Annotated in this window: 25 protein-coding genes, 2 tRNA genes and 1 riboswitch (1 of these 28 only partly in view); of the genes, 4 read left to right on the forward strand and 23 right to left on the reverse strand. The window is 54.2% G+C overall.

What is annotated here, in order from left to right; translation table 11 throughout:
* From KJ970_18855 to KJ970_18965, 23 genes are all read right to left on the reverse strand, one after another.
* A protein-coding gene (locus KJ970_18855; protein ID MBU2692983.1) for a DUF2723 domain-containing protein crosses the window boundary here: on the reverse strand, positions 1-2,082 show its 5' portion. Its footprint begins 528 nt before the window's first position; 2,082 of the gene's 2,610 nt are visible here — the first part of the coding sequence; its start codon is at positions 2,080-2,082; the stop codon falls past the left edge of the window.
* A gap of 51 nt (positions 2,083-2,133) precedes the next feature.
* Positions 2,134-3,264 (reverse strand): glycosyltransferase family 4 protein, encoded by a 1,131-nt coding sequence (locus KJ970_18860; GenBank protein ID MBU2692984.1) that lies wholly within the window; start codon positions 3,262-3,264, stop codon positions 2,134-2,136.
* The gene (locus tag KJ970_18865; GenBank protein MBU2692985.1) at positions 3,261-4,037 is read right to left on the reverse strand and encodes a class I SAM-dependent methyltransferase; all 777 of its coding nucleotides are present in this window, start codon (positions 4,035-4,037) and stop codon (positions 3,261-3,263) included. The genes KJ970_18860 and KJ970_18865 overlap by 4 nt, the downstream gene beginning before the upstream one ends.
* Entirely contained in the window at positions 4,034-4,495 is a 462-nt protein-coding gene (gene nusB, locus KJ970_18870) for a transcription antitermination factor NusB (protein MBU2692986.1), read from the reverse strand. The genes KJ970_18865 and nusB overlap by 4 nt, the downstream gene beginning before the upstream one ends.
* Positions 4,496-4,510: 15 nt before the next feature.
* Positions 4,511-5,002 carry a 6,7-dimethyl-8-ribityllumazine synthase gene (gene ribH, locus KJ970_18875; GenBank protein MBU2692987.1) on the reverse strand — a complete coding sequence of 164 codons (492 nt, stop codon included), beginning with the start codon at positions 5,000-5,002 and terminating at the stop codon, positions 4,511-4,513.
* A 41-nt stretch (positions 5,003-5,043) separates the two neighbouring features.
* Positions 5,044-6,309, reverse strand: coding sequence for a bifunctional 3,4-dihydroxy-2-butanone-4-phosphate synthase/GTP cyclohydrolase II (locus KJ970_18880; GenBank protein ID MBU2692988.1), 1,266 nt, complete (start codon positions 6,307-6,309; stop codon positions 5,044-5,046).
* Positions 6,310-6,373: 64 nt separating this feature from the next.
* Positions 6,374-7,033, reverse strand: a complete 660-nt coding sequence (locus KJ970_18885) for a riboflavin synthase (GenBank protein MBU2692989.1) — start codon at positions 7,031-7,033, stop codon at positions 6,374-6,376.
* The gene (ribD, locus tag KJ970_18890; GenBank protein MBU2692990.1) at positions 7,014-8,174 is read right to left on the reverse strand and encodes a bifunctional diaminohydroxyphosphoribosylaminopyrimidine deaminase/5-amino-6-(5-phosphoribosylamino)uracil reductase RibD; all 1,161 of its coding nucleotides are present in this window, start codon (positions 8,172-8,174) and stop codon (positions 7,014-7,016) included. Before ribD ends, KJ970_18885 begins: the two co-directional genes overlap by 20 nt.
* A 94-nt stretch (positions 8,175-8,268) precedes the next feature.
* Positions 8,269-8,391: riboswitch (FMN riboswitch) on the reverse strand.
* A gap of 6 nt (positions 8,392-8,397) precedes the next feature.
* Positions 8,398-8,625 carry a hypothetical protein gene (locus KJ970_18895; GenBank protein ID MBU2692991.1) on the reverse strand — a complete coding sequence of 76 codons (228 nt, stop codon included), beginning with the start codon at positions 8,623-8,625 and terminating at the stop codon, positions 8,398-8,400.
* Positions 8,626-8,689: 64 nt separating this feature from the next.
* Positions 8,690-9,115 carry a DUF2007 domain-containing protein gene (locus KJ970_18900; GenBank protein MBU2692992.1) on the reverse strand — a complete coding sequence of 142 codons (426 nt, stop codon included), beginning with the start codon at positions 9,113-9,115 and terminating at the stop codon, positions 8,690-8,692.
* A 185-nt stretch (positions 9,116-9,300) separates the two neighbouring features.
* Entirely contained in the window at positions 9,301-9,699 is a 399-nt protein-coding gene (locus tag KJ970_18905; GenBank protein ID MBU2692993.1) for a prepilin-type N-terminal cleavage/methylation domain-containing protein, read from the reverse strand.
* A gap of 274 nt (positions 9,700-9,973) precedes the next feature.
* A complete protein-coding gene (locus tag KJ970_18910) occupies positions 9,974-11,608 on the reverse strand; it encodes a PorV/PorQ family protein (protein ID MBU2692994.1) in 1,635 nt (544 codons plus the stop codon).
* Between the two features lie 92 nt (positions 11,609-11,700).
* Complete coding sequence (locus tag KJ970_18915; protein MBU2692995.1) at positions 11,701-27,735, reverse strand: hypothetical protein; 16,035 nt, start codon at positions 27,733-27,735, stop codon at positions 11,701-11,703.
* An 888-nt stretch (positions 27,736-28,623) separates the two neighbouring features.
* Positions 28,624-28,696, reverse strand: a tRNA-Lys gene (locus KJ970_18920).
* Positions 28,697-28,803: 107 nt separating this feature from the next.
* Complete coding sequence (locus KJ970_18925) at positions 28,804-30,084, reverse strand: adenylosuccinate synthase (GenBank protein MBU2692996.1); 1,281 nt, start codon at positions 30,082-30,084, stop codon at positions 28,804-28,806.
* Between the two features lie 205 nt (positions 30,085-30,289).
* The gene (locus KJ970_18930) at positions 30,290-32,545 is read right to left on the reverse strand and encodes an LON peptidase substrate-binding domain-containing protein (GenBank protein MBU2692997.1); all 2,256 of its coding nucleotides are present in this window, start codon (positions 32,543-32,545) and stop codon (positions 30,290-30,292) included.
* 64 nt (positions 32,546-32,609) lie between these two features.
* Positions 32,610-33,866, reverse strand: a complete 1,257-nt coding sequence (gene clpX, locus KJ970_18935; GenBank protein ID MBU2692998.1) for an ATP-dependent Clp protease ATP-binding subunit ClpX — start codon at positions 33,864-33,866, stop codon at positions 32,610-32,612.
* A gap of 70 nt (positions 33,867-33,936) precedes the next feature.
* The gene (clpP, locus tag KJ970_18940) at positions 33,937-34,521 is read right to left on the reverse strand and encodes an ATP-dependent Clp endopeptidase proteolytic subunit ClpP (GenBank protein ID MBU2692999.1); all 585 of its coding nucleotides are present in this window, start codon (positions 34,519-34,521) and stop codon (positions 33,937-33,939) included.
* Positions 34,522-34,577: 56 nt separating this feature from the next.
* The gene (gene tig, locus KJ970_18945) at positions 34,578-35,888 is read right to left on the reverse strand and encodes a trigger factor (GenBank protein MBU2693000.1); all 1,311 of its coding nucleotides are present in this window, start codon (positions 35,886-35,888) and stop codon (positions 34,578-34,580) included.
* 87 nt (positions 35,889-35,975) lie between these two features.
* Positions 35,976-36,059: transfer RNA gene (locus KJ970_18950), tRNA-Leu, on the reverse strand.
* 65 nt (positions 36,060-36,124) lie between these two features.
* Complete coding sequence (locus KJ970_18955) at positions 36,125-36,907, reverse strand: enoyl-CoA hydratase/isomerase family protein (GenBank protein ID MBU2693001.1); 783 nt, start codon at positions 36,905-36,907, stop codon at positions 36,125-36,127.
* Between the two features lie 195 nt (positions 36,908-37,102).
* On the reverse strand, positions 37,103-37,885 hold the full coding sequence (locus KJ970_18960) for a class I SAM-dependent methyltransferase (GenBank protein MBU2693002.1): 783 nt from the start codon (positions 37,883-37,885) through the stop codon (positions 37,103-37,105).
* Between the two features lie 6 nt (positions 37,886-37,891).
* The gene (locus KJ970_18965) at positions 37,892-38,719 is read right to left on the reverse strand and encodes a methyltransferase domain-containing protein (protein MBU2693003.1); all 828 of its coding nucleotides are present in this window, start codon (positions 38,717-38,719) and stop codon (positions 37,892-37,894) included.
* A gap of 387 nt (positions 38,720-39,106) precedes the next feature.
* On the opposite strand from KJ970_18965, the gene KJ970_18970 reads away from it, so the two are divergent.
* The 4 genes from KJ970_18970 to KJ970_18985 all read left to right on the forward strand — a co-directional run.
* Positions 39,107-40,555: an acyl-CoA carboxylase subunit beta gene (locus KJ970_18970; GenBank protein ID MBU2693004.1), complete on the forward strand. Its 1,449-nt coding sequence runs from the start codon at positions 39,107-39,109 to the stop codon at positions 40,553-40,555.
* A 47-nt stretch (positions 40,556-40,602) separates the two neighbouring features.
* Positions 40,603-42,102 (forward strand): ATP-grasp domain-containing protein, encoded by a 1,500-nt coding sequence (locus tag KJ970_18975; protein MBU2693005.1) that lies wholly within the window; start codon positions 40,603-40,605, stop codon positions 42,100-42,102.
* Between the two features lie 15 nt (positions 42,103-42,117).
* A complete protein-coding gene (locus KJ970_18980; GenBank protein MBU2693006.1) occupies positions 42,118-42,639 on the forward strand; it encodes a biotin/lipoyl-binding protein in 522 nt (173 codons plus the stop codon).
* A 33-nt stretch (positions 42,640-42,672) separates the two neighbouring features.
* Positions 42,673-43,451 (forward strand): methylmalonyl-CoA mutase (locus tag KJ970_18985; protein ID MBU2693007.1); only part of this gene is annotated, 779 nt, incomplete at its 3' end.

A 43,451-nucleotide genomic window follows, 5' to 3' on the forward strand; every position in this document is an offset into this window, starting at 1 on the left:
GTAAATAGAATCGTCGTGTTTACCGTTCTCATCCAATAATCCGCGATAGGAAAATACTTCGCCCAGATTCCTTTGCGTCAATTCCACATCGATCCCGCCCTCTCCAGGTTTCCGGACGGAAAATACAAGTCCTTCCTGAACCAGGCGATCCTTTAGTCCACGAAGATCCGGAACGGTCACAGCGATATATATCGGCCGTTTCCCATAATAAACATCAATAATTCGATGCACACAGATATCATTAACCCAGACAACTTCGCCATCCCGATCAATATAGGGACGAAGTGCGTCGATCGTCTTATCATCCCACCCAAGATCTACTTTCGGTTCATAATCCCGAAGCTGCCGGATATACCATTGTGTTTGCAGTAGCGAGAGATTTACTACCCGGATATCCCGTCGGAGGTATTCAACCTCCTGTATATACCACAGTGGAAATGTATCATTATCACCATTAGTAAAAAGAATGGCATCAGGCTCCAGAGGGGTCAGCATGTTGCTCGCATAATCCCGCGCGATCCAAAACTTCGAACGATCGTGCTCAAAATAACCAGCTTTGGCCGGCATAAGACTCAATAGTACGGCCACCACGCCGACAACAGGCAGGATGAAACGGCTTGTACTCCTATTAAGACTATCCTTCAAGGTAAGGAACAGCTCACCGACCCCCAAACCAATCCATACGGCAAAGAATTGATAACTTGCGACAAAGAAATAATCCCTATCCCTGACTTCATTCTCTCTAAAATTCAGGTACCAAATGAGAAACAAACTGGTCGATAGGTAAAGCACCGTCATAAAGATGGCGCCTTTCTTCTCTCTGATCCAGTGGGCAACGACCCCCATCAATCCCAGGGCATATGGCAAATAGAGTTTCAGACCTCCCGGAAGGATCCCTAAATTGTACTGATCGTGCGCATACCTCCAAAAGTGCTTAGTAAATTGAATGGCAAAAGTTGTTTGCCTTTGTATGAATGGATTGGGTGGTTTATATTGATCTCTTGTTAAAACCAGCCAAAACGCCTCCCAGGTTGAAGGATCGGCTTCATTGATTCCAGGATCCAAATGGGACCGAATAAACAAATAGAGATGCACAGAAACACCCAGAAAACCAAGACAAAAAAACCAGAAGGCATAGTTCCTTCGACCGAGCGTTTTCCAAGAAAAGACAACCACCAATCCATAAACTCCTAAGGATATGGCCAATGCCATGGGAATAGACGTTTGTTGATTAAGTATAAAGAAAAGAAGGATAGATAATCCAGCCACGACCATTGACCCAAGAAACCGGAAATTAAGTACTGTACGGGAATCAATGACGGCTACAAATAAAACAATCGCCGGCAAAACAATAAACGTGCCCATGTGAATACCAATGGACAGGAACAGGAGATATACAATAAGAACCAACATACCAGGTTGCGCGGGGGAAACGGCTCCGCCTCGATCTCCCCTTTCATGCTTGTTCGCGCTCCACTTCCGAAAGCTCTCGACGCCGTCGGCCCATTTTAATGCCATCCAGACGGTGAGAATCATGACCAGACCGGAGAGACCGTAGACCTCCGCCTCTACGGCATTATCCCAGTAAGTTCTCCCAAATGCAGTGAAGAATCCAGCGACTAAACCCGCCGCCAATGCCATCCACTGGCCCCATCCTATCCGGGAAAACCTTCCTGCGGCAGGGTTCTCGGATGGAGTTTCCCAAGCTTCTTCAACCCCCGGCCAGCGCCGAAAGAATTGAATAGTGACGAGATAGACAAAAACAGCCGCAACAGACGAAGAGATAGCGGATAAATAGTTTACCCGGGTAGCCACCTCCCATATCGGAATCAAACTAAAGAGACGCCCGATGAGGACATACATCGGAGTTCCTGGTGGGTGCGGGACGCCGAGAATATGCGAGCTGGCGATGAATTCCCCGCTGTCCCAAAATGGACAAGTTATATTTAGCGTCGCCAAGTAAACGATTTGGGTTACGACAAGGACCGCCAATCCCCCCAAGGAAATTGGAGTCAGCAGGCGTTTCCACACCGGAATTTTATTCGGGGCGGCATTCCAGGCCGTGGACGCTTCCTCTTTCATCTTTGTGTGCCTTTCCTAAAACCTATTTTCCGCCAACCTCCGATTCACCGGTTACGGAACGGCCGGTGAACCGATAACATGCTCAATCAGATTCAAGGTCTCTCGTGTCGACTTTTCCCAATGGAATTCACCAGCCCACTTCACGCCCTCCCGGCTCATCCGGAGCCAGAGCTGGTTATCCGTCAACAAGCGGATCAATGCAGCCGCCAAAGCCTTCACATCGCCATGAGGCACCAGCAGTCCGGTCTCCTCATGCCTTACCGATTCTCTGAGACCCGGGCTATTGGAAGCGACAGCAACACAACCGGTGGCATTGGCCTCGATAACGGACAAACCCCACCCTTCCTTGGGCGACGTGTAGACAAGAATACGACTTTTATGAAGAAGATCCAGCTTATCGCGCCCCATCCGCATCCCCAGAAAACGGACGGAATCCTTCAAGCCCATACGCGTCGTCAGCTCTTCCAGCTGCGGACGGTAATCCCCATCCCCCACAATCCAGTATTGGGCCTTAGGAACGGTCTTGAGTATCGTGGGCATGGCCAAGATGGGAAGCTCGATCCTCTTGTATTTCTTCAACCGGCCCAGATAAAGGAAAATGGGCTCAGGAGATGACGGCCGCTCACTGGGAGGAACATGAAGATCATGGTCTATTCCACTTCGTATAAGGTGAATGTGCTGCTGAGGGATGCCGCGCGAGATCAAATCGTCTCTGGTTGTTCCGGAAAGGGCCGAAAAATGGCTTCTTTTGTAGATGCGGGGAATAAATTGTTCATATAAGTAAACATAAGCCGCCAGGAGAAAGGGCGCCTCCTTGAAAACCGTCGTCCCAAACAGATGCGGGACAATGCAAAGAGTCGGTGTGTTTTTTACAAATAGGGGGGAGTAGAATGGAATTTTATTTATATCCTCAACAACCAAATCAATCTTTTCCCGCGCCGCCATCGATCTCAGGAATAGAGCCGCCTTAAAATTGAAGTTATACAGATTCCCGACTCTATAAATCTGCATTCCATCAATCTCATCCCGCGAGGGGCCGCCGGGAAAACTGCCGCACAGAAACGATATCTTATACCCTTGGTGTTGGATTCGACGAAATATCTCATAAATGATGACTTCAGCGCCACCCCACTGCGGATGCCTGATGTCCCGGTAGGAAATGATGAGTATATGCCGTTTCATGTGGTGTGAATCTTCCTCCCCAATACGCCTATCATCGCTGTCGTATACAATCCCCATCGGTATTTCGATAAGATCCGGCGCCAGCGTCGTCCCATGGCCGAAAGGGGCCATATCTCAGGCGGATATAAAGGCAATCGCGCCAACCCACTTCGGCGTAGCATGAAACGGATGCCGCGGTAAAAAAGCCCCGGCACAAACCAGGCGCCATAGGTTCGAACAACTTGAAACCCATGCTCCCGCATGAGGTGTTCCAATTCCGCAGGTGTAAATTCAGTTTCCCAGCCTGCAAACCACCTGCCAAGGGCAATCAGAATGTGCTTTCCAAACGTGTACAAATGGTACTTTTGAGGTACATCGGCGAGACAATAACCGTTCTTCGCCGTTATCCGAAAATTATCCCTCAGCAAATCTCTGGGCTCACGAAAGTGCTCGAGCAGTCCCTGGTGGAAAACCAGATCAAAGGTGTTATCCCTGAAGGGTGATCGTGTCGCATCCGCACAGACACAGATGACCTCCGCTCCGTCTTCCTCAGCCAATCGGCGGATAACCTGAAACGAAGAGGCAACATAATCCAGCAACACTACTCGGGCTCCATTTCGAGCCAGAATGAGACTATCTCGGCCAGAGCCAGCGCCGACTTCGAGAACCCACTTGTTTTTTAAGGGAAGATCCAGGAGATGCTTTAACAATCTATCTTCATTCGAATAGATTTCTTCTACCTGGGCTTCCTGCCGCCAATAGCGCTCCCAGTGCTGCGAGGTGGATTCTTTCATGCCCCGCCTGCGTCTCCTTCCAATTCTCCCGGTCTAAAGTGCCTGGCGATGGGATCCAGGACCCCATTTACAAAGGCGGGAGATTCATCCGAACCATAGCGGGTCGCCAGGCGCACCGCTTCATCCAGGATGATCCTGGCATCAATAGCGGTTTGCCACTTGAGTTCGACACCCGCCAGACGGAGAATCGCGCGCTCGACCAAGCCCAAACGTTCGGCATCCCAGGATTTCAAAACAGATGAAATGACCTGATCGATCGGCTCAAGTCCCTGCTCGCATGCCGCCGTCAATTGCAAGGCGTACTCGCGGCCCTCCATCGTCAACCGAAACTTCCCAAGGGAAAGCTCCATGATCTCCAGGAGAGAATCCCGAGTAACACCAGATTCATAGAGGGCGCGAAAAACCAGTTCTCTCGCCTTTCGACGCCCGCCCCTTCTTTGTAGATCGTTTAATTTCACTATATTACCGGACTATCATCTTTTCCGGGACCCCGGTTTTTGTCCGGCCTTCGGTACAAGATTCGCCATCTCGATGGCCACAGACGCAGCTTCATATCCACGACCGCCGCCCTTCATTCCAGCCCGGTCAATTCCCTGCTCCATGGTATCGACGGTCAGGACACCGAAAATCGTGGGGACTTCCGTCTCTAAATTGATATGCGCCAACCCTTTTACCACTTCACCGGCAATGTACTCGTTGTGCGGTGTCTCGCCTCGGAGAACGCACCCCAGGGCCATGATGGCGTCGTAAACTCCGCTCTTCGCCCGAAGTTTCGCAACAAGTGGGATTTCAAAGGAACCAGGAACCCAGTAGATATCCACATCCGTCTCTCGTCCTCCATGTTGCTGAATACACTCCAAGGCGCCTGTAACGAGTCGATCGGTGATTATTCGGCCATACCGGGACGCCACGATACAGAATTTCTTGCCTTTGGCATCCAATGTCGCTTTAAACTCATTTGCCATCACTCCATCCTCCGTCTGCCCACAGGCGCTTGCGGCTTGTGTCAATCCGATCGGGAACCTTCCTCGTCCTGAAGGGTCTCATCATGTCCACTGCCGAAAAGATGTCCCAGTTTGGTTCTCTTTGTCTCTAAGTAGTGACGATTCTCCTCTTTTGGAGAGATCTCAAGAGGAATCCTTTCGACGATTTTCAGTCCATACCCTTCCAATCCCGCCCTCTTTTTTGGATTGTTGGTCATCAGCCGAATCTCTCGGACGCCCAACTCAGCGAGTATTTGGGCCCCGATACCATAATCACGCTCATCAGGGCGGAATCCCAGCTTCAGATTGGCTTCCACCGTATCCAATCCCTGATCCTGGAGATGATAAGCCCGAATCTTGTTTTCCAGACCTATCCCCCGTCCCTCCTGCCGCATGTAGAGGAAAACACCGCGTCCCTCTTTCCCTATCCGCTCCAGCGCGAGATCCTTCTGTTCACCACAATCGCAACGATGACTTTCCAGGACATCCCCGGTAAGACATTGGGAATGGACCCGGACCAAAACCGGTCCCCCGGATGATACATCTCCCTTAACGAGGGCGACATGGACATCTCCTTCCAGAACGCTCCGGAAGATAAAGAGTTCAAAATCCCCAAAACGAGTTGGGAGGTGTGTCCGCACAATTTTTCGGATCAATTGATCATGATGACGTCTGTACTGGATAAGAGAGGCGACTGAGATGATTTTGAGATCAAACCGCTTGGCCATCTTGCGCAAATGTGGCAACCGGGCCATCGACCCATCCTCATTCATGATCTCACACAGAACTCCGGCGGGAGTCAACTGAGCCAATCGTGCAAGATCAACGGCCGCTTCGGTATGTCCGGCTCGCCGAAGGACTCCACCCTGAGCCGCCCGAAGGGGGAAGATATGCCCGGGTCTCGCCAAATCTTGAGGTCGGGTCCTGGGATCAAGCAAAGTCCTGATCGTCACAGCTCGATCCTGCGCGCTGATTCCGGTCGTGGTCTCCCGGACAGCATCAACACTTACCGTAAACGAGGTTCCCATCTTGGATGTGTTCTCCGAAACCATTGGATGGAGATCGAGTTCTTTCAATCTCTCCTCAGCCAATGGGACACAGATGAGACCCCGACCGTAGAGGCTCATGAAATTGACCGCCTCCGGCGTCACCTTATCGCCTGCCATGATAAAGTCGCCTTCATTCTCGCGATCCTCATCATCGACAACAATAAGCATCCGGCCGGCGCGGATCTCCTCGATCGCCTCCTCGATTGAATTGAGCTCTTCTGGGTCCTTTGAATCCCTCATAACCTCTGTGACTCCCTCAGTGCTATCCATTATATCCATCGTAAAGACGCTCCACACCTTCTGTTCAATGATCTCTTCCACCTGCATCATCACATCTTAGGATTTTTGAAATCGTTTCCGTTGAAATGTTATCGTTTTCCAAAAAACGGAGAAGATATCGGGCCATTAAATCGACCTCGACATTTATCATTTCGCCGCTGCGAAGTCGGCCCAGTGTCGTTCTCTTAAGTGTTTCTGGAATCAGATGAATTTCACATCCGCGAGGCACAATTTTGCCGATGGTGAGACTGACTCCATCCAGGGCGATCGAACCCTTCTCAGCGATGAAGCGCCTGAGTTCTGCGGGAATTTCCAAGATCAGCCTTCTGGAGGCGCCGTCTCTCCGAATATTGATGAGGCGGCCCAGGCCATCAACATGCCCCTGTACAAGATGGCCACCCAATCGAGCCGAGAGCCGGAGAGCCCTTTCCAAGTTTACTGGGGTTCCTTTACGCCAAGCACCGGCATTGGAGCGTTTCAAGGTTTCTTTCATGGCGAACACCTGAAAAGTGTAGGCGGCCGGATCCATCTTCTCGACGGTCAAACAGACGCCACCAATCGAGACAGAATCACCGGTGGATAATTCCTCCATGACCTTATGACCCTGAATCACGAAACGCTTCCCCCCGGACTCGACTCGGGCGGAATAGATCTCTCCGATCTCTTCAATGAGTCCTGTGAACATTCTTCCTCCGGGGATTCCATTGGTGAATGAGCTGCTCTGAAGCCAGAGAGGGCCAAGCCACGATAATATCTTCTCCCATTTTTCGAATCTGAGGGGGCGCCAGTTCGACCCCCTCCTTCAAATTGGAGATCCCGAGATCACCCAACCAGGTCCAATATCCCCCAAATAGCCGGGGAGCCTGAACTAAGATCAGCCGGTCCATCAAACCGTCCGCCACAAAGGATGTCGCTATCTCCCTTCCCCCCTCGCAAAGCAAATCAAGGAGCCCTTCACGGGCGGTCCTTTGTAGAAAGGCCCTTAAGCAAATAAGACCATTTTCTGTCGGGGGGAGAACCCAGACCCCGATGCCGCGTTCTCGAAAAAAGTCACATTGTTTCTTTGACGCCCCATCCGTTGTGACAAGGATCGTTTCGGCATCCTTGCCAAGAATCCGGGCATCCTGAGGTATCCTCAAATCCTGATCCAAGACGATCCGGACGGGTTGCCGACCCCGAAGCCGGTGATCTGTCAGGAGAGGATCATCGGCTAGAACCGTCCCGACACCGACAACGACAGCATCGGATCGTCGCCGAACACGATGAACATAGCTCCGTGAGGTAGCACTGCTGATCCACTTTGATAAACCGTCTCCCACCGCACACCGGCCATCGGCGGAAACGGCCAGTTTTAGGGTCAGATGAGAACGCCCAGCCAGTCTGTGCAGAAAATAGGGGCGGTTCAATTCCCTGGCTTCCTTTTGAAAGATTCCTGTATCTACCTGGATTCCTCGAGTTCGCAAGATTTCAACACCTTTGCCGCGAAGCCGGCGGTCTGGATCGAGGGTCGCCACCACAACTCGCCTTATCCCGGACTGTACAATGAGATCCGTGCAGGGTGGCGTTTTCCCATGATGTGCACAGGGTTCTAGTGTCACATAGAGCGTATCACCGTGAGCGTTTGAGAGCGCCTCCGCTTCAGCGTGGGATCCCCCAAAAAAGTGATGATACCCCTGCCCAACGATAGAACCGCGGCGGACCAGGATGGCGCCAACCCGCGGATTTGGATGGGTCCCGCCAACGCCCCGCCGCGCCAATGCCAGGGCTTGCCGCATAAACTTCATTTCATTGTCTGCTTTGTACAACAGGGCTCTCTCCATAATCAACGGCCGCTCAACCCCGGGGCCATGGGATTGAACGGCCGTTGAAGAGTTTCCTCAAAGGTCAAGAATTCTAAAATACCAAGTTGTGAGGATGACTCTCATCCCTCTTCCATCCCGACTTTAACGGTCGGCTCCTGATTTTCACAAGATCAGCCCCAGCTATAGGGGTTCGCGGGCTATCACCGCCGATCGGGGATTTCACCCTGCCCCGAGGGAAAATTCTCTATTATAAAACTTTATCCTTTTCGTTCACCTCCTCATAACCGACATCGGTGATCTCTTTCTCATCCCACGGGAATGTGGATGATTTTGAACCAGCTTTTGATGTCCGCCGGTCAGCACCCTCACCGCTTCTCTTCAACGATTCATGGCTCCCCAGGAGTCCGCGTAAAAGTTTCCAAATGATCCTAAGAACGAGAAAGGCGATGACCCAGCGCAGAAAGACCATAATCAATTGTAAGCCCCTCCGCTGCGAAATCGATCTAACATGCCAGTCGCCGAAAATGTCAACGGGATCCCTATTCAATCAGCCCGGGTGAATCTGTTGATGAGTCGGAAGATCTGACACCCAGGCTCCGAAGATAGTTTTCAATGATTTCTTCGGCCACGGAAACATCTTCAGGAGAAACCAGAACCCAGCCCCAGCTACCAGATAGAGTCATGGCCACACCACCATATCCCGGGACAAATGATGATCGCACGACGGCCGCTATACCGACATCTTCGAGAACAGCCTGCACCGAGATAGCGGCTATTTCATGCGGAGCGTTGTAGACAGAAATTAATTCGCGCCAATGCAAGGCATGGGAAGACACTTCGGAATCACTGTCCTCAAATGTTGCCCATCTGTCCTTTGGGAAGCAGAAGGGACAACCGTCCGCCGACTCTACGGTTCGCCGGCAGCGAATGCAGATAAGCTCCCTATCTCTTGCGGGTGAAATCATGCTAACCCTACTCCCATCTTCTACTTAACTTAAGCTGGGTTTTGGGCATTGTCAAGCGGGACAGGTATCGGGAGGGATAGGCTCTCTTCAGGAAGTCTCTATTTATAAGTCAATGAAGAGGATATGGTCGACCTGCAGAAGGCTCCCTATGAGGGCGGCCAGAAATTGGATGAGATGGTAGATGGCTAATTTGTCTCCCAGAGATGGTCAGGGCCTGCAATCAAACAGGTAACGGCTACAGGCACACCACCGACAAAGGTGATCTCATAGTCGTCATTATCTGAGTTTTCACTGCTGGGACACTCAGCTATGGCTGAGGAGATGAGGCCGGCATTGAAAAGGTCAAGACAGCTCACACTAGCATCGATAATGCCATTATCCATGCCGTAAGCCGTGGCCGCCGTTGAAATATTCTTTTGATTGCTCATGCATTGGGCAGTCTTTGCGCGCTCTTGGAGTCGGATATAATTAGGAATCGCCATGGAAGTTAATATTCCAATCACTACAACGGTAACCATGACCTCAACCAGTGTAAAGCCGCGCTGCTCTTGTTGTTCGCTCCATTTTTCTTGTCGCAGAATCATGGCCCCCTCATTTTAATCGGTGATCCATTCGAATCTCCCGTATAAACAACAAGCACAAATCAGGCCATAATCCATGAAGTCCTTTATCATATTGTCATTCAATAGGATAGGGGCATTCTCGTGAATTTTTTTCTCCGTCGACAGGTGCTTCCTATCCGGCATTTTGCAACACTGTGGGCATTATGAAAACGGTAGAGGCCGACTGCTAAGCAGCCGGCCTCCAAGACGGGTTCAACCGTAGAGCAGGGACTAATCCTCAACTCTTCATTCTTTGCTACGAAGCGACCTCGAACTCGATCCGCCGGTTCCTAGCGCGGCCATCGTCCGTATCATTCGTATCAACCGGCACCGACTCGCCCTTACCTTCAGTGACGAAACGTCCGGCATCAATGCCCCGTTCGACCAAATATGCTTTGACAGCTTCAGCCCGTCTTAACGAAAGCGCTGTGTTGTACTCATCGCTGCCAATATTGTCAGTGTGTCCGGTGATCTTTACTCTGATCTCAGGATTCTCATTCATGATCCGGATAACATCATTCAAGACCGGAATAGGATCAGCATGGCTGATTTCAGCCGTCCCGAACTTGAAGTTGATGTAGGCCCGAGGGAACTCGATCGGCTTCTCATCCGGGCAACCATCGGTGTCCTGGAAGTTATTGAACACCTCAGCCACGCCAGGGCAAGTGTCATCAGCATCCAGAATGCCATCACCGTCATTATCCAGATCGGCACAGCCATCTTCATCACGGAAGCCATCAAAATCCTCGGCCATATTAGGGCAATCGTCATAGATGTCTGCAATGCCATCGCCGTCATTATCGGAGTCGGGGCAGCCATCTGTGTCTTCAAACCCGTCCATGTCCTCGGCCAGATCCGGGCAGCCATCATTTGCATCGGCTATACCGTCGCCATCACGATCTCTGACCCCACCGCCGTAACCGGCGCCCCAAGTATCGCAGGGATCCCCAAATTTCAGGGTCGCAGAGATGCGATGATTCTCATCCAGGAAATTTTGTGGCTCATTGATATATGCATAGTCAATTTCCAGGAAGTTTAGACGGAATCCGATACCACCGGCGAATTTGCCATCATCGGCGCCGAGGCGCAAAGCCGCCCCGATATCCTCAGATAGAGGCACACTTGCCTCTGCGCCAAAGTGGATCTTCACGTCCTCTTCATGCCGAGTCTTCTCGACATCAAATGCTCCGATGATTCCAGGCATGGGTGAAAATGCGATGCCAGCCCTGAGATTTGCTGGTATATCATTCGTACCTTCATCGCTTCCCAAGCCGGAAGCGACATCCTGGACGGCAATACCGAACCGAGCCCAATCGGTAAGCATCATTCCAGCGCCGATATCAACGGCCCAGCCATTGGCCGAATCGTCGTTGACACTGGCGCCGACTGATTGCCGCAGATACTTACCGGTGATACCAACCGAGAAGATTTCATAGGATTTGGCAAGATGTCCCATGAGGGCTAGATCTTTATAATCAAAATCACCCTGGTGGGTATTATCACCATTCCATTCCTCAATGTCGCTCATCCCCGCGGAGATTAACGACAGACCAAAGGCTCCCCAATGTGCTTTGTTGGAGAATCCCAAATAGTTGTAATTCCGGTCTAGATTCATCGCCGCGGAATACATGCCGGTAAACTGCATGCCACACGACCAATCCAATCCTGCCGGATTCCAATATCCAGCCGTTACATCATCAGCAACGGCGACAAAGGCACCGCCCATACCAAGGGCTCTAGCGCCTAGTCCCATGCGTAGGTAGGCTGCGCCGTGATTACTGGTACCGCCATCCTCGCCGGCAGCCATGCCCATCCCCGGAACCAAGAGGAATCCTCCTAGAGCGAGAAGCAAAGCCCCGGCGGTTATCCTACCCCGACGCCATCTCAACATCTCAAGACCTCCTTCGTTGAACCCGTCGTCCATTCCAGCCTGAGGGAAGGGTGCGGGGTGAAGCCCTGAAGCCCCACCCCGCGCCGGTGGAATTACTCTCTCCAGATCACGATCTTAACGTTGGTCTGCTCAACCCGGCCGGTATCAGGATCCTTCGCCGTGATGCGGACAATGTACGCACCATTGGCAAGATCCGCCCCGCCAGCCTGGCCACTCCAAGGAATCGACACGTCCTCATCCGTGCCACCGAGGAGTTCATGCGTTGCCAACGTTGTTACATAATCCCCTGCGAAGTCATACACCTTCACCGACACCTCAGCCTCCATCGAGAGGTTAAAGGTAATCTGGGCGTTGCCTTCACTAGGATTAAATGGGTTTGGATAACTATGCGCTTCCGTCATCGTCAGGATTGCGCTCTGGACCTTCAGCTCCTGTGTCATAACGGTCGTGTTACCGACACGGTCTGTAATGGAGAGATTCACCATGTAAGTACCGGTCGGCAACGGTCCCTCAACGGTACCGGTGTAATGACCGTTCACGAAGACAGGATCTGTAATGTCCATCTCCTCACCGTTTGCATCCTTGACTGAGACGCTGTAGACAGCGACACCAGCCGAGGCATCCCACAAGGTCATATCCAGCGCGATACCAGTTTCAGGATCCATTCGGAGCGGCATGTTGAACGTAACCTGCGGACCGGTGACATCCACGATGAACCGTTGTTCAACGAAGGTCTCTCCGGCATTCCGCGCATGATCCAAGATGCCCTGATGATAAAGGTGCATCTCCTGACTCTCTTCATCCCACCAGCAATCCCGTCCAACGAGTACCACATCACCATCAATGTACAGGGTATCCGTCACGGAGCAGCCGTATGTGTCACCATCGCTGTTCTCTTCGATGGTCTTATGGCTGTAGAGAGTCACCTCAATGATATCGCCGTCCTTAATGATACTGTCACCCACGATCGGCAACCTGACTTTCAACGTATCGCCCTCACGAGGACTGTACTGATCAAGTTGCGGTTCGAGGAACGGCAGCAGCTCGCCCGGTGTCCCGGTGTGGAGCAGAACTCTCTCTTCGATCTCATCGACATCGTGCTGATCATCCTCACGATCGATGAGCCAGAGGTCATACTTCAAACCGAATTCTGTGGGCAGCCAGCACCAGCCCTCGCCTCCCTCGTAGTAATCCCAGTACCACCAATCCACCCAATCCACGCCAGGAGAAGGCAGGGTTTCGGAGAGGAGATCCGCAGGATCGAGTACGCCGTCACAATTCAGATCCCTCAGATATTCCATCCGATCACGGCGGAAGAAGACACCGCTTCCATCGTCATACAACCAGACGGTCAGCATGTCTTGGTAGTCTGTTGCCAGCGGGTTAAAGTACCCGGCGACATTGTGGAAGAGAGGGTTCTGTACAAAGCCGCCCTGGAAGTTGATGTAGACCGGTGTGCGGTCGACATAGAAGTCTTCGTAGGGGCTGCCATGTCCGGCCAACTCAATCCACTCATCCGGGCCGTTCACTGCCTTGAAACGCACATTGAATTTATGCGGCAGATAGGCACCGGTTTCCGGATCCCGCAATTCATCGTACCAATCTTCCTGAATGGTCGAGTGACGGTAGACCATCTGGTACAGATTATCTGATTGATCAGCCTCTTCCAACCTGAAGACACCGTTACCCAACGCCCAGGTGATGTACTCACCGGAAGGATCGGATCCGCCGTCATCGTAGCCGAGGACGTAGGCGACCGTCAGGCCGTCAATCTGAACCTGAACCGTCGTCCAATCGACCTCCTGGCCACCCACCTCACGCAGGTACGCCGTGAAGATAGGATCGGCATCCGTCCAATTCTGCCGTCCCGGATAAGGACTCGAGGGCAGGATGCTTGTGACAACGACCGGTGCTGTCTGGTTGGGCACCACGAGTGTGAAGTATGGATTGGTTCCTGTACACTCTTCGCACTCTGACTTGTCACTCGGCAGCGTGAGATTCGAGACGCGGAACCATACACGATTCTCCTCAGGGACAGGTGTTACATCACTCAGTGTGTTACCGGTGATGTTCCAATCCGCATCCCATGTACGAACCGTGAGAATTGTTTCATCAATCGCTTCGAGATCAACACCTTCCGCAGACGCGAGATCTGCCTCGTCATAGTAGATGCTGACAACGGCCTCGAATCCCTTACGGAACCCTTCAGTATCTGAGGCGCCCAGCAACTGGACATGGTAGGTCGTGTTCTCGATCGGCGTGACATATTGCGCCTCATCCGCATTTAGATCAGGACGTTCGGCCGGAGCCAAGAGGAGGCATCCGGTATCACCGCTGAAGGCCGGGACCATACCCGAAGCACCGAGTTCACCATAGGCAACGATTGAAACCGTGCCGTTGCTGCCCAGCTGCTCGGTTACAGGGTAGACACCAATCGTCTCACCCTTCAGGTCGGTGACGAGATCGTCATCAAGCGCCGACACGCAGTAGGAGATCGTACCGCAGAAGCACGATTCATCCGACCCACCATCGCTGGGACAACCGCAAAGGAGGGCATCGGTATCGATATACGCTCTCCACTTGAGCGGATTATCGATAGTGCGCGTCATGGTGATGACCATCGGCACGTCCTGATAGATATCATTTGAGTTCTCACCCCGCATCACGAGACGCGGTACATCGTCTGCATTAGCCATCTCAGCCGTTACGACCAAGGTAGCCTCATTGACGGTGAGAATCTGTGAGCGTATCTGGGCAATGGCCAACTCGAGCGGCTCGGTCCGGACAGGTACAAAGACAACAGTGCCGTCGGCCAGTGTTTGTACCGTCACATTGAGCGTCGGTACAGGCTCGCCATCGACATCGCCGTAACGATTGCCTGCTTCATCCTTCGCAAGAGCCCGCAAAGTTAATACGGTGCCGTCTGCGAAGAGTGAGGACTCGATCCGGGCACGCCACAGCTCTTCAGTGGTGTACGGAGAATCTTCCTGTGAGGGACAGACAACCTCTTCACCTATTCCGATGTTGACCCAGCCCTCATCCGGCTCGTCACCAACGATGTCGTACTGGAAGAGAACATCGACGATGTAAGGGTCGGATTCCGCAACAGCATAGATCCAAATGTGAGTTTTCGGATCATTGCCGTGCGGCTCGAGATCAGGATCTAGGCAGGCGATACGGGCTGTCGGAGGCTCCATATCGGTGATCACGACATCCACGGTGCTGGAGTACGACTCATTGCCGCACTCATCAAGAGCGTAGGCTACGAGCCAGTAGGTGCCTTCTTCCAGACCCGTGGTGTTCCAGATCACCCAAGCCTCGACATCCGTCTGATCACCCCAATCATCCGGATCGAATTGAATCGTTCCGAGATCGTGGGTGATATCCTCACCCGCGCGCTGGACGGTGAACCAGATCTGGCTGATGTGCGTTTCCTTCGCCCGCGGCAAGTTCAGCTCATCATCATCGGCTGTTGCGAATACCTTGACCGACATACCCCGTGTGACATTGGTCGTTTGACCGAAGTCAATGGGATCCTGCGTCGGATCGGGATCCGCGTTCTCAATATTTGTAATGTCGACTGTTGGTTTCTCTTTGTCATACACGAGACCCTTCAGTTCGCCCATCACACCGTTGCCGGCGACATCGATGATCGTGGAACGGAAGTCATAGAGGCCGGTGGCAAGATGCGCCGTCACATCCGACCCTCCATCGCCATTGTCATAGATCATAAATGTCGTGGCATAAGTATTCATGATGTCGTCATGGAGCTCATCACTGGCGAACCGGCTCGTCGAGTAGGACGTAATCGGGTCACCCGTCTTCTTCCATTCCCAAACGACATCATCGATATCGTTCGTCAGCTCCGGCTGACCCGCAACTCGAGGAACCTCGATGATGACATCGAGGACTCTTCTTTGCCCGTTATTACCATAGGCAACATTCTCGTAGTCGCAGATCGTCGTCGCATCCTCGGTCGGATGGTACCAAACAAACTCCGGGGCCTCGTAGTCTACATAGATGTAGAGCGGGTCGCAGGAGGTCGGGTTAGCGGCGCCTTCAACCCAATCAGAGTTGCCGACATCATCCGTACCGACCGAAACGACCTCGTACCAGACATTGTGATCAAGAGCCTGGAGATCCCATTCGCCGAGCTGCCAAGTTGTACTATAAGTGTCGCCCACCTCAAAGACATCCGCATCGGCGAGACTCCAGTTATCCGTCGTCCCGGCCTTGCGATAGAGGAAGTCCACCGTTACGAGATCCAGATCGGAGGCGAAGTTGGTCGCCTTGATCCAATCAATCGATGCGGCATGGACGGAATCGGGATTTTCGATCGTTGTCGTATCCCCGATATTCCTCTTCATTGAGGTGATGCAAACGATCGGAGCCATCGTGTCTTCAATCGTCAGCGTGATATGGCGGCCGTCATCGTAAGCCGTGGTATAGAAATCGGCGTTGCAGACGATATCGCCCGCCTCGGCAACGAAGTCATACGACTCACCGACAACCAACGGATCGAGAGCATCCGGATTCGGCTCATTCGTAATCGGATCCGGTGTTATCGAGAGATCCAGATCCATTGAATAGGGCCGCGTGTAATCCGGATTGCCGTCATTGTTCGGATAGTCGGCGTCCCATGTCCCACTCACCGCACGGTAAGAACCTGTGACGTTCTGGTCACGACTCCGTTTGTACCAGAAGTAAACATTGTCGTCTTCCTGTTCGGTCTCGGTAAAGGCGAACAGCGTGAAGACAGAGTTCCTCTCTACCGTAGCTGTGGTCTGGATACCTTCCATATTAATATCGGCATCCATGGTCGCAATGGGCTCAGTGTTATCCACGGTGACCGGGAACCACTCCTGGTTGCCGTCGTGGATATCCTCCAAGTTCCCCTCGCCGTCCACAGCGAATGCGGTCATATGATAGAGACCATCAGGATAGACGCGCTCGCCGTTGTCATTCAGCTCCATCGTGTTCCAGATCTGGTGCCACAGATAGAGCGGGAAGAACGGTTTGTACTCGTCCCGTCCGATGGTGGTGGTGTCACCGGTCGCATCATTAATCACCAGGAAGGTGACATGATGGAGGCCGACGTCTTGCAATTCATCATCAGCCCAGGTCCGGGCGACAAGAACAACTTCCCTGGCAACCGTGCCGATATCATCGCTTCCTGTGAGGAAGGTTTCATCGTAGAACCGCGGCCAGGTGTTGCAGTCGTTACCCGCATAGAGTGCCGGCGTGCCGGCAACCACGCCCTGAGTTTTTCCTTCACTGATCACGTAATCGGTGCCGAGTGTGAAAGCGCCGTCATCGTTCAGATCAATGAAGATATCATCATCGGCATTGGGGTCATACGGGTCATCGGATATGCCATCACCCGAATCTTCAAGCCAGTATGTCTCCGCAGCGACATGGAACATCTTGGTGTGGTCCGGCGGGATGTTGTCCTCGACCGTAATGGTCGTGGACAGCGGGTGACCAAGATCAGCCTCGTTGAGAACGACATCTCTGACGACTACCTGGAATTTGTAAGCCGTATCCATGTAGACCATCGGAGCCGTCCAGGCGAATTCGCCCTTCCAGAGACAATTCTCAGTGTCGACACCCACACCTTCCCAATCAATCGAGCCGGCGATGACCCAGTTACTCGTACCGTTCACCGCATACTCGAGACGTCCGGAGAACACATCCGTGCTCGCATCCTTGAGCGAGATAACGAAGTTCACGACATCACCAGACTCAACCTGATCCGTGGGGGAATCATCTTCCCAATCCCACATCGTCGGCGTCATGGTATCGATCGTGAGATCCATGACATCGGTCTGGAGGCTGTTGTCGTTACCCGCCCCATCTACCGCTCTGCCGCGGAACTGAGCCGGACCATCATCTGCTGTGACCATGTCGGCCCAGTCTTCCACGTGGAAACGCCAGACCTGATTAGCACCGATGTCTAGATTCGGTTCGTAATCGAACATCAAAGAAGGATCGCCGCTAAGGAGCCCGGTCGTACGCCAGAACCCGGCTGGGTCGCTGGCATAGCGGAACTCAAGGTAGATCCCCTCGACATCGGTATCGGTCGTCGTGACGTAGAAGAAGACGTCGCGTGTGAACTCATCCGGCAAAATGGCAAGACTGCTGTTGCTCGGGATGCCGTCATCAGTGTACGGCGCGGTATTTGTGAAACCACCACCCCAAACATCGTAAGCCACCACCGGAGGTGTTCGATCGACGCGGATCTGGACGGAGAGAGGATTCTCAGCCTCGTTGCCGTCTTGATCCGTGGCGAAGGCCCACATGGTGTAGATACCTTCGGGCACCATGTCGGTGTCGAAGGCGATCATATAATAGGAGTCACCGGCCGGTGTCGGACCCGGAGGATCCGCTGTAAACGGACTCTCGTCGATACCAACGGTGATTTCACCTTCGAGAGCGGCACTGGCGTAGCGCAGCGTGACGAAGGCGGTGTAGTCGGGGTTCATCACTGGACCGTAGACGCTGATCGTGCCCTTGACGGCTTTCACCTCATCGGCGCCGATCGTCTCATCGTTGATCCATGCGATGTAGGCCGACGCACCCACCATGTCGCTGGCAACGGTCAGGACCTCATCTCTGTAATCGTTCATGACGGTATCAACAGCCTTCGCTCCAAACCAGACATAGGTGTCGTTCTCAGTCCACCAGAACTCATTACTGTTCCAGTCGACCTCGTAAGGAGCGGTCATGTCCCAAGGATCATCGCCGTTATCCTGCGGTGTCTGGTCGATATCGAACCAGAAATCACCCTCGGTCAAATCGGCTGTGTCAAACGATCCGTCACCACCATCCCACACCGGTGTATCGGTGCCGTCATCATAAACCGGCGGCATGGTATAAGGATCAGTTTCTTCCCAGACTTCGTCTAGGCCGGATGTGTAATGGCCGTCGCCGTTCGTGTCGGTCCAGACATGCCGTCCATCTTTGTACTGGAACTGAACATGGTGGATCGCGCCATCATCACTGGCCGTGGCGGCGACATGAACCAAATCTCCGACTTGGAACAGGTATCCATCATACGGCGCCGTCAGCGTGGCCATCGGGATGGTCCCGTCATAGGTCACAACCATCGTCACCGCTGGAGTCTGCGCATCGGAGAATCCGGAGTTCAGAGCTTCATCCTCGACGACAACCCGGATGGTGTAATCGGCGGTCGCTTCGTCTTCCTCGTCGTAGAGGCCGTCGCCATCATTGTCATAGTTGTCATCATCCGGCGCATGGAACGCTGGAATCGGGCCAACTAGAGGCGCAGCCGGTGGGAAGGGCATCGACCAGCCATCGGTCGGATCGTCATCGATGCCGAACGGGATCCAATCGATGCCGTTCGGAGTGTACTCAAAGATCACCTGAGCCACGGTGATGATGCCGGGGTTCCCCTCAAAGTCATGGACTTCAGCATAGATGTCGGTGTCGACCATCGGACCGACAATAGAGCTGGGTGCCCAGAGATTCGTCACTTCAGGCGCAATCGGATCCCAGAAGAAAACGATCGGTCCCTGAGGCGCTCCAGCGGTCTTGGCGACCGGCCAGATTGTCTCTGCATTGAGGTTTGTTCCGACATTCCCCTCATTGTCGGTCACCGTCGCGATCGCGCGGTGAACGGCATTTTGATAGAGAGTTGTCGCAGCGTCACGGTTCTCAATATGGACATACCAGAACGGCGTCGCGGGAATCTTCAGGTACGATGCATAGTTCAATTCTTTGTCAGGAATAAACTCGAAATTATTCCTGGCATCAACCACGCTGACCTGCTCATCGCCTACCAAGTCGATGATGAATCTGTAGGCCCAGATCATATCGACATCGAAACGCGCGTCGGCCCGATAGCTTCCGTCAGCCTGCAATTCCATCTCGTACTGACGGACCATCGGTACGTCCTTGGTGACAGTTTGGGTGATCTCAAGAATGACATTCTCGATCTGCGCAGGGTCCACCCGCGTGTCGTTTGCGTATGTGAGGTAATAGTCCTCAGGGTACATGGTGATCGGAATGTCAATGTAATCCATCAATGTGGTGATCTTGGTCGCCGGAACCGTGAAGGATTGCTCCGTCAGGCCCACGACCTGAGCTGTGATCGTCAGATCCACACTGGCGATCCCGCTGCCGCCCACATCCTCTGCAAGGATGAAGACATCTGTCTCTTCACCGCTCAGCTTGTTCTCGACATTGCCGGCGATCGATTCAAACAGCGGGTTGCCCGGCCAGTTGAAGTCGGGGTTCGGCAGCGTGGTGTCACGGGTCAAACCGAGAACCGTAACCATCGGCCGCGATACATCTTTTAGAACGATGTAGTTGCCTTCACTGGCGATCTGCTCGGAGTAGTCACAGGAGTTGATCACGCCGTCACCGTTCACATCGAAATGAGCGATTGCGACAAGATCATAGGCGTCGGCGTCATCCCATCCCAGGTCAGAGCGATAGGGCACACCGCCATCGGCCGGTGACCACTCGACGGAATAAGGCGCCCACGAATCGCCGGTGGCGATAGCCGTCCAGCTACCCGCATAGTTGTAATCGACGATGATATCGTCGGTCGGGGCGGGCCTGGCGGCGAAGCGCACCGTGGACCCGATGACGGTATAATAATCGGCTGTGCTGTACATGCCGATCGTGCCGCTCGAAACCCAGGTCGCCTCCACACCGTTGATCGTGAGGACAATGGCTTCTCCGATGCCGGGATTGAGAACCGTTAGGGTTCCGTCATTCAGCACGGCGTCATGAGGCCATGTCGGGGAAATCAGGGCCGGATCGATCACCTCATCCAGAATCCTCGGCGCGAAGTAGAAGGAGACCATGACTGTCGGTTCATAGGTCTCATCCAGGAGCTCGCCATGGATGACAAGCTCGTCACCCTCGGCGATCTCAATCGCGGCTTCATCCGGATCCGGACTTGAGACAAAGGCGAAGTCCTCGGCTCCGTGCAGGAATCTCTTGAATCCATAGGGATTCGCGGGGGCTTTGGTCATATTCCCATTGCGATCAACACCCATGGGATAGAACTCATAAATCCCATCGGGCAGACCGGAGATGTCCAGCACGAAATTGTAAGGGTATTCGGTATCCTTCGCCGTCATCCCCGCATCGCTCGCCGACATCCACAGGCGCTCCGCGATCGTGAGATCGTCGTAGCAGCTTGTATTGGATACGGCCAGTCGATACATGAGATCGACGTGATCGATTGCTGTCACATCCTCAGCCGTAACGAAGATTTCAAGTTCGTTGACGGAGGAATCGAGGATATCGACATCATCGCCGTCGCTGACCGTTGGCCAGACATCCACGGCGAGACCACCATCGTCGAAGACCTCGATGACGTCGGTCTCTGGACCGGCGTTTTCACCGAAGATCACAGCAACCTCATCCGTCCCGACAAGACCCATCTCATCTGTGGCCGTGGCCCTCAGAAGAATGTTCGTGTCGGTGGCGAGATCCCAAACACCACCCTCAAAGAGCGGGATGTAGACGAAGTACGGAGCACTGGGAATCTCAGGGTCTGTGCTGAGGTCCTCATTATTTACGCCGTCGCCATCATCATCCGCCAAGACCGCAGGATCTTCCTCGCTCACCATCGGGAGCAAAGGCCATCCGAGGGGTGTGTCCACCACGCCGTTATCACCAGCGGAGCGGACGAAATCGACACTCGGACCGTCATACAGGAAGTTCCCGTTGAGATCGTTAAAGAGTTCGTCATCCAGCGTTCCGGCGTCACCGTCGGTTGCCTGGAAGCCATCAGTTCCGTCGATGTCCGAGAAGAAGTCGTCATCGTCGTTCCAATCGAGGGCCGTCCAGGTCACAGTCGGCGGGATGCGGTACTCGATGAGAACATCTTCGATGTCATCATCCGCAACCTCGGCCACAAGCTTGACGAACTTGTTAACGCCCGGTACGAAGGGCGTCGTCATTGTCAACGTACCCAATTCAATAGTCGACAAATCAGGCAGCACTATCTCGGTAAGAACCACTGTTGGCGCAATGGTATCCCAAGTGAACTCCTCGACCGGTATCGGTGAAGGATCGGTGCAGGCCTTTGTCGAATCGTCGATGGAACCGGTTTCATCGGTCGCAACAGCTCTCACGAGATAGTTGCCATCGGCCAGACCCGTCGGATCCCAGTTCGTGGTCCAGAGGTCTGTGGTTCCATTATCGCCCTGCAAGCGGTTATGACGAAGGATCCAGTCAGCCGGACTCAAACTCGCGCTGGTATCTAGATCAACGTAGAAATCGAGGACATCGTCACCCGTGTTGAAGTGCACTAAGGCATCTCCAATCGTTGGGCTTCCAATGGCTACGACCTCACCGGTGTCATAGAGATTGTCCCCATCGGCATCGAGGACCACTGGATCTTTGGAGCTATAACCATCGCCATCAGCGTCAACATAGCCGTACCAACCGGCAGGACCGCCACCAGGGGTGAGATCCATGACGGGCTGGCCGGCGACATCGTAAACCGAGTAGGTGCCGTCGCCCTGATAGAGGGCCACATCACCCTTCTTGTCGGCAACGGCTTCGCCGATGATGTCGATCGTCTTCCAATTGTTTCCGTCATTCCAACATCCATCGCCGTCAGCGTCGAAGTAGTACTGCAACGCCACTTCCTTGATCTCGTAATCATGGATGTAGTGGATCGCGTACAACGAGTACGGCAATGTCATGTCTTCGATATACTGGATGTACGCGCGCAGGCCTTCACTCACGATCGTAACCGTGGTGATCTGCGTCTCGATCGTATTGCAGTTGCCTTCGATATCGCAGGCCCAGGCGCGCAGATCGTAATCGCCGTCGAGACCCATCGTGTTCCAAGCGACCTTAACCGGCTGGGTAAAGTCGACCGTCTGAACTTCGCCACCATCGGTAACGATTGTTCCAAGAACCGTGTCGATCTGCTCCCAGTCGCCGTCGGGAACTTCTCTCATCTCAAAGACGATTTTGTAAATATCATTTGTCCGATAATCGTCGGTGCCGGCTGTGCCCCACTCGTCCGCGGCATCCGCGCCGTCCGGACCCGTGCCGGGCCAAGTACCGACGTATTCACCAGGATCATCGGGCAAACCATTGGTATCGAGCACGCCTTGACCGTCGATTCCGCCGGCGGCGTCATCATTAACGGCTCGATCACCCGGGCGCATATCAAGACCACCGCACCATGTCAGAGGAACAAGTGTGATACCGGCCGTGGGGTCGATATCAACAACATCGTTATCCTCGATGCTGACCCAGATATTCACCGTGTAATCCTGAGGCAAGGTCGCGCCATTGGTGAGATCAAGATCGGAACCACCAGCCCAGGTCAACTTGGTGAGCGCCGTGCTCGGGTTGGTTCCGTCAATAACCTTCACCGTTAAGATACAGGCATCGACTTCAAGCTGCATATTGCCGAAAGCATCCTCGGCAAGAGCCCTGAAGAGAACAGTATCCGCGTTGGCGGCCGGGTAGTTGTTCATGGTGTACATGGCACCAGAAGCCGGCCACTCGATCGTGAACGGCGCATCATTATCCGTTCCGATGTCGGTCCATGTCGTACCGCCGTCATAGGACTCGGCGAAGGTGACGATCTTGGTGTCAGATTCGGCATCGGCTTCGAGCGTGTACGTTGCCGGGTGCTTACCGGCATCGTAGATCTCGATCATGGGCGTATCCAAATTGACATCGGCGAAATCAGCCGGCGGATCTTCCGTCGGTGTGTCGCCGCATCCGGGAATCATCGCCGTGGGAGCTGTCAGGTCCACGGTGAAAACCAATTCCTCACTTGAAGCCGCATTGGTATTACCTGGTTGATCCCAAGCATTCGCCCGGATTTTGTATTCGGTAATACCGTCGGCCGTGAGGCCAAAGAGGTTCGTGATGAGGCCCAAATCAAGGTCATCATCTTTCAATGTTGCATAATTAAAGACTTGTGTAGCCGTCGAATCAGCACCAGCAGTCGCTCCAAGGGCCGTCCAAGGCGCCGTTCCACCTGTCCGTGAGGACAGGGTCAGAACCTCAAACCCTTCGGGAGCCACTTCGGTGTAGGCCGTCGTGTTGGCATAGAATGGAGCCGTATTCGCGGCGCCGCCGACCAAACGGTCACCCATGACGTGCGAAGCATCGACATAGATCATACCGTTGTAGCCGGGCTGGCGGAACAGGACCATATTTGTTCCAACACCCACCTGGATGGCGACCTTCTGGCCACCCATGATTCCGTCCTCATCATTATCATAACGAGGATCGTAGCCTTCACCTTCAGGCGCTTCATCGGCTTCGTCGGTATCTCCGTCATTATCATCGTCGAGGTCATCATCGACACCGGAGCCTACCGACGTTTCACGACGCTCATCAATGTTGTACCAAGTGATCGCCCCTGTGTAGGCGTCATAGACAAAGAAGGCGTCGTTATCATTATCAGTGTAGTCATTCTCAGAGTGAATTCCATCGAGCGGAGCCACGCCGTCATCGGTCTCTGAAGTCTGGCTGGCGTCGACAACATCGGGGTCCTGAAGGTCGATACCTTCACCCACTTCGTCGATCGTACCATCTTCATCGTTATCGACGCCGTCGCTCTCGAGCGCACTCACAAGCCCCTCAGGATCGGGGCTTCCGCCCTGAGGCTCGTAGCCGGCCGGGGGTGTCCCAGCGTTCGGCAAGAGGAAGGCATCTTCGTTGTAACCTTCGAGACCCGGAGCCCCGTCATTGCCCACGTCCCTGAAGAGACCGTTGTCGTAGAAGTCTGTCGCGATCGGCTGCCACCCACCCGTCGGCGTGTAAACCTGCATCTGCAGATTCAGAACGTCATAGTCGGAGAGGGCTGAAGCCTCAAGGTTCACATAGCGGCCCAGGTTATACGTTGTCGGATCACCCGGCTCGAGAAGTTCCGTACCGCCGGCCCCACCCAGCTCGATGCTGGTCCACTCAATCGGTGTGGGAACGACATCGTCCATCTCGAGAATAAACCGCTTGGTAGGATCGCCGCCGTTAAATGTGGCGAACTGCTCAAGACTCCGGTCGAGTGTCGGATCGGGCGGGGAATCGTCAAAGACGGTGCCCACACCGTTGTCCTCAACATGCAGAACAACCGGGAGGTTGAACATTTCGACAAAGGTCGGCAGATCCTTTGACGTAATGGCTTCGGTGACATGATAACCCTGACGGATATCGCCGCGCTCAGCCAGACCCGCCTTATTGGAGCGGATTTCATACCAGCTGAACTCATCGGAATCCTGCGAATCCAGATTGGGCTCGCCGGGGTTAAAGACACCCTGCTGATCGGACTCGGCATTCACGACATCGAGGAAGGTTTCACCCTCATCCCAATCGCCGTCACCGTTCTCATCGACGAAGGGATCACCGAATGTCGGCAATTCATCACCTTCGCCGGGGTCGTTTGTGGCGGCAACGCCGTCAAGACCCACATCGTCGGTGAAGGCCACATAGTCCCAGTCGAGATCGTTATCAATCTGGTCGGCGCCCATGGAGACGAACCAGATCGAATCGGCCGGTGTGCCAAAGTTCGTAATACTGCCGGTCGCGAGATCGATTTGGGTGAAATCCGCCCAAATCGCGAGAATGGCGTTTCCGGTGGCGTCTGCAACGGCGTCGCCGTCGACATCGAACATGCCACTCGCCTGCAACCGGATATTGACATAATCCATATTGTTATAGATCCGGTGCGGATTCCACGCATCGTAGGGCTCTGCCGTCGCAACGACGAGAGACGGTTTCTCCTGATCGAAGGGAATACCGCCCGCTGCATCGGGGCCAGCATAGTTCCTTGTCGTGGCAAAACCGGCCAAGGGGCCGGCACCATCCGGATCCTGGCTCAAATCACCGTCGTTCACCGCCCAGATGTAGAGGGTCTGAGCTTGATTCGCGCCCAGCATCAACGGGGCGCCATCAGGATTCAGAACGACCGGCGCGAAGCTCTCATCACCGGCATCAACGGGGCTGTTGACCACCATAGCGCCCGCCGGAACATCACCAGTGTGATCCAAGTAGATCCTGACGGAATCGGCCTCGCAGGGCACGGCGCCGGGATCGCCATAGACTGTGTAGACAGTTCCAAAGCCCGGGATGCTGTCGCCCACAACGTGGATCACATCATGATCCCAGCTGGTGGAGTCAGCCACGGACGGGAAACTATTCACAGAGATATAGTCACGAGGCGGGCAAAGGGGTCCAACAACGAACCCGCCGAAGATCAGGGCCTCGCCACCGGTCTGGGATACCCATTGGGCGTTACCTGACCCGTCGACGGGCGCCAGAAGGAACCAAAGCTGGTCACCCTCTTCAATATCCTGACTATCCGCTGTTCTTTGAACATAAGGGGCAAAAGCCGGCTCATCGCCATCAGGATCGATCAGAATCACGATCTGCTGATTGGTGTGAAGAAAAGCGCTTGTGCGGTTCCCCACAGGAATGGCGTTGCCGATGTAGTTGTCAGCCCAGGTGACACTCTCAACCGTCGAAGCGGGAGTATCCCCCTTGGCCACCCATAGCAGATATTGGTTGCTGTCATCGATGGTCCCGGCTTCATCCCAGCCGAGGAACATTGAGTCGACAGCCGCTGTTCCATCCCAGCGATCATAGGTTAGGAGCGGATCTTCCACCGCTTCCATCCGCCATGGTCTGGATTCGTCTTCGATGAGAACCCAGCTATCGTAATCGAAATCATCACCACTCTGATCACCGGTGATCGGCGTTGCATCGGCGGCGCCGCGGATTTGGCATCCGACAGGAACGACCGTCGTGAAGCCGCGGAAGACGATTCGGCCCAAGCCTTCGGGGGAATCATAAGTTCCGCCGTCGATACCCGATTCGAAGTTGAATCCTACCACCTCGAAGTCTGTGGTATCGAGATCGGCGAAGACCAATTCTTCGTTGGTATAGATGACCAACTCATCATCCGTCGCCGTTGATGTCTGCTTATCATCGTAAATGGCGCGAATGATTCCCGGTCCACGGTTAATCGCGACCGTGTTGCCCGGCATTGTCTGGGCGGCGCCTTGATAATCATCAAGAGCGTTGACAGCGGTATTTATCTCGTCGCCATCGACGGGAACACTGCTGCCCACCACGTTGAAGGTCATATCGGTGATATAGAACGTGGCGCTGTAGGAGCCGATGAAGGGGGTATTGAAGGCGCCGCTATTGGCGTCGATACCCCAGTTGCCGTCGTCGGCAAAATGATCATCGAACCAATCCAAGAAGGAATTGGGATCCATCGGCTCGTCTAAGGTAATCCAGAGCTCATCATTGCCCGTATCGACATCGTCATGATCGTTATAGTAAGCCGCGCGAAGGATCGGACCCTGGTTCGTTGTGACCCATCTCTGCGCAACAGAGTTGTTGATATTGTCCGAATCCCAACGCACCGACGACGCCGCCAGATTCAATTCGGTCACGCCCGGGCGACACATACGGAAATGATTGGTCGCTCCAATCGCGCGATCGATATCCGCCGTTCTGTCATCAACGTTGAAGTTGACATCGATCTCGGTCGCTCCGTCCATATCGGATAGTTCGGCCGTATCCTCGAAATCGTCCCCTTCACATGTTGACGCCAAAATGTCGTGGTCAAACGTCACACGGAACAGATCATCATCGGGATTACTGTTCAGTGCGGCCTGTAATTCCACGTCAATCATGACGGGACCCCGCTGGAAAGCAATCCAGGTGGTCTGACGGTTCCCGACATTGCCGCCGACAGCCTTGACGACGTCGGGAGCAATCAACCGGATCTGTTCCGTGCCATCGTTGACGAACCCTGCATCAAAGTCCGTCACAACGACAACATTGTTAAAGCCTCCTCCGTCGAATGCGAAGGTGGCTCCCGTCATATCAAACGTAGCCTCGAAATCATTCTCATCCGGCAAGGCATTCAAGTCCTCGTTGAAGACGAGAATGAGCTCCGGATCAGCTCCTCCACCATCCGGCCAGTAGGTGGCCGCCACTAAGTAGGGCCCACCGTCGGAGGGAAAAGCGGGATAGTTAATGACTGAGTTGTTTCGAGGCTCGACACTTAGCAAGTCCGATTGGACTGCGCCGATCCACAACCCGGCCAGCGCTATCAGCAACGCTGATCCAACGATGACAGGCGTCCAAAATTTCCGACTCATGCCGCGTCCCTCCTTCGATTCCACCGAGCGGGAACGGATTCCACGGGTGAAGCCCTTCCGTCGTGTACCGCCCTTCCATCCGGGATTCGACCCGGAAAACTGTCCAGATTCCACCGGCACCCTCCTGGGAATTACCTTACCCATGTCTTCGCTATACCACATGACACAATGAGACGGCTGGACCTCCAAGGAGGCCCGACCGCTCAACCACAATCAGCCGCGCAAGGCGCGGAAAACCGCTGAGACGACAAACCATTGCCATAAATAGAATTCATGTAAAGAGAAAACTGCAGATTTGAACACGAAAAAGGACCAATCGTCCTCAAGGACGACCGGCCGGTCTCCTCTGTAGGGAGGATGTCCTGAATTCCCATCCCGTACCCTGGTTCCATCCACAGTTCCCCAACCATCCATCCTTGGACGGGTTTGATGACTGATCAACTAGCACTTCAAACAACCGTCCGTGCACAATCGGCGCGTAAATTCTCACAGGGCTGACTCCCTGTCAAGGGCAAATTTAGGGGCGATCAGAGTCTCGTGCGACTCCAAACGCTCCATACGCCGGTTTTTTCAGGCCCAGTATGCACTCCATACATGAAAGTGCTGGAAGCCCAAAGCCTGACCGAAGTTAGCAAGGAGGGAGAATTGAGTCAATAAAAAGAATTGCCACCCGCCCGGCATGTTGATTTCTGGGCCGAGCCGAGGGCCTTTTTGGGGTCTCCCCTCCCTGGGAGTTTTGGGCTGTTGCTGCCCCGACTTCCCCCCCCAAATGCACCTAGAAGCCGAGTCTTCCTCTTGAAGCAACTATCGGCCCGGACCGGGTTCACTTTAGCCAAAAGTCCAAAAAATATATGTGGGAGGGATTAAAAAAATCATAAAGAAAGGATGTGAGCCGCCTGGGACTTGAACCCAGGACCCTCTGCTTAAAAGGCAGATGCTCTGCCGACTGAGCTAGCGGCTCATGGAACCACATTGAATGGACCGCAAGAAAGGTCTTCGAGAGGGACCATCCAAAATTCATCGTACAATGCTTCAGGATTTTCAACAAGTAAAGGAATCGGATGCATCCTATCCGACGCGGATCAGGGATTCCCGTTCGGGACCGACCGACACCCAATCAACGCGGCAATCCAACGTTTCCGCGATCCGTCGCACATACATTCGGGCCGGTCTGGACAGCCGGGTCCAATCCGATCCGGCCGGAAGAGGCTCGTTCCATCCCTCCACCTCTTCATAAACAGGTTGTACTTTTTTAAGTGTCATCGGGCTGGCGTCTGAACGCTCGACGCGACGCCCGTTCAGCTGATAACTTGTACAAATCTTCAGGGGCCGCATCCCCTGGAGAATGTCCAATTTTGTTATGACCAAACCGGTGACGCCGTTCAACTCCACGGCCCGCCTCAACAAGACAAGATCCAGCCACCCACACCGCCGCGGCCGACCGGTGGTCGCCCCGTATTCTCCAGCCCGCCGGCGGAAAGGCTCAGCCGTGGCTGCTTCCATCTCGGTAGGAAAGGGCCCTTCTCCAACCCGGGTTGTATAAGCCTTCGCGATTCCGATGATGCGGTCGACCGATGTCGGCGGCAGGCCAAGTCCGATGCAAACAGATCCAGAAATAGTATGGCTGGAGGTGACATAGGGATAGGTTCCATGATCCACATCCAATAAAGCACCCTGCGCCCCCTCGGCAAGAATCCTCTCTCCCCGCTTCACGGCATCCAGGAGAATCCCCGTCGTATCCTCCAGCAAAGGTATCAACTGTTCCCGGATTTCGAGAAAACGGCGGATCAACCCCTCCACCCCTCCGGCCGCCTCCTCTGGTAAAGGGGCTCCCTTCGCCAGGCGCTGGGCATCCCAAAGCTCCCAAGCCCTCTCGAGCCCCTCCCGCAAGGGGGCCTCGGCGAGAAAGGCCTCCATTCTGAGTCCCCGGCGCGCCACCTTCCCCTCATAGGAAGGCCCGATTCCCCGCCGGGTCGTGCCGATCGCTTCATCAGCTCTGGAGAGGCTTTCTTCCCATCGATGGATCGGAGTCACACAATGAGCATGCCGGCTGACCTGGAGTCTTTTGGTCACATCGATCCCTTCCGCCTCCAGAGCCGCCACCTCCTTGAGCAGCTCAAAAGGATCGATAACGACTCCATTGCCAAGGATGCATCGCACGTCCGGCCGCAGGATGCCTGAGGGAATGAGATGCAAAACATGTGTTTTCCCTCCAACGGAGAGGGTGTGACCCGCATTGGCGCCCCCTTGAAACCGGGCCACCCAATCGGCCTCTCCCGCCATCGAGTCGATGATCTTTCCTTTTCCCTCATCGCCCCACTGACACCCGACCACAACGGTTACCGGCATCTTGTCTCTCCATTCCGATTCCAGCTGGCACAACTCATCGTCACGGCATATGAAGCCGCTCTCTCCGATTTCGGAAAGTTTATCCCTCGGAGAGCTTGTCGGGAAAAACCACGGCGAACGTGAGGGTGCCCCCCTATTGTGGTTCGCGTCAAGCCTTCAGAGTCTGATTCGAATCTAAAAGATCATTTTATTCGAGGGGTGGGATTCAGGCGGCATGTTGACAGGGGTCGGCCAATTCGGACCATTGGGACTTGAGGCCATATTCCAAAATTTGTGAAGCCTCCCGCACCGGCAGGCATCGCAGGGCCTCCCGAGCCGCCGCGGGGAGAGCATCGACATCAGCGCTCTGATCCGCAGGGAAAAGGACCAACTGAATTCCTTCCCTCCAGGCGGCGAGGAATTTCTCTCGCAGTCCGCCAACCGGCATGATCCGTCCATGGAGTGTAATTTCTCCCGTCAAGGCCAGATGATCGGCGGCCGGAATCGACCTCAGGGCGCTGACAAGAGCCAAATAGATCGCCGCTCCGGCGGAGGGGCCGTCCTTCGCCAACTCACCGCGGGGAAGATGCACATGGATGTCCATCGGTGATGCCGACGGATGGACGATGCCATGGGCCCTGGCGCAGGTTAAAGCGGCTCGAACAGAATCCTTGAGAGCAGATCCCGCCCCGCCGGTAACAAGGATCTTCCCCCGCCCCGGCAAAACCATAACCTCCACCGGCAAGACCTCTCCCCCCACCGAGGTCACTCCCAAACCCAGCGTCCGCCCGATATTGCCCTCTAAGGATATTCCAGGTGAGGGGAAGGGAGGCGGTCCCAGATCCGTCCTCAGGCGGCCTACACCAGGACTGATCCCGGCCGGGCCACCCTCGACCTGCCTCAGGACGGTCCGACGGCAGAGATGCGCCAAAGCCCTCTCCGCACCACGGACGCCCGCCTCATGGGTGTAGTGGCGAATGAGATGCCGAATTTCATCTTCGTGCAGCGACAACTCTCCTGCCTTCAGACCGTGGAGCCGCTCCATCTTCGGGATGAGATGCTCGACGGCAATGCGGACTTTCTCCTCCTCGTGATACCCAGGCAAGGGGAGGATCTCCAGGCGGTCTTTTAGGGCCGGAGGAATTCCCACCACGGAATTCGCGGTCGCAATGAAAAGGACCTGGCGGAGATCATAATCGACCTCGAGATAATGATCAGAGAAGGATTTGTTTTGCTCGGGATCGAGGATCTCAAGGAGAGCGGCCGCAGGATTCCCACGGACATCAGCCCCCAGCTTATCGATCTCATCGAGCATCAATACGGGATTGATGGTTCCGGTGCGTCGCAGGGCCTGAATAATCCGGCCCGGCATCGATCCGACATAGGTTCGGCGATGCCCCCGGATTTCCGCCTCATCCCGGATGCCGCCAAGGCTGATGCGGGCGAACTTCCGTCCCAGAGCCGTGGCAATCGATTGCCCGAGGCTGGTCTTGCCCACACCCGGCGGGCCGATGAGGGCCAGAATGGTCGGAGGCAGACACCGTGTCTGCCGGATGACAGCGACGGCCTCGAGAATTCTCTCTTTTACCGGTTCTAGACCTTCGTGATCCTTATTTAAGATGCGCCGGGCCCTTTTCAAATCGGTGCGATCTTTGGTTTTTTTCTTCCAGGGCAAGGCAAGCAGCCAATCGATATAGGTCCGCACGACAACGCCCTCAGGTGAAAGGGGCGGCATGTGGGATAATCGATGCGCCTCCTCCAGAGCGCGGATCTGGATCGGATTCGGCAGCTCACTGCACTGAATGAGTCGAACCAAATCTTCACCAGTGCCCGGAGAGCGCTCGGAAGGAGGTCCCGCTTCGGTCAGGAGATCCCGCCTTGAATGAGGCGGCGCGAGACGGCTGATTTCCATCTTCATGCAGGATTCGAGCTGTCGCACCTGGTCCTGAAGATCGAGTGACTGCAGAATTTCCTGTCTCTTTGAAGGAGAAACGAGGAGATGGGCCGCGATAAACTCCAGAAGCTGCGCGGGGCTTCTAATCGTCCCCAATTCCTCGGTCAAGCCGGGCGAATGACGCGGTTCGAGTTTAGAATATTCTGAGAAGAGACTCCGAAGATGGACCAGGTCTCTTATGATCCCCGGCTTCTTTCCGACTTGGATATCGCCGAGCAGTTCCGCAGTGGCAAGTTGCCATCCCCCCTGATCCTTTGCCTGCTCCCATCGGGCACGGACCTCTCCTTGGAGAACAACCCGAAGCCCCGGGGCTTCGCCGTCGACGGCCTGGATGATGTTGGCAAGGGTCCCCACCGAGTGAAGCCTGGAGGGATCAGGGTGATCCTCGATAGAATCTTTCTGCAGCGTGACCAGAACCCGGCGATCCAATTGGAGTGCCGCTTCGAGGGCCAGGCGGGTCTCCGGCCGTGAAAAATAGAGAGGAATCGTGACCCCTGGGAAAAGGACTTGATCCCTCAGGGGTACCAAGGGAACCGAAATCCGAGGACCCTGCTGTCGCGGTTCCTTTGGTCTCTCCGGCGAGAGGCTGTGCTCAAGCTTCTTTTTTGGAAGCCTCACGGTACCGGAGCACGGGAGGCTCCCCCTTCGTAATTGTCGCCTCTGTTATAAGACAGCTCTCGACGTCATTGCGGGAGGGGAGATCGTACATAATATTGAGCATCGCCACCTCCATGACGGCCCGGAGCCCACGCGCTCCAGTCCCCCGTTTATTCGAGATCTTCGTCACCGCCCGCAGCGCCGCCTTATCAAACTCGAGACGGACATCTTCCATATCGAAGAACTTCTGATACTGCTTTACGATAGCGTTCTTCGGCTCGGTAAGGATCTTCAGAAGCGCATCTTCGTCGAGATCGGTCAGCGAGGCCAGAACCGGCAATCGGCCGACCAGCTCTGGAATGAGACCGTATTTGAGAAGATCTTCCGGCTCCAATTTCGCGTAGATTTCGCCCAGTCCCATTTTTTTGCGGCTTTGATGCTCGGCCCCGAATCCGATGGCCGTTTTCCCGATACGGGATTCAATAATCTTGTCGACACCCCCAAAGGCGCCGCCGCAAATGAAGAGGATATTCTTTGTGTTCACTTCGATATATTTCTGCTGCGGGTGCTTGCGGCCCCCCTGCGGCGGGACGTTGGCAACAGTCCCCTCCAGCATTTTCAAAAGGGCCTGTTGGACACCCTCCCCAGAGACATCGCGCGTGATCGAGGGATTCTCACTCTTGCGGGAGATCTTGTCGATTTCATCCACATAGACAATGCCGTGCTCGGCGTTGACCAGGTTGAAATCAGCCGCCTGGAGGAGACGGACAAGAATATTCTCAACATCCTCCCCGACATATCCGGCCTCGGTGAGAGAGGTCGCATCAATCATGGCAAAAGGAACTTTGAGGGATCTGGCGAGCGTGCGGGCTAACAAGGTCTTTCCGCAACCGGTCGGACCGACGAGCAGGATATTGCTCTTCTCAAGTTCAACATCCGGCAAACTGCCGGGTCCTGACTGGAAGACTCGCTTGTAGTGATTGTAGACGGCGACAGAGAGTGTCTTTTTCGCATGTTCCTGCCCGATGACATAGTCGTCGAGAATCGCTTTGATCTCTGCGGGCTTGGGTAAAGATTCACGGGGCATTGGCAGCCCCTGATCGGGCTCACCTTCGAGGATATCGTTGCAAAGCCGGACACATTCGCTGCAGATATAGACGGAGGGTCCCGAAACCAGCCGGGCTACCTCCTCCTGTCCCCTTCCACAGAAGGAGCAGCGAATGGGATGAGGAGAACTGATCCGTTTCTTCATTTCCTCTCCAAACTTGACGTTAAGCCATCCAAACCCACCGACAAACCACCCTCAAAATCTTCGGCCGGTACTAGCTCTTCTTCACAATCACCTCGTCGATTATTCCATATTCTTTGGCTTCATCGGCTGAAAGGAAGAAGTTGCGGTCCGTGTCTTTTTTAATGATATCTATTGGTTGCCCTGTATGAGTTGCGAGGACCTCCTGAATCTGCTCGCGGAGTTTCAGGATCTCCTTTGTGTAAATCGCCAGATCGGTAGCCTGTCCCCGGCTGCCGCCCATGGGCTGATGAATCATGACCCGGGCATGGGGCAATGCTGATCTCTTGCCCGCGGCACCAGCCGCCAGCAGGAGAGCCGCCATAGAGGAAGCCTGCCCGATACAGGTCGAGGCAACATCAGGCCGAACGAATTGCATCGTGTCGTAAATGGCCATGCCGGCTGAAACAACACCCCCGGGAGAGTTGATGTAGAGGTGGATGTCGCGATCCGGATCCTCGGCCTCGAGAAATAGCAATTGAGCGATGATCAGGTTGGCGGAGACATCATCAATGATCCCTCCGATGAAGATGATCCGATCCTTGAGAAGCCTTGAAAAGATATCGTAAGCCCGCTCTCCTCGGCTCGACTGTTCCACCACGATGGGAACCAGGGCCATAACTTCCTCCTTCATCAATACCGGGGCGTCGCGCGGTGCGGCGGACGGGGATTCTCTCAGGGGAGAATAATGCCGCCTTTGGACCGCTTTTCACCCTTCTGCTCATTCTGAACGAATTGGTGAACCTTTATTTTCTTGAGCAGGAAATCGATGGTTTTTCGTTCCATAATATTATCCTGCATCCGAACCAGATCCTCGGACTTGAGAATCGAGCTTCGGAGCTTGGCCAGGGGAATCCCTGTTTGCCGCACAAGAGCCTCCAACCGCTCGTTCAGATCCTCTTCCGTGACTTTGATTCCCTCGCACTTCGCAACCGAGGTCAGTAGAATCTGGCGTCTCTGGGTCCGCTCAACCATTGGCCTAACCCGGCCTTCCACATCTTCCGATGAGATGGGTCGCCCTTCTTTCTCGCTTCGTTCCCGAACCGAGTCCAACCCCCTCTGGACCATTCCAGGGGTGAGTGGCAAGGGATTCAGTTGGATCAACCGGTCCATCAAGGATTCTTCCAACCGGGCCTGGGATCTGGCTTCAGCGTCGGCTTCCAGCCGCTCCCGGATCTTTTCTCGTAACCCGGCAAGATCCAGCCCAGGATCCACCTCTCGAGCAAAATCATCGTCAAGTGGCTTGAGCTTCTTTTCCTGAATCTCTTTGGCCAGTAGCCGGTAACGACGTTTTTGTCCCCGAAGGCTCTCCTCCGAATAATCTTTGGGGTACTCAACTTCAATAAAGCGCTCCTCACCAGCGCTGAGTCCCACCGAGGCTTCCTTGAATTCCTTCAGAAGATTCTCGCCGCCCACCTCCATTTGGATCTCCTGCCGTTCCATTTTTGCCATTCTCTGACCATGGACATCCACCGGCTCCAAATCCGCCTTGAGTATATCTCCTTTAATAGATTGACGTTCAGCCGGAACCAGGTCAGCTCGACTCTCCCTGATTTCAGCAAGGGCGGCTTCAATCTGTTCGGCCGTCGTTTGAGGAATTTCCTGTTCCAACTCGATCTCGTCTATACCCTTCACCTCGATCTCCGGCCAGATTTCCATCGTGACCTGGAAGCTCATCGGTTCATTGGGTTCGAATTTGAGATCCTCTATCTTAGGATCTCCTATCGGATCCAGCTCGGCCTCTTTGACCGCCTCTTCGATCGCCTTCGGTACCAATTGGTTCACGAGATCACTTTGGATCGTGGAGCCGAATCGAGCCCGAATGAGGCTCTGTGGGGCCTTCCCGGGACGGAATCCGGGGATCTTCAGTTCCCGTCGTAGCCGGTTGACGGCATCCGCGTATTCCTTCTCAACACGTTCGACAGGCACCGTGATGTGCAAGGTCTTTTGCCAGGTCCCGGTATCTTTGACATCAACCTGGATCATTCATCCTCCCAACTCTAATGATTCATGGAGAAACATCCGCCCCGGCGGTCCGGATTGGGTACTCCCCGATCGAGGCGAACACAACGGTGCGAGAGGGGGGACTCGAACCCCCACGATTGTGGAATCACTGGATCCTAAGTCCAGCGCGTCTGCCAATTCCGCCACTCTCGCCAGGTCTCTTTAATCCGAGTATAGAACCCCGATTCCAAGGTGTCTATGCACGGCGCCTTTTCTTATCAGCACCCTTTGAATACCGCTTTTCTCTTCTCCAGAAAAGCCGTTGTTCCCTCTTTCATATCTTCCGTCGCCGCTAACAGACCAAAAAGATTGGCCTCGAGATAGCAACCCTCCGTAAAAGAGATTTCCAGGCCGCGGTGAACCGCCTCCATGGCATAACGAACGGCCAGGGGACCCCTTGAGGCGATCTTCAACGCCATCTCCTTCGTCGCTTCGAGGAGTTGATCCGGCGGAGCGACCAGATTGACCAGACCGAATTCCAACGCCTGCTGGGCCTTGATAGGCTCCCCCAACAATATCATCGCCAGAGCCCGCCCCTTACCCACAACGCGGGGCAACCGCTGTGTGCCGGCATAGCCGGGGATAAGACCGAGGGTCACTTCCGGCAACCCCAACCGCGCCGTTTCACTGGCCACACGCAGTGTACAAGAGAGAGCGATTTCGCAACCCCCGCCCAGGGCATAACCGTTCACAGCCGCAATGACCGGTTTTCCGAGATGCTCAATGATGTCACACAAGACTTGCCCGCGGTGGGAAAGCTCCTTGGCTTTCTGTGCGTTGAGTTCCGATAGTTCTTTGATGTCGGCGCCGGCGATAAAGGCCTTATCTCCTGCTCCGGTAAGGATCACGACCAAGACCTCATCATCTTCGCCCAGTTGCCTGAAGAGATCCTTCAACTCGCGAATGGACTGGGCATTCAGGGCATTGAGCTTATCCGGACGATTTATGGTCACAATGGCCAATGGCGCTTCTTTTTTAAGTATGACGGTTTCCCAACTCATTTTTCCTCCTCGGCTCTTTAGAATGCCGCACTTTAAATTTTCTGGTTCGGCCCGGCTCCCCGCTCCGTAACCTCAACGAGCCCCTTACCCAACGGATGCCGTCGCCGGATCCATGACCGACGCCTGCCAAGGTGGATTATGCCGCCCCAAAATGCCGGATGGAACCACTCTCAACATTAAAAATCCTCCAGATCCCTACGCTTCAGGTGTTGCGGATTCCCGTTCTAAAAGAAGCGTGAGCCAGTAGGGCCTCCGCCGACTGATGAGTTTGTTCACCCCATCGCAGAAGAAGGAAATGGGGCTGTAGGAACTCCTCGGGAATTCAGTGCTCCGACAACGCGGGCACATGACGGTGCGGCCCTTCGGGACCTGGAACCATCGCCGACCCCATCTTCTCTTTATCTTGAGGAGCGGCAGCGGGTAATTTCTGACGAACATTCCTCCGACACGGCTGCCGCGTATCCGATATCCTTCAAAAAGAACCGCCAGCGACTTTCGAGAAAAGGCGCGATGATGATGAGAGGCATTAAAAATAGTTGAACAAACAGGGCACTTTAATTCATTAAGATGGATATTTTCATTATTGGGGACAGAGACAAGAATATACTCCAGATCGAGCCGAAGAATCTCTTTTACAGTTTTGTACAAGTCGTCATCTTCGAGGTGCTCCAACAACTCACTGCAGAGAAGAAGATCAAAGCCTCCCGAACGAAGCGGGAGATCGGCCGAAGAGGCGCAAATCTTCGGAACTTGTACAAAACCCAAGCCCGAACGACTAAAATCAATCCCGGTCATTTTATAATCATGGGCAAGAATATTTGTGACCACCCCGTTGCCGCACCCCAAATCAAGGATCCGGGAAACTCCGCACGGAATCATAACCCGGAATTGTTGTATCTTTCCCTTTACAGCGGGAGTCAATGTAAAAGTGTCCCAGGTCTCAGGATTTTCAAAAAACTCTTGATCGGAGTGACTCATATCAATTCACACACAGTCCACTCCCGCCCCGAAAACAAGAATAGCGGTATCTGCCGTGTACATTTTCTTTTTTTTACGGAACTGCTCCGGCTCGAGATTTTTAATAAAAACCGAAGCAAGAAGCGGAGCAAATGGCTGAAAAAAAATCCTTCTCAAAACCCATGGAATCTTTTGATTCCCAAAGATAAGATTGTGAGCATTGAATCCCGGCTCTCCTATATATTCAGTCTTAACCAGTTCGTGTTTGCAATATCGCACAATCCGATCGTGAAGGTTCTTATCGTTATAATACCGCATATAAAATTGTTTCTTCGGCATATCCCCCTTTATATAGACCTGGGAACGGTAGTAACGGGGTTCATCTCTCCATGGATCATAGGGCACGGAAATGACCAATCGGCCGGCCTGATCCAAAACACGGGCTAACTCGCCCACAGCGTGTGATTCATCCGGGATATGTTCGAGAACACTGATCACGGAAATTTTATTAAAGAAACCATCGTCAAAAGGGAGGTCCGCCGCATCCTTCTCCAGAAAATTCAATCGCCCTTCCGCAACGAGCCGTCTTGTCGCCGGCACACGATCCGCCATTTTGAGCTGAGCCGCGGCAAAGCCCGGCTCCGGATCGGCCGCCCAGACCCGGCACCCGTACCGCAGCGCCAGAATCTGCGCAATCGGTGAAAAACGGGTTCCAATGTCGAGGAGCCTGTCTTCCGGACGGAGGTCCAGAGCGCGCACGACAGCCGGATATTCGGCGCACCGGGCATAGGGCACTCCCCTTGAGAAGGCAGCAGGACCCTGCCGGAGGAGGTACTTATAGTATTCGAGGAGCATAGATCCTGCCACCGATCCCAATGCGGTCCCAAACCGCGACCTTAATGAGGATAAATTCGAGTCTCTTGAGACTACACTCTTGGACCAGCCTCCACAATCCCTTTGGCCGTGGATCCCCAGTGGGTCCCTTGACCCTTTCCCCGATGCTGATAGGATAGCAAGGGTTGGGATTCTGAGGGGATGGGATTCTGGACGAGGGACCTTGAGACGTCTTTCTGCAAAACTCCCACAGAACGAACGATGATCGCAAACTGAATTGAGGAGGTTAGAGTGCCGTCTGAAAAGCGGAAGACCGATCCAAAGATTACAAAGCTGCGCCGACTAAAAAGCAAAGCGGAACAAGGCGGCGGAGTCGCACGGATTCAGAAGATACATGATCAGGGCCGGATGACAGCGAGAGAACGCGTCGCAGCCTTGGTTGATCCCGGAAGTTTTGAAGAAATGGGTGTTTTTGTAACACATCGTTGTGTCGATTTCGGAATGCGATCCAAGAAAATTGTCGGTGACGGTGTGATATCAGGATTCGGGCGCATCAATGGACGACCAACATATATCTTTTCACAGGATTTCACTGTATTCGGCGGCACTCTTTCCGAGTCAAACGCAAAGAAGATTTGCAACATCATGGATCAGGCGGTGCAAAACGGCTGTCCGGTTATCGGCTTAAACGATTCCGGAGGCGCCCGCATACAGGAGGGGGTGTTGAGTCTTGGCGGCTACGCTGATGTTTTCTTGAGAAATACCCTCGCCTCCGGCGTCATACCCCAAATTTCCGCCGTTTTCGGCCCTTGCGCGGGTGGAGCGGTCTACAGCCCGGCCATCACCGATTTCATCCTCATGATTAAAGAAACGAGCCATATGTTTGTCACAGGGCCGGATGTCATCAAAGCCGTGACCAACGAAGTTGTAAGTTTTGAGGATTTGGGTGGCGCAATGTCCCACGCATCAAGGAGCGGAGTCGCACATTTTGCAACTGAAGATGATTTAGATTGCATAGAGACCATCAAGAGACTTCATTCATACCTTCCACAAAACAATATCGAAAACCCGCCGCATGTCGCGCCAAAAGACCGGCCCGATCGGATGGATGAAAATCTGGACACCATCGTCCCGATGGAACCCAACAAACCGTACGATATGAAAGAGGTTGTGCGAAAGATCGTTGATGACGGCGAGTTTTTTGAAGTCCACGAGCATTTTGCCCAAAATATCATCGTCGGATTCGCCCGGTTGGATGGCGATACTGTCGGCATCGTCGGCAATCAACCAAAGATCCTTGCGGGCGTATTGGATATCAACTCATCCGTCAAAGCCGCACGATTCGTCCGATTCTGTGACGCTTTTAACATTCCACTGGTCACTTTTGAAGATGTCCCCGGATTCCTTCCCGGAACGGCACAGGAATGGGGAGGTATTATCAAAGAAGGCGCAAAACTCCTCTACGCATTTTGTGAAGCCACGGTGCCGAAACTCACTGTGATCACCCGCAAGGCTTACGGCGGCGCCTATGATGTTATGTCATCCAAGCATATTCGCGCCGATTACAATGTAGGTTGGCCTTCCACGGAACTCGCCGTGATGGGAGCCGGCGGCGCGGTCAATATTATTTTCCGGAAACAAATCAAAGAATCGAAAAATCCGGCGGCCGAACAGGCGAAACAGGTGAAAAATTACAATGAGACATTCGCCAATCCTTACATCGCAGCCGGTTTGGGGTATCTGGATGATGTCATCGAGCCCAGGGAAACCCGTCCGAAATTAATCCGGGCCCTCGCCGTCCTAAAAACCAAAAGGCAAAAGAACCCGCCGAAGAAACACGGGAACATCCCACTTTGAACCTTATCCATCCGAGGAGATAAACGGAGACCCTTTTCATGTCCAAGATTCCAAAGAAAGTACTCGTTGCAAACCGCGGTGAGATCGCTGTTCGCATTCTCCGAGGTATAAAGGAGATGGGTTGGACCGGTGTCGCCGTTTACTCCGAGGCGGATCGAGGCTCTCTGCATGTGCGCCTGGCCGATGAAGCCTATCTGATCGGCGCACCTGCACCAGTGGATAGTTATCTCAACATTGAATCCTTACTGGAAACGGCGCGCAAATCCCGGGCCGGTTATCTCCATCCCGGTTATGGATTCCTGGCTGAGAACGCCGGTTTCGCCGAAGCGGTGACCCGGGCGGGTCTACGCTTCATCGGACCATCGGCCGAGGCTATCGCCTCGATGGGGAACAAGGTCGAAGCGAGAGAGATGGCGATAAAGGCCGGAGTGCCTGTGACACCGGGCACCGATGCCCTTCCCATGACGGGACCCAAAGCCCTCAAGGAAGCGCATCGATTGGGTTATCCCATTTTGGTCAAGGCCGCCTTCGGGGGAGGCGGGCGCGGGATGCGTGTTTGCAGAAGCGATGAAGATCTTGATTCGGCGATTGAAACAGCACACTCCGAAGCAGAGCGCGCGTTTGGCGATGGGACCCTCTTCCTTGAAAAATGGCTCGAAACCTCCCGGCACATTGAAGTGCAGATCATGGCGGATGACCATGGCCATGTTGTGGCCATGGGAGAGCGGGAGTGTTCCATACAACGCCGTCATCAGAAGCTGATAGAGGAAACGCCCTCGATGGCGGTCAATGAAACCCTCCGAACACAAATGATGGAGGCCGCCGTAAAGCTGGCTAAGGCGATCGGCTATTCAGGAGCGGGCACGGTGGAATTCCTGCTCGATTCCGACGGATCGTTCTATTTCCTCGAGATGAACACGCGACTGCAGGTCGAGCATCCCGTGACGGAGATGGTCACCGGATTCGATCTTGTTAAAGCCCAGTTGATAGCGGCCGAGGGCAAGAAGCTTCCCTGGGGTCAAAAGGATATACGGCCGCGCGGTCATGCAATCGAGGCGCGGATTTGCGCTGAAGATCCCTTCCGGGATTTCGCCCCGCAGGCCGGCTTCCTCTCTCATCTACGTCTCTCATCCGGGCCGGGCCTACGGAATGATATGGGCTTCACATCCTTCAGCGAGGTTCCTATTTATTATGACTCTCTCATGGGAAAGGTCATCGCCTGGGGTTGCGACCGCGAAGAAGCCAGGATCCGTCTTCTTCGAGCCCTCGGCGAGATGATCGTCGCCGGCGTCTTGACAAATATTCCCTTTCACAAATGGTGTCTGTCCCATCGACGATTCATTGCAGGTGACTTATCGACCCGATTCGTGGATGAAGAGTACAAACCCGAACTATTCGAAGACACAAAAGATGAAACTTCTTTGGCCATTGCCGCCGTCCTCGCCGCTGAAAAGGAGCGGTATTTAACCTTCAGCACATCACATCCGGTTTCACACCCCCCAAGTCCATGGGCTCTCGCGAGTCGTCCGGGCCGGGGTGAAGCATAAAGGGAGATTATCTTAATGGGTCGCCGCAGTTATATTGTTCAACTCGATTCAAAACCGGTTTCTCTTGTCGTTGAGGATGACGGCCCGGAATTGAAGATCCATATCAACAGCAGGGTGATTCGTGTGGATCAAGCCCATACCGACGCCAATGGCGCCCAACACCTTCTATTGAACGGCGTGGGGCGGGAAATCATTCTCAATCGAACCGGGCCCCGATCTTACCGCCTGGTTTCATCATCCGTCGAGTATAAGGCGGAGGTTCAGGATGCCTGGCTCAGCAAATTCAACCGGGCGCAAAAGAGCACGGGACGGGCGAAACAACAGACCATTCGCGCTCCGATCCCCGGCACCATTGTGCGCATCGCCGTGCAACCCGGCGATGCGGTCGAACTGGACGACCCCCTGGTGATCCTCGAGGCGATGAAGATGCAGAATGAAATCCTCAGCCCCTATCAAGGGGTCGTAACGGCTGTGGAGGTCAGTGAGGGACAATCCGTCCTCGGTGAGGAACCGCTGATCCTTCTATCCTTGGAATGATGCCACGCCTCTAATTAAGGGAGACGAATCACTATGGCGGATGAAAATCCCCGCAGCGCCTGGGAGACGGAATATGGCAAAAGCAGATTGCGAAAAGATCAATTCAAGCGTTCCTCAGGAGATCTAAAGCCTTTGTACACGCCGGCGGATGCCGCTGGAGTAGAACACGATCGCGATCTGGGTTACCCCGGTTCCTACCCCTTCGTGCGCGGCGTTCAGCCGACGATGTACCGTGGGCGGCCTTGGACCATGCGGCAATACGCCGGATTCGGAACCGCCAGAGAAACCAACGAACGATTCCGCTACCTCCTGGAACAGGGGCAAACAGGATTATCAACGGCTTTTGATCTGCCGACACAGATGGGTTTGGATTCCACTCATCCTCTCGCTCGCTATGAAACAGGCAAAGTCGGTGTGGCGATCGATACCATCGAAGATATGGACCGTCTATTAGAAGACCTGCCCCTCGACCGACTTTCATTATCCATGACAATAAATGCCACGGCCCCCATTCTGCTTTGTATGGTTCAGGCGATTGCGGCCAAACGCGGAATCCCGGCCGAGAAACTATCCGGTACCGTTCAAAACGACATCCTGAAGGAGTACGCCTCCCGCGGCACCTTTATTTATCCTCCGGAACCGTCGCTGCGGCTTGTCGCCGATCTCATTGAATACGCGGCGGAGGCAATCCCGAGATGGAATGCCATCTCCATCAGCGGCTATCACATTCGGGAAGCGGGCGCAACGGCCGCCCAGGAGCTGGCATTTACATTGGCGAATGGGGTAACCTATGTAGAGGCGGTGCTGGATAG

It is taken from the genome of Candidatus Eisenbacteria bacterium, from assembly GCA_018831195.1.
GTDB lineage: Bacteria > Eisenbacteria > RBG-16-71-46 > CAIMUX01 > JAHJDP01 > JAHJDP01.

Bases quoted from the DNA above. Each gene is read 5' to 3' on its own strand.
- KJ970_18860 (MBU2692984.1), bottom strand. From the start codon at position 3,264: ATGAAACGGCATATACTCATCATTTCCTACCGGGACATCAGGCATCCG.
- KJ970_18865 (MBU2692985.1), bottom strand. From the start codon at position 4,037: ATGAAAGAATCCACCTCGCAGCACTGGGAGCGCTATTGGCGGCAGGAA.
- ribH (MBU2692987.1), bottom strand. From the start codon at position 5,002: ATGGCAAATGAGTTTAAAGCGACATTGGATGCCAAAGGCAAGAAATTC.
- KJ970_18880 (MBU2692988.1), bottom strand. From the start codon at position 6,309: ATGAGGGATTCAAAGGACCCAGAAGAGCTCAATTCAATCGAGGAGGCG.
- KJ970_18885 (MBU2692989.1), bottom strand. From the start codon at position 7,033: ATGTTCACAGGACTCATTGAAGAGATCGGAGAGATCTATTCCGCCCGA.
- KJ970_18900 (MBU2692992.1), bottom strand. From the start codon at position 9,115: ATGATTTCACCCGCAAGAGATAGGGAGCTTATCTGCATTCGCTGCCGG.
- KJ970_18905 (MBU2692993.1), bottom strand. From the start codon at position 9,699: ATGATTCTGCGACAAGAAAAATGGAGCGAACAACAAGAGCAGCGCGGC.
- KJ970_18910 (MBU2692994.1), bottom strand. From the start codon at position 11,608: ATGTTGAGATGGCGTCGGGGTAGGATAACCGCCGGGGCTTTGCTTCTC.
- KJ970_18915 (MBU2692995.1), bottom strand. From the start codon at position 27,735: ATGAGTCGGAAATTTTGGACGCCTGTCATCGTTGGATCAGCGTTGCTG.
- KJ970_18925 (MBU2692996.1), bottom strand. From the start codon at position 30,084: ATGCCGGTAACCGTTGTGGTCGGGTGTCAGTGGGGCGATGAGGGAAAA.
- clpX (MBU2692998.1), bottom strand. From the start codon at position 33,866: ATGAAGAAACGGATCAGTTCTCCTCATCCCATTCGCTGCTCCTTCTGT.
- clpP (MBU2692999.1), bottom strand. From the start codon at position 34,521: ATGGCCCTGGTTCCCATCGTGGTGGAACAGTCGAGCCGAGGAGAGCGG.
- tig (MBU2693000.1), bottom strand. From the start codon at position 35,888: ATGATCCAGGTTGATGTCAAAGATACCGGGACCTGGCAAAAGACCTTG.
- KJ970_18955 (MBU2693001.1), bottom strand. From the start codon at position 36,907: ATGAGTTGGGAAACCGTCATACTTAAAAAAGAAGCGCCATTGGCCATT.
- KJ970_18960 (MBU2693002.1), bottom strand. From the start codon at position 37,885: ATGAGTCACTCCGATCAAGAGTTTTTTGAAAATCCTGAGACCTGGGAC.
- KJ970_18965 (MBU2693003.1), bottom strand. From the start codon at position 38,719: ATGCTCCTCGAATACTATAAGTACCTCCTCCGGCAGGGTCCTGCTGCC.
- KJ970_18970 (MBU2693004.1), top strand. From the start codon at position 39,107: ATGACAGCGAGAGAACGCGTCGCAGCCTTGGTTGATCCCGGAAGTTTT.
- KJ970_18980 (MBU2693006.1), top strand. From the start codon at position 42,118: ATGGGTCGCCGCAGTTATATTGTTCAACTCGATTCAAAACCGGTTTCT.